The sequence below is a fragment of the Streptomyces daliensis genome (assembly GCF_054782395.1).
The window spans coordinates 1-53,137 of the sequence record NZ_BAAGSO010000010.1; the positions used below are offsets into that span (position 1 = coordinate 1).

General features: G+C 71.6%; 54 protein-coding genes. 34 read left to right on the top strand and 20 right to left on the bottom strand.

Features of this window, described 5'->3' with window-relative positions:
- Positions 1 to 302 precede the first annotated feature (302 nt).
- Positions 303 to 716 carry a VOC family protein gene (locus ACYVOO_RS02965; RefSeq protein WP_461014121.1) on the bottom strand — a complete coding sequence of 138 codons (414 nt, stop codon included), beginning with the start codon at positions 714 to 716 and terminating at the stop codon, positions 303 to 305.
- Positions 717 to 1,104: 388 nt separating this feature from the next.
- Between ACYVOO_RS02965 and ACYVOO_RS02970 the strand changes: the two genes are divergently transcribed.
- The 3 genes from ACYVOO_RS02970 (at position 1,105) to ACYVOO_RS02980 (ending at position 4,266) form a co-directional block, all read left to right on the top strand.
- Positions 1,105 to 2,703 (top strand): ABC-F family ATP-binding cassette domain-containing protein, encoded by a 1,599-nt coding sequence (locus ACYVOO_RS02970; RefSeq protein WP_461014080.1) that lies wholly within the window; start codon positions 1,105 to 1,107, stop codon positions 2,701 to 2,703.
- A 462-nt stretch (positions 2,704 to 3,165) separates the two neighbouring features.
- Entirely contained in the window at positions 3,166 to 3,387 is a 222-nt protein-coding gene (locus ACYVOO_RS02975) for a helix-turn-helix domain-containing protein (RefSeq protein WP_016907245.1), read from the top strand.
- Between the two features lie 99 nt (positions 3,388 to 3,486).
- Positions 3,487 to 4,266: an enoyl-CoA hydratase/isomerase family protein gene (locus tag ACYVOO_RS02980; protein ID WP_453349053.1), complete on the top strand. Its 780-nt coding sequence runs from the start codon at positions 3,487 to 3,489 to the stop codon at positions 4,264 to 4,266.
- Positions 4,267 to 4,326: 60 nt separating this feature from the next.
- Here ACYVOO_RS02980 and ACYVOO_RS02985 read toward each other — a convergent pair whose 3' ends face one another.
- Positions 4,327 to 5,166 (bottom strand): hypothetical protein, encoded by an 840-nt coding sequence (locus ACYVOO_RS02985; protein WP_461014081.1) that lies wholly within the window; start codon positions 5,164 to 5,166, stop codon positions 4,327 to 4,329.
- A gap of 189 nt (positions 5,167 to 5,355) precedes the next feature.
- Between ACYVOO_RS02985 and ACYVOO_RS02990 the strand changes: the two genes are divergently transcribed.
- The 5 genes from ACYVOO_RS02990 to amaP all read left to right on the top strand — a co-directional run bounded on the left by ACYVOO_RS02990 (position 5,356) and on the right by amaP (position 8,074).
- Entirely contained in the window at positions 5,356 to 5,886 is a 531-nt protein-coding gene (locus ACYVOO_RS02990) for an Asp23/Gls24 family envelope stress response protein (RefSeq protein WP_461014082.1), read from the top strand.
- A gap of 90 nt (positions 5,887 to 5,976) precedes the next feature.
- The gene (locus ACYVOO_RS02995) at positions 5,977 to 6,165 is read left to right on the top strand and encodes a hypothetical protein (RefSeq protein WP_461014083.1); all 189 of its coding nucleotides are present in this window, start codon (positions 5,977 to 5,979) and stop codon (positions 6,163 to 6,165) included.
- 133 nt (positions 6,166 to 6,298) lie between these two features.
- Positions 6,299 to 6,700: an Asp23/Gls24 family envelope stress response protein gene (locus ACYVOO_RS03000; RefSeq protein WP_461014084.1), complete on the top strand. Its 402-nt coding sequence runs from the start codon at positions 6,299 to 6,301 to the stop codon at positions 6,698 to 6,700.
- Positions 6,697 to 7,419 carry a DUF6286 domain-containing protein gene (locus tag ACYVOO_RS03005; RefSeq protein WP_461014085.1) on the top strand — a complete coding sequence of 241 codons (723 nt, stop codon included), beginning with the start codon at positions 6,697 to 6,699 and terminating at the stop codon, positions 7,417 to 7,419. The genes ACYVOO_RS03000 and ACYVOO_RS03005 overlap by 4 nt, the downstream gene beginning before the upstream one ends.
- A gap of 58 nt (positions 7,420 to 7,477) precedes the next feature.
- Positions 7,478 to 8,074, top strand: a complete 597-nt coding sequence (amaP, locus tag ACYVOO_RS03010; RefSeq protein ID WP_461014086.1) for an alkaline shock response membrane anchor protein AmaP — start codon at positions 7,478 to 7,480, stop codon at positions 8,072 to 8,074.
- A gap of 161 nt (positions 8,075 to 8,235) precedes the next feature.
- Here amaP and ACYVOO_RS03015 read toward each other — a convergent pair whose 3' ends face one another.
- The 4 genes from ACYVOO_RS03015 to ACYVOO_RS03030 form a co-directional block, all read right to left on the bottom strand.
- Positions 8,236 to 8,997, bottom strand: coding sequence for an SDR family oxidoreductase (locus ACYVOO_RS03015; RefSeq protein ID WP_461014087.1), 762 nt, complete (start codon positions 8,995 to 8,997; stop codon positions 8,236 to 8,238).
- Positions 8,998 to 9,046: 49 nt separating this feature from the next.
- The gene (locus ACYVOO_RS03020) at positions 9,047 to 9,967 is read right to left on the bottom strand and encodes an SURF1 family cytochrome oxidase biogenesis protein (RefSeq protein ID WP_461014088.1); all 921 of its coding nucleotides are present in this window, start codon (positions 9,965 to 9,967) and stop codon (positions 9,047 to 9,049) included.
- A gap of 24 nt (positions 9,968 to 9,991) precedes the next feature.
- Entirely contained in the window at positions 9,992 to 11,056 is a 1,065-nt protein-coding gene (locus tag ACYVOO_RS03025) for a DEDDh family exonuclease (protein ID WP_461014089.1), read from the bottom strand.
- Positions 11,057 to 11,126: 70 nt separating this feature from the next.
- Positions 11,127 to 11,855, bottom strand: a complete 729-nt coding sequence (locus tag ACYVOO_RS03030; RefSeq protein WP_461014090.1) for a TetR/AcrR family transcriptional regulator — start codon at positions 11,853 to 11,855, stop codon at positions 11,127 to 11,129.
- Between the two features lie 176 nt (positions 11,856 to 12,031).
- Between ACYVOO_RS03030 and ACYVOO_RS03035 the strand changes: the two genes are divergently transcribed.
- From ACYVOO_RS03035 to ACYVOO_RS03055, 5 genes are all read left to right on the top strand, one after another.
- The gene (locus tag ACYVOO_RS03035; protein WP_461014091.1) at positions 12,032 to 12,898 is read left to right on the top strand and encodes an acetoacetate decarboxylase family protein; all 867 of its coding nucleotides are present in this window, start codon (positions 12,032 to 12,034) and stop codon (positions 12,896 to 12,898) included.
- The gene (locus ACYVOO_RS03040) at positions 12,898 to 13,782 is read left to right on the top strand and encodes an SDR family NAD(P)-dependent oxidoreductase (RefSeq protein WP_461014092.1); all 885 of its coding nucleotides are present in this window, start codon (positions 12,898 to 12,900) and stop codon (positions 13,780 to 13,782) included. Before ACYVOO_RS03035 ends, ACYVOO_RS03040 begins: the two co-directional genes overlap by 1 nt.
- 54 nt (positions 13,783 to 13,836) lie before the next feature.
- Positions 13,837 to 15,240 carry an amidohydrolase family protein gene (locus ACYVOO_RS03045; protein ID WP_461014093.1) on the top strand — a complete coding sequence of 468 codons (1,404 nt, stop codon included), beginning with the start codon at positions 13,837 to 13,839 and terminating at the stop codon, positions 15,238 to 15,240.
- Entirely contained in the window at positions 15,237 to 16,562 is a 1,326-nt protein-coding gene (locus ACYVOO_RS03050; protein ID WP_461014094.1) for an amidohydrolase family protein, read from the top strand. The genes ACYVOO_RS03045 and ACYVOO_RS03050 overlap by 4 nt, the downstream gene beginning before the upstream one ends.
- 77 nt (positions 16,563 to 16,639) lie before the next feature.
- Entirely contained in the window at positions 16,640 to 17,611 is a 972-nt protein-coding gene (locus ACYVOO_RS03055; protein ID WP_461014095.1) for a sterol desaturase family protein, read from the top strand.
- Positions 17,612 to 17,646: 35 nt separating this feature from the next.
- Here the strand turns inward: ACYVOO_RS03055 and ACYVOO_RS03060 are convergent, their stop codons facing one another.
- The gene (locus ACYVOO_RS03060; RefSeq protein ID WP_461014096.1) at positions 17,647 to 19,182 is read right to left on the bottom strand and encodes a S8 family peptidase; all 1,536 of its coding nucleotides are present in this window, start codon (positions 19,180 to 19,182) and stop codon (positions 17,647 to 17,649) included.
- Between the two features lie 245 nt (positions 19,183 to 19,427).
- Here ACYVOO_RS03060 and ACYVOO_RS03065 point away from each other — a divergent pair, with 245 nt between their 5' ends.
- The 3 genes from ACYVOO_RS03065 (at position 19,428) to moaA (ending at position 22,559) form a co-directional block, all read left to right on the top strand.
- The gene (locus tag ACYVOO_RS03065) at positions 19,428 to 19,775 is read left to right on the top strand and encodes a DUF485 domain-containing protein (protein ID WP_461014097.1); all 348 of its coding nucleotides are present in this window, start codon (positions 19,428 to 19,430) and stop codon (positions 19,773 to 19,775) included.
- Positions 19,772 to 21,424, top strand: coding sequence for a solute symporter family protein (locus tag ACYVOO_RS03070; RefSeq protein WP_461014098.1), 1,653 nt, complete (start codon positions 19,772 to 19,774; stop codon positions 21,422 to 21,424). The genes ACYVOO_RS03065 and ACYVOO_RS03070 overlap by 4 nt, the downstream gene beginning before the upstream one ends.
- 145 nt (positions 21,425 to 21,569) lie before the next feature.
- Positions 21,570 to 22,559 carry a GTP 3',8-cyclase MoaA gene (gene moaA / locus ACYVOO_RS03075; protein ID WP_461014099.1) on the top strand — a complete coding sequence of 330 codons (990 nt, stop codon included), beginning with the start codon at positions 21,570 to 21,572 and terminating at the stop codon, positions 22,557 to 22,559.
- 113 nt (positions 22,560 to 22,672) lie between these two features.
- On the opposite strand, the gene ACYVOO_RS03080 is transcribed toward moaA, so the two are convergent.
- Entirely contained in the window at positions 22,673 to 22,924 is a 252-nt protein-coding gene (locus tag ACYVOO_RS03080) for a hypothetical protein (protein ID WP_461014100.1), read from the bottom strand.
- Between the two features lie 203 nt (positions 22,925 to 23,127).
- Complete coding sequence (locus ACYVOO_RS03085; protein ID WP_453349073.1) at positions 23,128 to 23,484, bottom strand: DUF3099 domain-containing protein; 357 nt, start codon at positions 23,482 to 23,484, stop codon at positions 23,128 to 23,130.
- Positions 23,485 to 23,723: 239 nt separating this feature from the next.
- Between ACYVOO_RS03085 and ACYVOO_RS03090 the strand changes: the two genes are divergently transcribed.
- On the top strand, positions 23,724 to 24,002 hold the full coding sequence (locus ACYVOO_RS03090) for a GlsB/YeaQ/YmgE family stress response membrane protein (RefSeq protein WP_453349074.1): 279 nt from the start codon (positions 23,724 to 23,726) through the stop codon (positions 24,000 to 24,002).
- Positions 24,003 to 24,078: 76 nt separating this feature from the next.
- On the opposite strand, the gene tyrS is transcribed toward ACYVOO_RS03090, so the two are convergent.
- The 3 genes from tyrS to ACYVOO_RS03105 all read right to left on the bottom strand — a co-directional run bounded on the left by tyrS (position 24,079) and on the right by ACYVOO_RS03105 (position 28,713).
- Positions 24,079 to 25,515, bottom strand: coding sequence for a tyrosine--tRNA ligase (tyrS, locus tag ACYVOO_RS03095; RefSeq protein WP_461014101.1), 1,437 nt, complete (start codon positions 25,513 to 25,515; stop codon positions 24,079 to 24,081).
- Between the two features lie 139 nt (positions 25,516 to 25,654).
- The gene (locus ACYVOO_RS03100) at positions 25,655 to 27,070 is read right to left on the bottom strand and encodes a metallopeptidase TldD-related protein (protein WP_461014102.1); all 1,416 of its coding nucleotides are present in this window, start codon (positions 27,068 to 27,070) and stop codon (positions 25,655 to 25,657) included.
- Positions 27,067 to 28,713: a TldD/PmbA family protein gene (locus tag ACYVOO_RS03105; RefSeq protein WP_461014103.1), complete on the bottom strand. Its 1,647-nt coding sequence runs from the start codon at positions 28,711 to 28,713 to the stop codon at positions 27,067 to 27,069. The genes ACYVOO_RS03100 and ACYVOO_RS03105 overlap by 4 nt, the downstream gene beginning before the upstream one ends.
- Positions 28,714 to 28,910: 197 nt before the next feature.
- Between ACYVOO_RS03105 and fabG the strand changes: the two genes are divergently transcribed.
- Together fabG and fabI are read left to right on the top strand one after the other, a co-directional pair.
- Positions 28,911 to 29,615: a 3-oxoacyl-[acyl-carrier-protein] reductase gene (gene fabG / locus ACYVOO_RS03110; RefSeq protein ID WP_453349078.1), complete on the top strand. Its 705-nt coding sequence runs from the start codon at positions 28,911 to 28,913 to the stop codon at positions 29,613 to 29,615.
- A gap of 2 nt (positions 29,616 to 29,617) precedes the next feature.
- Positions 29,618 to 30,379: an enoyl-ACP reductase FabI gene (gene fabI / locus ACYVOO_RS03115; RefSeq protein ID WP_461014104.1), complete on the top strand. Its 762-nt coding sequence runs from the start codon at positions 29,618 to 29,620 to the stop codon at positions 30,377 to 30,379.
- 118 nt (positions 30,380 to 30,497) lie between these two features.
- Here the strand turns inward: fabI and ACYVOO_RS03120 are convergent, their stop codons facing one another.
- Positions 30,498 to 31,181, bottom strand: a complete 684-nt coding sequence (locus ACYVOO_RS03120) for a FadR/GntR family transcriptional regulator (RefSeq protein ID WP_461014105.1) — start codon at positions 31,179 to 31,181, stop codon at positions 30,498 to 30,500.
- A gap of 71 nt (positions 31,182 to 31,252) precedes the next feature.
- On the opposite strand from ACYVOO_RS03120, the gene ACYVOO_RS03125 reads away from it, so the two are divergent.
- From ACYVOO_RS03125 to ACYVOO_RS03140, 4 genes are all read left to right on the top strand, one after another.
- Positions 31,253 to 32,692 (top strand): CynX/NimT family MFS transporter, encoded by a 1,440-nt coding sequence (locus ACYVOO_RS03125; RefSeq protein ID WP_461014106.1) that lies wholly within the window; start codon positions 31,253 to 31,255, stop codon positions 32,690 to 32,692.
- A gap of 17 nt (positions 32,693 to 32,709) precedes the next feature.
- The gene (locus ACYVOO_RS03130; protein ID WP_453349082.1) at positions 32,710 to 32,826 is read left to right on the top strand and encodes an SGM_5486 family transporter-associated protein; all 117 of its coding nucleotides are present in this window, start codon (positions 32,710 to 32,712) and stop codon (positions 32,824 to 32,826) included.
- A gap of 193 nt (positions 32,827 to 33,019) precedes the next feature.
- Positions 33,020 to 33,295: a hypothetical protein gene (locus tag ACYVOO_RS03135; protein WP_461014107.1), complete on the top strand. Its 276-nt coding sequence runs from the start codon at positions 33,020 to 33,022 to the stop codon at positions 33,293 to 33,295.
- Between the two features lie 92 nt (positions 33,296 to 33,387).
- Positions 33,388 to 33,909, top strand: coding sequence for a SixA phosphatase family protein (locus ACYVOO_RS03140; protein WP_453349084.1), 522 nt, complete (start codon positions 33,388 to 33,390; stop codon positions 33,907 to 33,909).
- Positions 33,910 to 34,183: 274 nt separating this feature from the next.
- On the opposite strand, the gene serB is transcribed toward ACYVOO_RS03140, so the two are convergent.
- The gene (gene serB / locus ACYVOO_RS03145) at positions 34,184 to 35,416 is read right to left on the bottom strand and encodes a phosphoserine phosphatase SerB (RefSeq protein ID WP_461014108.1); all 1,233 of its coding nucleotides are present in this window, start codon (positions 35,414 to 35,416) and stop codon (positions 34,184 to 34,186) included.
- Between the two features lie 313 nt (positions 35,417 to 35,729).
- Positions 35,730 to 37,568, bottom strand: a complete 1,839-nt coding sequence (locus tag ACYVOO_RS03150; RefSeq protein WP_461014109.1) for a streptophobe family protein — start codon at positions 37,566 to 37,568, stop codon at positions 35,730 to 35,732.
- 296 nt (positions 37,569 to 37,864) lie between these two features.
- Between ACYVOO_RS03150 and ACYVOO_RS03155 the strand changes: the two genes are divergently transcribed.
- Positions 37,865 to 40,540: an ABC transporter ATP-binding protein/permease gene (locus ACYVOO_RS03155; protein ID WP_461014110.1), complete on the top strand. Its 2,676-nt coding sequence runs from the start codon at positions 37,865 to 37,867 to the stop codon at positions 40,538 to 40,540.
- Positions 40,541 to 40,698: 158 nt separating this feature from the next.
- On the opposite strand, the gene ACYVOO_RS03160 is transcribed toward ACYVOO_RS03155, so the two are convergent.
- A complete protein-coding gene (locus ACYVOO_RS03160) occupies positions 40,699 to 41,460 on the bottom strand; it encodes an aggregation-promoting factor C-terminal-like domain-containing protein (RefSeq protein ID WP_461014111.1) in 762 nt (253 codons plus the stop codon).
- Between the two features lie 389 nt (positions 41,461 to 41,849).
- Between ACYVOO_RS03160 and ACYVOO_RS03165 the strand changes: the two genes are divergently transcribed.
- From ACYVOO_RS03165 to ACYVOO_RS03180, 4 genes are all read left to right on the top strand, one after another.
- Positions 41,850 to 43,052, top strand: coding sequence for a GAF domain-containing sensor histidine kinase (locus tag ACYVOO_RS03165; protein WP_461014112.1), 1,203 nt, complete (start codon positions 41,850 to 41,852; stop codon positions 43,050 to 43,052).
- Positions 43,045 to 43,686, top strand: coding sequence for a response regulator (locus tag ACYVOO_RS03170; RefSeq protein ID WP_461014113.1), 642 nt, complete (start codon positions 43,045 to 43,047; stop codon positions 43,684 to 43,686). Before ACYVOO_RS03165 ends, ACYVOO_RS03170 begins: the two co-directional genes overlap by 8 nt.
- Before the next feature lie 237 nt (positions 43,687 to 43,923).
- Positions 43,924 to 44,172 carry a chaplin gene (locus tag ACYVOO_RS03175; protein ID WP_453349091.1) on the top strand — a complete coding sequence of 83 codons (249 nt, stop codon included), beginning with the start codon at positions 43,924 to 43,926 and terminating at the stop codon, positions 44,170 to 44,172.
- A gap of 189 nt (positions 44,173 to 44,361) precedes the next feature.
- Positions 44,362 to 44,607: a chaplin gene (locus ACYVOO_RS03180; protein ID WP_461014114.1), complete on the top strand. Its 246-nt coding sequence runs from the start codon at positions 44,362 to 44,364 to the stop codon at positions 44,605 to 44,607.
- Positions 44,608 to 44,772: 165 nt separating this feature from the next.
- On the opposite strand, the gene ACYVOO_RS03185 is transcribed toward ACYVOO_RS03180, so the two are convergent.
- Complete coding sequence (locus tag ACYVOO_RS03185) at positions 44,773 to 45,582, bottom strand: hypothetical protein (protein ID WP_461014115.1); 810 nt, start codon at positions 45,580 to 45,582, stop codon at positions 44,773 to 44,775.
- A gap of 106 nt (positions 45,583 to 45,688) precedes the next feature.
- On the opposite strand from ACYVOO_RS03185, the gene ACYVOO_RS03190 reads away from it, so the two are divergent.
- The 4 genes from ACYVOO_RS03190 to ACYVOO_RS03205 all read left to right on the top strand — a co-directional run bounded on the left by ACYVOO_RS03190 (position 45,689) and on the right by ACYVOO_RS03205 (position 48,888).
- Complete coding sequence (locus ACYVOO_RS03190) at positions 45,689 to 46,480, top strand: ABC transporter ATP-binding protein (protein ID WP_453351347.1); 792 nt, start codon at positions 45,689 to 45,691, stop codon at positions 46,478 to 46,480.
- A 21-nt stretch (positions 46,481 to 46,501) separates the two neighbouring features.
- Positions 46,502 to 46,927, top strand: a complete 426-nt coding sequence (locus ACYVOO_RS03195; RefSeq protein WP_453351348.1) for an NfeD family protein — start codon at positions 46,502 to 46,504, stop codon at positions 46,925 to 46,927.
- Positions 46,928 to 47,013: 86 nt separating this feature from the next.
- Entirely contained in the window at positions 47,014 to 47,973 is a 960-nt protein-coding gene (locus tag ACYVOO_RS03200; RefSeq protein ID WP_461014116.1) for an SPFH domain-containing protein, read from the top strand.
- A gap of 147 nt (positions 47,974 to 48,120) precedes the next feature.
- Positions 48,121 to 48,888 carry a sulfite exporter TauE/SafE family protein gene (locus ACYVOO_RS03205; RefSeq protein WP_461014117.1) on the top strand — a complete coding sequence of 256 codons (768 nt, stop codon included), beginning with the start codon at positions 48,121 to 48,123 and terminating at the stop codon, positions 48,886 to 48,888.
- 164 nt (positions 48,889 to 49,052) lie between these two features.
- Here the strand turns inward: ACYVOO_RS03205 and ACYVOO_RS03210 are convergent, their stop codons facing one another.
- The gene (locus ACYVOO_RS03210) at positions 49,053 to 49,601 is read right to left on the bottom strand and encodes an HNH endonuclease (RefSeq protein WP_461014118.1); all 549 of its coding nucleotides are present in this window, start codon (positions 49,599 to 49,601) and stop codon (positions 49,053 to 49,055) included.
- Between the two features lie 414 nt (positions 49,602 to 50,015).
- Positions 50,016 to 50,555, bottom strand: a complete 540-nt coding sequence (locus ACYVOO_RS03215; RefSeq protein ID WP_453351335.1) for a YbhB/YbcL family Raf kinase inhibitor-like protein — start codon at positions 50,553 to 50,555, stop codon at positions 50,016 to 50,018.
- A 128-nt stretch (positions 50,556 to 50,683) separates the two neighbouring features.
- Here ACYVOO_RS03215 and ACYVOO_RS03220 point away from each other — a divergent pair, with 128 nt between their 5' ends.
- Positions 50,684 to 51,115 carry a barstar family protein gene (locus ACYVOO_RS03220; RefSeq protein WP_453351336.1) on the top strand — a complete coding sequence of 144 codons (432 nt, stop codon included), beginning with the start codon at positions 50,684 to 50,686 and terminating at the stop codon, positions 51,113 to 51,115.
- A 132-nt stretch (positions 51,116 to 51,247) separates the two neighbouring features.
- On the opposite strand, the gene ACYVOO_RS03225 is transcribed toward ACYVOO_RS03220, so the two are convergent.
- A complete protein-coding gene (locus ACYVOO_RS03225; protein ID WP_461014119.1) occupies positions 51,248 to 52,030 on the bottom strand; it encodes a sporulation protein in 783 nt (260 codons plus the stop codon).
- Positions 52,031 to 52,169: 139 nt separating this feature from the next.
- Here ACYVOO_RS03225 and ACYVOO_RS03230 point away from each other — a divergent pair, with 139 nt between their 5' ends.
- Complete coding sequence (locus ACYVOO_RS03230) at positions 52,170 to 52,838, top strand: DNA-3-methyladenine glycosylase (RefSeq protein WP_461014120.1); 669 nt, start codon at positions 52,170 to 52,172, stop codon at positions 52,836 to 52,838.
- Positions 52,839 to 53,137 lie beyond the last annotated feature (299 nt).

A 53,137-nucleotide genomic window follows, 5' to 3' on the forward strand; every position in this document is an offset into this window, starting at 1 on the left:
ACATCTGGACCAAGACCGCCGACGAGATCCTCGAACGCCTCAGCTCATATCTGAACAGAATTCCCGACTCAGAAGACTAGGGCATGTTGCGGAAGTCCCGCCTGGCCCGCGGGGCCTGGCACGCACGCTCGCTGCGTTGTCGGGATCACCCGAGTACGCCCGGTACGAGGGCGACCCTCCGCCTTGCGATCGCACGCACCAGACCCCGCGGGCCCCGCCCTCCGGGCGGACGGCGCTACTTCCGCAACACGCCCTAGCCGCGCACCGGCCACCGGCGGTACGGGGTCAGGCGCTGCGCGGGATCAGGCGTCGGCCTGGCCCGGTATGTAGGTGCCGAAGCTCCACACGTTGCCCTCGCGGTCACGCGCCATGTAGTCCCGCGCACCGTAGTCCTGGTCCGCGGGCTCCGTCAGGATCTCCGCGCCCGCCTGCCGCGCCCGCGCGCAGTGCGCGTCCACGTCCTCGACGGCCACATAGACACCCACGGGGCCCGCGCCCTTCATCGCCTGGACGAAGGCGCCCTCCCCGCCCTTGCTGCCCAGCATCACCGTGCCGCCGCCGTGCGTGAGTTCGGCGTGGAGCACGGCGCCGTCCTCCGCCTCGTACACCCCGGCGACGGTGAAGCCGAAGGCGTCCTTCAGCTGCGCGATGGCGGCCTGCGCGTCCTCGTACAGCAGCGTGGGGCAGATCGTCGGTCCGCCTGCCATGCCGATCACCTTCTTCCGCTCGTCAGAACCTGCTAGCAGTCTCGCAGCGGCCACTGACAATCCCGCCCGTACCGCCGCTGAGCGGCGCGGGAGCCCCGGCCCGGCGTTCCGGGGGCCCGGTCCCGGTATCTCGATTATGGGCGGAATAACACGCGACGGCTCATTCGTTCCCTCGACGGCCGGGACCAGGGCAGAGCCGTGCCGGGCTGTGCCGGGCTCCGCCCTGGGAGGTGCGCGGGAAGGCGCGGGGGACCGCCTGCGGGAAATCCGGTTGCGGCCCGCCGTTAGACTGGTGGCATGTCTTGCCTCCTCGTGCATTAGCGGTCGTACGTCCACCGTCGCCCGACACCCAGTCCTCGGTCGTCCGTACGTCCGTCATCCCTGCCTTGGAGCCTTCGTGATCACCGCCACCGGTCTTGAGCTGCGCGCCGGAGCCCGCGTCCTCATCGAGTCCGCCACCTTCCGCATCGCGCGGGGCGACCGCATCGGCCTCATCGGCCGCAACGGCGCGGGCAAGACCACCCTCACCAAGTGCCTCGCGGGCGAGGCCGTGCCCACCGCCGGCACCATCACGAGCAGCGGCGAGGTCGGCTATCTCCCGCAGGACCCGCGCACGGGCGATCTCGACGTCCTGGCACGCGACCGCGTCCTGTCAGCGCGCGGGCTCGATTCCGTCATCCGCAAGATGCGCGAGAACGAGAACCGCATCGCGTCCGGCCAGGGGGCCACCCGCGAGAAGGCGCTGAAGCGGTACGAGCGCCTGGAGACCGAGTTCCTGACCAAGGGCGGCTACGCGGCGGAGGCCGAGGCCGCCACCATCGCGGCCAGCCTCGGACTGCCCGACCGCGTGCTCGGCCAGCCCCTGCACACCCTTTCCGGCGGTCAGCGGCGCCGGGTCGAGCTGGCCCGCATCCTCTTCTCGGACGCGGACACCCTGCTCCTCGACGAGCCGACGAACCACCTGGACGCGGACTCCATCGTCTGGCTCAGGGACTTCCTCAAGACCTACCGCGGCGGCCTGATCGTGATCTCCCACGACGTGGCGCTCATCGAGACCGTCGTCAACAAGGTCTTCTATCTCGACGCCAACCGCGCGGCCATCGACACCTACAACATGGGCTGGAAGCAGTACCAGACCCAGCGCGCCGACGACGAGAAGCGCCGCAAGCGCGAGCGGGCCAACGCCGAGAAGAAGGCGGCGGCGCTCTCCTCGCAGGCTGCCAAGATGGGCGCCAAGGCGACCAAGGCCGTCGCGGCCAAGAACATGGCCCGGCGCGCGGAGAAGCTGCTCTCGGGGCTGGAGGCGCAGCGCCAGGACGACAAGGTCGCCAAGCTGCGCTTCCCGGAGCCCGCGCCCTGCGGCAAGACGCCGCTCATGGCCGAGGACCTGTCGAAGTCGTACGGCTCGCTGGAGATCTTCACGGGCGTCGATCTCGCCATCGACAAGGGCTCGCGGGTCGTCATCCTGGGCCTCAACGGCGCGGGCAAGACCACCCTGCTGCGGCTGCTCGGCGGCATCGAGGAGCCGGACACGGGCAAGGTCGTCCCTGGTCACGGCCTCAAGCTCGGGTACTACGCGCAGGAGCACGAGACGCTGGACCCGGACCGCACGGTGCTGGAGAACATGCGCTCGTCCGCGCCCGACATGGACCTCGTCGCGATCCGCAAGACGCTGGGCTCCTTCCTCTTCTCCGGTGACGACGTGGACAAGCCGGCCGGGGTGCTCTCGGGCGGCGAGAAGACGCGGCTGGCGCTGGCCACCCTCGTCGTCTCCTCGGCCAACGTGCTGCTCCTCGACGAGCCCACGAACAACCTCGACCCCGCCAGCCGCGAGGAGATCCTCGGCGCGCTGCACACCTACACCGGCGCGGTCGTGCTCGTCACGCACGACGAGGGCGCCGTGGAGGCGCTGGAGCCGGAGCGGATCATCCTCCTGCCCGACGGTGTCGAGGACCTGTGGGGCGACGAGTACGCGGATCTGGTCGCCCTCGCGTAGGCGTCCCCCGCCCGCTCTCACCCACTTCTGACCGCCTCCACCCGCTTCCCGCAAGGGCCCGGCCGCCGTCGCGCGCCGGGCCCTTTCCCGTGCCGCGCCCGTTCGCGGACGCCCGTGTCAGAGCTTGATCAATCTCTTCTGGATCATTCGGCCGACGCGTGATCCTTCATCTGAGTGAGGGTGGCTCGTACCTCGGCGTGCCTCCGCGCCGGGCGTGCGCGACTGCGGGATGCGCCGTCCGCGACGCGGGCGTGAGCCGGGTACGCCGCGCTGACCTGCCCCTTCGCGGAAGCACCGTCGCGCGAGGCCACTCACAGCTCAGCGGAATCAGTCGTTCCGGCCGAATCGGGTCACCCGTCCACGGGCGAGGCAGTTCGACGGACCTTGCCGAATGGGTGGCCAGAAGTGGGAGGAGGGGTGATCATGAGAGTCACAGAGCGCACTTCCCATGAGGAGGCACGGGTGGCCGAGACTCTGAAGAAGGGCAGCCGGGTGACCGGCGCCGCGCGCGAGAAGCTCGCGGCAGACCTCAAGAAGAAGTACGACTCCGGTGCGAGCATCCGGGCGCTGGCCGAAGAGACGGGTCGTTCGTACGGGTTCGTCCACCGGATGCTCAGCGAATCCGGCGTGACCCTCCGTGGTCGCGGCGGAGCGACCCGCGGAAAGAAGTCCGCCTCGTCCTGACGGGTGCTGCCCCATGTTCCGGCAGGGCTTCCACGTATCCGATCCCGGTGGTTACTCTTCAGTTAACTTAACTACGGAGTAACCACCGGAGGATGCGCGATGACCCTGCTCGACAAGGACGGCGTACGGCTGACCGTGGAAGGCGCCGTGGCCACGGTCACGCTCGCCAACCCGGACAAGCGCAACGCGCAGTCGCCCGCCCTGTGGCGGGCACTGACCGAGGCGGGACGCGTCCTGCCCGGTGACGTACGCGTCGTCGTCCTGCGCGGTGAGGGCAAGTCCTTCTCCGCGGGGCTGGACAGGCAGGCGTTCACGCCCGAAGGCTTCGACGGCGAGCCGTCGTTCCTGGACATGGCACGCGGGCCCGAGGCCGAGCTGGACGCGATCATCGCCGAGTACCAGGAGGCGTTCACCTGGTGGCGGCGTTCCGACGTGATCACCATCGCCGCCGTGCAGGGGCACGCCATCGGCGCGGGCTTCCAGCTCGCGCTCGCCTGTGACCTGCGGGTGTGCGCTGAAGATGTCCAGTTCGCCATGAAGGAGACCAGCCTCGGCCTGGTCCCGGATCTGACGGGCACCCACCCCCTGGTCGGCCTCGTCGGATACGCGCGTGCGCTGGAGATCTGCGCCACGGGCCGCTTCGTGCGCGCGGACGAGGCCGAGCGCACGGGCCTGGCCAACCTCGTCGTCCCCGGCGAGCAGCTCGACGGCGCCGTCTCCGACCTGACCGCCGCCCTCCTCGCCGCCCCGCGCGACGCGGTCATCGAGACCAAGGCCCTGCTGACGGGGGCCGTCTCCCGTACGTACGAGGAGCAGCGGGCCGCCGAGCGTGCCGCTCAGGGCCGTCGCCTCCGCGACCTCGCGGGGCTCTCTGACTGACGCGCGCGTCGCGTACGCGGTGGGCCGTACGTGGTGGCGGGCCCCCGCCCGCCACCACGCTCAGTCCTCGTGCTCCGGGAAGCCGTCGACGGCGGTGACCAGGATCGCGACGGTCACCTCCGGCACCGTGGCCACCGCCGCGCGGGCCGCGCGGGCGACGTCCAGCGCCCGGTGGCCCGCCGCGACGGCCAGTTCCACCTGGACGTGGCGCCCCTCCCGCCCGGTGATCTGGACGGCGTGAGCGGGGCCGTCCCCCGAGCCGTCACCCGAACGGGGGAAGGGGCGGCCCAGGACCGGGGCGAGCCGTGCGACTCCGGGTACGGCGGCGACGGCGTCGGCCACCGCCCGTACCGTCCCCTCTGTTCCCCCGCCCGGCGCCGCTTCCGTTCTCGCTTCCGTTTCCCCTTCCGCATCCGTCGCGGGGCCGGTCCCGGTCCCGGCGTTCCCGTCCGCCGTACGCCGTGCGTTTCCGTCCCACGGGTCCAGGAGGTCCGTCACCCGGATGTCCACCGCGGCCAGGCGCAGCCCCAACTGCCCCTCCGCGACGGCGAACAGCGCCGCGCGCAGCCGCTCCGTCACCACCGGAAGCGGCTCGCCGACGGGAACGGCGCACTCCGTCTCGACGCGGAGGGGGCCGGGCGGCAGCGCTGACGGCGGCGCGGGGACGGCCGGGGGAGCGGTGTCGCCGGGGTCCGCCAGGGAGATCCGGAGCGCATCGATCCGTACCCCTGACAGCGTGTGCGTGTGCGCGTGCGCGTACGCGGGCGTCGTGACGGAGCGGAGCGCGGCCCGTGCCGCCCGTTCCGTCAGCCATGCGCCGTCGGCCGCCCCGCCGAGTGGCAGCAGCCGCCCGATGCCGAGTTGATGCCGTACGGCCTGCGCCAGCCGGTCAGTGCCCACGGCGCTCACCCCTTCCGTCTCTTCTTCGGCTTCCGGCTCCGGCTTCCAGTTCCCGCGTGGGCGCCGGGGAAGCGCGGATCACCCGTTCGGTATCCGTGCACGAGGCGCGATCGCGTGGACACGCTTAGTGTGAATCGCGGAGCGGCAGGCCGCTCTGTTTCCCGGATTCCTCGGAAGGGTGTGAAGGCGATGTCCGACACCGCGTCCCGCGAGCGTGCGAGCGCCGGCGCGTCGCAGGAGCCGGGACCAGGGCCCGGACCGGGTTCGGGGCCCGGTCCGGGGGCCCGCCGTTCCCACGGGGACGGCGCCGGACGGACGGAGCGGGGCCGTACGGTCATCGCGGACGGCGTCGTCGAGAAGATCGCCGGGCTCGCGGCCCGTGATGTCACCGGAGTGCACGCGATGGGCGGCGGTCTGGCCCGCACGTTCGGTGCGGTCAGGGACCGGGTACCCGGCGGCAGATCGGTGACGCGCGGGGTGAAGGCCGAGGTCGGTGAGGTCCAGACGGCGCTCGACCTGGAGATCGTCGTCGAGTACGGGGTATCCGTCCAGGAACTGGCCCGCACCGTCCGCGGCAACGTGATCAGCGCGGTCGAGCGGATGACGGGGCTGGAGGTCGTGGAGGTCAACATCGCGGTCAGCGACGTCAAGCTCCCCGACGGCGATGACGATGAGGACGAAGGCGACAGCGACGAGCCGGAGAAGCCGCGACTGCGGTAGTTCTCACGGTGCCCGTGCGGTGGCGGACCGCAGGGGCACCGCGAGGGCACGGCCCGGGCGCCGCACGGGCACTGAGCGAAGGAGCGCACGATGAGCATGGCCGTGGTCGGCATGATTGCCGGTATGGCGCTGGGCTTCGCCGGATTCTTCGGCGGATTCGGGGCCTTTCTGCTGGTGGCGGCGCTGGGCGCCATCGGCTTCGTGGCGGGCAGGTTCCTCGACGGGGACCTGGAGCCAGGCGAGTTCTTCCGCAGGCGCGACGACGGCCGACGCAGGTGAGCCGGTGTCCGGAGCGCGAGCGGTGACGGGACCGGCGGACGGTTCGGACCCGGGTGACGGCAAGAGACCGGGCCCGGTGAAGAGATCGGAGTCGGAGTCGGGGCCGGGGTCGGGAGCGGCGTCCGGCGCGAGCATGAGGGCGGACGTGGTGGCCGAGGGCCAGGGCGTGGACGGCGGCGGCGACTCCGTCGCGGAACGGGGCGAGACGACGATCGCAGACCGCGTGGTCGCGAAGGTCGCCGGGCGCGCCGCGCACGAGGCCCTGCGCACGGGGCCCGACGCGCGCAAGCTGCCGCGCGGGAAGCGCTCGGCGCCGCGCGCGACGGTGGACGTCCGCGAGTCGAGCGCACGCGTGAAGGTGTCGGTCGAGCTGGGCTACCCCTCCGACATCGGTGCCCAGTGCAGCGCCGTGCGTCGACAAGTCGCTTCGCGGGTACGGGAACTGGTCGGGATGGAGGTGCCGGACGTGGCCGTGGAGGTCGAGCGGCTCCACTCCCCGCATCTCGACGGCGAGACCCTCGGGAGGGTCCGGTGAGTGACGAGAGCACACAGCGGATGCCGACACTGGAGAAGGGCCCCGGACACGCCGCGCACGCGCGCGACGGCGGACGCGGCGGATACGGCGGAGAGGGCGGGGACGGCGGCGATCTGGAGCAGTCGGCTTCGGCCGCCGCGTACGAACCCGGCGAGGGAACCAAGGGCATCGGCGGCAGGGCTGCCCGCTTCTGGTCGGCGCGCCGCGTCCCCGCGGCGATCGTCGCGCTGCTGCTGCTCGCGGGGACGGGGGTGCTGCTGTACGACGTCGCCTCCGTACGGGCCGGGCGGCCCGGCATGGCCTGGCGCCGCACCCTCGCGGACGAGCTGGCGAGCAGGCGGCTGGACGACACCGCGCTGACCGTGGGCGCGGCGGTGGCCGCGGTGCTGGGGCTGTGGCTGCTGCTGCTCGCGCTCACGCCCGGACGGCGCAAGCTGCTGCCGATGCGCCGGGACGTTCCCCACGTACGCGCCGGCCTGGAGCGCAAGGCGGCGGCACTGGTACTGCGGGACCGCGCGATGGAGGTGTCGGGCGTCCAGTCCGTGCAGGTCAAGGTGAAGCGGCGCAAGGTGAAGGCGCGGGCGCAGTCGCACTTCAGGGACCTGGACGAGGTGCGCACCGACCTCGACGACGCGCTCGACGACGGCATCCGCCAGCTCGGCCTCGCCCGCAGGCTGGGCCTGTCCGTGCGCGTACGACGGCCGGGGAAGAAGCGGTGAGCGGCGCGGGCGTTCCCGTGCCGAAGCGGAAGCCGAAGCCGAGGGTGAGGTGAGCGGGATGCTGCGTGCTGTGAACCGCGTGCTGCTGGGCCTGGTCGGAGTGCTGCTGCTGGCACTGGGGCTCGCCCTGCTGCTGGGCGGCCTCGACCTGGCGAGCCGCTGGGGCCTGGACCTGCCCTCGGCCTGGCCGTGGCAGGACCCGGACGATGTGGCGCTCTCCGACGGCGACCGTACGAAGTGGCGCGCCGAGGGCTGGTGGTGGCCGGTCGTGCTCGCCGTGCTCGCCGTCCTGGCCGTCCTGCTGCTGTGGTGGCTGCTGGCGCAGTTGCGGCGGCGCAGGCTCGGCGAGGTCCTGGTCGACAGCGGCGACGGCGCGGGCGCGCTGCTGCGCGGGCGCGCGCTGGAGGATGTGCTGGCGGCCGAGGCCGAGTCGCTGAAGGGCGTCGGCCGGGCACGGGTCGCCCTGACGGGGCGGCGCTCGCAGCCGGGCGCGCGGGTGGGGCTGCTGCTGGAGCCGCACGCGGAGCCGGGCGCGGCGGTACGGCAACTGGGCGCGGAGGCGCTGGAGCACGCGCGGGCCTCGGCCGGGCTGGAGCGGCTGCCCGCCGAGGTGCGGCTGCGGTGTGCGCGGCACCGGGCCGAACGGGTCAGTTGACGGGTGCGCGCCGTGGGCGAGAACCCTCGCGGGCGGCGTCGCGCCGTGGCCCGCCGCACCTCGCGTCGTGCCCCGTCCGGGACGCGACGCGGGGTGCGACGGCCACACCGTCGTCCGGTCGTCGGAAGTGCGGAGGCCCAGAGGCTCAGAGGCCCAGAAGCTCAGAAGCCGTGCGAGGAGCCGCCGTCCACGGGGAGCATGAAGCCCGTGAGGTAGGAGGCGGCGGGCGACAGCGCGAACGCGGCCGTACGGCCGAACTCCTCCGGCTCGCCGTACCGCCGCAGCGGGATGCCGCTCTCGTTGTGGCGGCGGGTGGCCTCGCCGTCGCCGGAGAGCGAGTCCAGGTACTGGAGCCGCTCGGTGCCGATGCGCCCTGGCAGCAGCCCGAAGACGCGGATGCCGCGCGGGCCCAGCTCGGTCGCGAGGGTCTTCGCGTAGCCCGCGAGGCCGGGGCGCAGGCCGTTGGAGAGGGTGAGCCCGGGGATCGGCTCATGGACCGACCCCGACAGGATGAAGCCGATGACGCCGCCCTCGCCCAGCTCGCCCGAGGCGGTGCGGGCGATGCGCACCGCGCCCAGGAAGACCGTCTCGAAGGCGGACTGCCACTGTTCGTCGGTGAGCGCGTCGGAGGGGATGCCCGCGGGCGGGCCGCCGACGCTGATGAGGACGCCGTCGAAGCGGCCGAAGCGGGAGCGGGCCGCCTCGATGAGGCGGGCCGCGGCGTCCGGGTCGGCGTTGTCCGCCGCGACGCCCGCCGCGGAGTCCTCGCCGAGACGGGCAGCGGCGGCGGAGGCGGCTTCCTCCGTACGCCCTGAGACGATCACTTTGGCGCCGTCGGTGACAAGGCGCTCCGCGGTGGCGAAGCCGAGGCCGCGGGTGGCGCCTGTGATGACGTAGACACGGTCTTTCAGGCCAAGATCCATGGCCACAGTCTGCCTCTCGCCCCGCGCGCCCGCGCGGGTACCCCTCAGCTCAGCGCCCGCCCCGCGCCAGGGGTGCGTCGTGCGTGCCGGAGGCGTTGTCGTCGTCCGAGGCGGCGGCAGCCGGAGCCTCCGCCTCCGCATCCGCCGGAGCCTCGTCGGGCGGACCGCTACCGCCGTCGGAACCGGAATCCTCGGGCGAGGTCTTCGCCGCGAGGCGGTCGCGGCGCTCGCGGCGGACGAGGACGACCCAGCCGACCGGTACCGCTGCGGCGAACAGCCACCACTGGACCGCGTACGCCATGTGCGGCCCGATGCCGCTGTGGTCGGGCTCGGGGATCTGTTCCGGCTGCTTGCCCTTCGGGAGGGCCGACGCCGGGGACGTCTTCGTGAGCTGGAGGTACCCGCCCAGCACGGGCTTGCCGAGGGACTTCGCCTGCTGCTTGCTGTTGATCAGCATGACCTGGCGCGGCGGCAGCCCCTTGGTGTCCTTGATGCCGCTGGCCTCGCTGGTCTCGTCGGCCATGATCCGGCCTGTGACGGTCACCTCGCCCTTCGGCGCGTCGGGCACCTTGGGGAAGCTCGTGAGATCGCGGTCGGCCTCGATCCAGCCACGGTTGACCAGGACGGCCCTGCCGTCCTTCTGGACCAGCGGGGTGACGATGAAATAGCCGATGGTCTGCTCGTCGGCCGCCGTGCGGTGGCGGACGACGACCTCGTGCCGTGTGTCGTACGTGCCGGTCGCCGTGACCGTACGGAACTGGTCGTCCTCGGCGGGACCGCGTCCCACCCCGGTGAGCTTCGAGAACGGCACCGCGGGGGACGCGAGGCTGGACGAGATCAGCTCGTTGTGGGCGACCTTGTCCTCGTGGCGGTGCAACTGCCAGAAGCCCAGCTTGATCATCGCGGGGATGAGAACGAGGCCGAGGAGGGTGAGGATCACCCACTGCCGGGACAACAGGAAGCGGTACACGCCTTTGACGGTACCCGCCCCCCGTCAGCTCCCCGGCGCGGGGGCCACGTCCTGGAGGAGCTGGCTGAAAGCGGCCTCGTCGATGACGGGGGTGCCGAACGAGCGGGCCTTGCTGACCTTGGACGTGGGGGAGTCCGGATCGTTGGTGACCAGCAGGCTCGTGAGCCGGGAGACGCTGGTGGCGATGTGGAGCCCGGCCTCGATCGCGCGGTCCTCCAGCAGCTCCCTGTCCACGGAGGTGTCACCCGAGATGGCCACCCGCATGCCCTGGACGAGGGGGCCGCCCGGTTCATAGCGCCCGGGGTTCGGATAGGGGCAGGCGGGGCGCTTGCGCGAGGCGCGCCAGGTGCTGGAGTACGGGCGGGCGCCGCGATAGCCGTAGCCGCCGCCCGTTCCGTTGCCGCCGCCGTTTCCTTGGCTGCCCTTCACCACCGAGTCCGTCCACTCGGAGAGCGGCTGGCAGGCGAGCAGCGGGAGCCTGACCTGCTGGCGCGCCGCCAGGTGGAGGCTCGGCCGGAACGCCTCGGCCAGCACGCGGGCGTCGTCCAGCGCGTGGTGCGCGCGCTGCTGGACCACGCCGTAGTGCGCGGCGAGCGTCTCCAGCTTGTGGTTGGGGAGGGGGAGCGACAGCTCCTTGGAGAGCGCGATGGTGCACAGCCGCTGGCGCACGGGCGCGGTGCGCTCGGCCCGTGCGTACTCCCTGGCGATCATGGACCAGTCGAAGATGGCGTTGTGCGCGACGAGGACGCGGCCCTCCAGGCGGGCGGCGAAATCATCGGCGATGTCCGGGAAGAGAGGCGCGTCCGCGAGCATGCTCGCGGTGAGACCGTGGATCCAGGTGGGCCCGGGGTCGCGCTGGGGGTTCACCGGCGAATACCAGTGGTCCTCGACGTTGCCCTGGGCGTCCAGACGATAGACGGCGGCGGAGACGATCCGATCGTCTCGCGCGAGGCCCGTGGTCTCGACGTCCACCACCGCATAGCCGTCCGGATAGGCGGACGGCCATTGGGCGTCGGGCGCGGTTGACTGCGCGGGCAGTTGTGGTGTCCCGGCTGTCTCTTCCGGGAGTGCCGTCTGGTCTTCGAGCATGGTCCCAGAGAATACGGGGCCGGACTGACAGCGCTCGAAGCGCGGCGGGAGGAGCGGGTTCTTCCGCCGTTCACGGACCGTCGGAAGGGCCGTCGGAGGTGCCGCCCGAAGAACGGTCCGGCGAACCTGCGGAACCGTCGGTGCCGGGCGGCAGCAGGCCGTTGACGAGCGCACGCAGCGACGTGGTGAAGACCCGCTCCGCGTCCGGTGCCCGCGCCAGCGCCCGTGCGAGGGCCCGGTCGTCCTCGGCGGTCCGCGTGTCCCACAAGTCCGGTTCGCCCGGACGCTGTACGGGGGCGCGTTCGCGGTTGCGCTCCACCAGCACATGCCCGATGACCGTGAACTGCACGGCCCGCACCGCCTCGGCGGCGCGGGCCCCGCGCAGGCCCGCCGCGTGGACCTCGTGGAGCAGCGCCTGCTGGGCGCTCAGGAACATCCGCTCCGTCAGGCCGCGTTCGTGGACCATCGCGACGAGGTGCGGGCGCGCGAGGAGTTCGCGCCGGAGCGTGCGGGCGAGGGAGAGGACGCGGGCGCGCGGGGTGGCGCCGCGCGCCCGGATCTCGTCCAGCTCCCGCACGGTGCGCTCGACGAGCGCGTCCAGGAGGGACTCGCGGTTGCCCACGTGCCAGTAGATCGAGGTGACGGCGGTGCCCAGCTCGGCGGCGAGCTTGCGCATGGTCAGCCCCTGGGGACCGTGCTGCCGCACCAGCGAGGCGGCGGCGTCGAGCACGGCCTCGCGGGTGAGCGTGGCGCGGGGCTGCCCCGGAGCGGGGCGGCGAGGGGAGGGGGGCGTCGGCATGGTGCCCTCATTCTCAGCCGGACCGTGCGCGTGTCTTTACCCTTCGAGCGAGCCGTTGTAACTGTGTTACAGGCAGGGCGCCGGAAAGAGCGCGGAGGACCGGGAACGACGACCGCGGCTCCTCCGGCGGACCGGGGCTCCACCGCTCCACCGACACCGACGAAGGGTGGTACGCGATGACGCGCGTACGGTACGGCCCGCGCGGCGAGGACGAGATCAGGCGGGCGCGGGAGGCGCGCGCGAAGCTCCCCGACATCTGGTCGACGGGTGTGGTGGCGCTGTGGGAGACGGATCCGGATGTGGTCGCCGCCGTGCTGCCGCCGCCGCTCAAGCCGACGGGCGAACCACTCGTACGGGTCACCATCAGCCAGGTCGCCCTCCCCGGATACCCGCTCGGCGCGGGCTCCTTCTCCGTCGCCGCGCACCACGGCGGGGTGGACGGCTGGTACCCGCTCGTCATGCCGATGACCCACGAGCGGGCGCTGATCGGCGGGCGCGAGGTCTTCGGGGAGCCGAAGAAACTCGGCGAGGTCACCGTGGAGCGGGACCGGGACACGGGTGCGCTGCGCGCCGGAATGGCCCGGCACGGCGTCACCTTCGTCGAGGTCACGGGCACGGTCGGCGCCTCGCTGCCGCTGCCGGAACCGGCGCGGAAGGTGGACTTCTACTTCAAGTTCCTGCCCGGCGTGGACGGCGCGGGCTTCGACGGCGAGCCCGTCCTCGTGCACTGCCTGCGCGAGGAACGGGTGCGCGCGCTGGAGGCGGTCGAGGGCGGCGAGGTGACGCTGCGCGAGTCGGCGTACGACCCGGTGGCCGACCTGCCCGTGCGGCGGCTGCTGAGCGTCACCCTCGGCGAGAAGACCTCCGACCAGAGCGGCCGGGTCGTCGAGCGGGTGAGCGCGCGTGCGCTGCTCCCGTACGTGCACCAGCGCTACGACGACGCGGCCCAGGTGCACGACGGCCCACCGGAAGCGGAAGCGGAAACGGAAGCGGCCCCGGACGCGGGTGCGGCCCCGGCCGACATCGCGGAAGGGAAGCGCTGATGGAGCTGCGCGAGGGGCAGACGGCCGTCGTCACGGGCGCCGCGAGCGGAGTCGGGCTCGCGATGGCGCGGCGCTTCGCGGCCGAGGGGCTGCGGGTGGTCCTCGCCGACGTGGAGGAGGGCGCCCTGGAGAAGGCCGCGGCCGGGCTGCGGGCCGAAGGCGCCACCGTGCTGGCCCACACCGTCGACGTGAGCGAACAGGCCGAGGTCGACGCGCTGGCCGAGGCAGCGCGCTCCGCCTTCGGCCCCGTGCACGTGCTCTGCAACAACGCGGGCGTCGGCTCGGGCGCCGAGGGCCGCATGTGGGAGCACGACCTCAACGACTGGCGCTGGGCGTTTGCGGTCAACGTGTGGGGCGTCTTCCACGGGGTGCGCAGCTTTGTACCGCACATGCTGGAGTCGGGGGAGCCGGGGCACATCGTCAACACGTCCTCGGGCGACGGCGGCATCGCGCCCCTGCCGACGGCCTCCGTCTACGCGGTGACCAAGGCGGCCGTGGTCACCATGACGGAGTCCCTGTACGCGCATCTGCGGGCCGAGGACGCGGCCGTCGGCTGCTCGGTGCTCTTCCCCGGACCCCACATGCTGCGCACGGGCCTGTGGGAGTCGCACCGCAACCGCCCCGCGCGCTACGCCAAGTCACGCGCCCGCAGGACGCCGTACCGCTCCCTGGACCAGTGGGAGTCGGCCATGCGCGAGGCCGGGCACGAGGTGACCTTCACCCCGGTGGAGGAGGTGGCGGACTTCGTCGTACGGGGCATCGCCGAGGACCGCTTCTGGATGCTCCCCGAGAGCGAGCACAGCGACCGGCAGATCAGGGCCAGGTCGCAGTCGATGCTGGACCGCGCCGACCCGTCGTACCTGGAGAGCTTCATTCTGGACTGACGGGCCTGTCCGGGACTGCCTGCCGAAGACCGACCGAGGGATTGTGAGTGTGCGATGACCGCACGGCAGAACCCGTCCGGGTCAGGCGACCCGTACCCGGACCTGGACCGGAACCGGGACCGGAACCCGTATCTGATCGTCTCCTCCGACTGCCACGCCGGGCTGCCGACCGAGGAGTACAGGCCGTATCTGGAAGCCAGGTTCCACCGGGAGTTCGACGACTTCCTGGGGCAGCGTGACGCCCGTATCGAGGAGTCGACACGGCTGGGCATCCGTAACGAGGGCTTCGCCCGCAAGTGGTTCGAGGAGAACGAGGAGGGGCTGCGCGGCGGCTGGGACGCGGCGCAGCGCGTCAAGGAACTCGACGGTGACGGAGTGGCCGCCGAGGTGGTCTTCCCGGACGCCGACGCCGTGGACAGCCGCACGGCCGCGCCCTTCGGCGTGGGCCTGGGCCTCTCAGGCGACCAGGACCCCGCACTGGGCATGGCGGGCGCGAAGGCGCACAACCGCTGGCTCGCGGACTTCTGCGCCCAGCACCCCGAACGGCACTGCGGCGTCGCCCTGCTGCCCGTCACCGGCGCGGTGGAGGAGGTCGTCGCGGAGATCCACAGGGCGAAGGAGTCGGGGCTCGGGGCGCTGATGATCCCGTCGATGTGGGTGGACAGGGCGCCCTACCACGATCGCCGTTACGACCCCGTATGGGCGGCGGCGGCCGAGACCCGGATGCCCGTGGTCACCCACTCGGGGGCGGCACCGCGCCACGAGTACGGGGACCACCTGGGCATCTACGTCAGCGAGGTGACCTGGTGGCCCGCGCGCCCCCTGTGGTTCCTCCTGTGGTCCGGTGCGTTCGAGCGGCATCCGGGGCTGCGCTTCGGGGTGGCCGAGTCGGGGTGCTGGTGGCTGCCGAACCTGCTGTGGTTCATGGACCGGCTCTATCTGGGCGCACACGGAGGCAAGAAGCTGTCGCCCTTCGCGGAGCTGAAGCGTCCGCCGCACGAGTACCTGGACCGGCAGGTCTTCGTCTGCGCCACCAACACCAAGCGGCGCGAGCTGGCGCAGCGCTACGAGATCGGCGTCGACAACATCCTCTGGGGCAGCGATTTCCCGCACCCCGAGGGCACCTGGCCCGCCACCCGCACCTGGCTGCGCGACACCTTTCACGACATTCCCGTGGCCGAGACCCGGCGGATGCTGGGCGGTGCGGCGGCCGAGGTCTTCGGGTTCGACACGGCGGCGCTGGCACCGCTGGCAGCGCGCATCGGGCCCACTCCGGCCGAGCTGGGACAGCCCGAGGACCCCGAGGGCCGGGCAGCCGTCGAGGAGTCCTGGCGCGGCGCGCGCGAGGTCGGCCGCCACTGGCTGACGGGGCACGACTTCCCGTACGTCGGAACGGGTCCTGGACCGGCCGCCCACGTGCCGACCGCGCCCCACAGGGCGGAGGAGGCGGGCTCGTGAGCGCGACGGAACAGCAAACGGAACAGCGAGGGGACACGGACTGCTACACCGTCATCTCCGCCGACTGCCACGCGGGCGCCGACCTCCTGGACTACCGCCCGTACCTGGAGAAGGCGTACCACGACGACTTCGACGTCTGGGCCGAGCACTACGTCAACCCGTACGAGGACCTGCTCGCCGACACCGCCGACCGCAACTGGAACTCGGCGCGGCGCCTGGCCGAGCAGGAGCGGGACGGCATCGTCGCGGAGGTCGTCTTCCCGAACACGATCCCGCCCTTCTTCCCCAGCGCCTCCCTGATGGCGCCCGCGCCCACCCAAGAGGAGTTCGCGCGGCGCTGGGCGGGGCTGCGCGCCCACAACCGCTGGCTCGCCGACTTCTGCGCCGAGGCCCCCGGGCGCAGGGCGGGCGTCGCGCAGATCCTCCTGCACGACGTGGACGAGGCGGTGCGCGAGGTCAGGTGGGCGAAGGAGGCGGGGCTGACGGGCGGCGTCCTGCTGCCGGGGACGCCGCCGGGCTCGGGCCTGCCCGAGCTGTACTCGCGGGTGTACGACCCGCTGTGGGCGGTGTGCGACGAGCTGGACGTGCCCGTCAACCACCACGGCGGTTCCGCTTCGCCGCCGCTGGGCGAGGAGCCCGCAGCCCGCGCCGTGTTCATGGTGGAGACCACCTGGTTCTCGCACCGGGCGCTGTGGCACCTCGTCTTCGGCGGCGCCTTCCACCGCCATCCCGGGCTGCGGCTGGTGCTGACAGAGCAGGGCTCGGGCTGGATACCGGGCGTCCTGGAGATGCTCGACTACTACCACGCGCGCCTGGTCGCCGCCGCGTCCCGGAGCGCGCATCCCACCCCTGGGGACGACGCGGCCTCCGGCACCGCCGAATCGTCCACGGCCGAAGCGTCCACCGCCGAGTCGAAGTTCGGCGCCGGGCTGGCCGCCTCGATGGGCAGGGGCCCGAGCGAGGTGTGGCGCGAGAACTGCTACGTGGGCGCCAGCTTCATGCGCCCGCACGAGGTGCCGCTGCGGGAGCGGATCGGCATCGACAAGATCATGTGGGGCAGCGACTACCCCCACGACGAGGGCACCCCGCCCTACTCCCGCGAGGGCCTGCGCATCGCCTACGCGGGCCTGCCGCGCGAGGAGGTCGCCGCCATGGCGGGCGGCAACGCGGCCCGCGTCTACGGCTTCGACCTCGACCGCCTCGACCGGATCGCGGCACGGGTGGGCCCGACGGTCGCCGAGATCGCCGAGCCGCTGGAGCGGGTCCCGGAGGACGCGACGAGCCCGGCGTTCGTACCGGGCGGCCGGGTCCGGGTCTGGTAGGCGCGTCGAACGGACGTCGAATACTTGTGGGTAACAACCCCTAGCCCGCGCGGCACGGAGCGCTCTACCTTGCTGACATGCCGTCCAACCTGCCCGACGTCGTGCTCTGGTCGATCCCCGCCTTCGTGCTGCTCACGGTCCTGGAGATGGTCAGTTACCGCCTCCACCCGGACGAGGACTCCGCCGGTTACGAGACCAAGGACGCCGCGACGAGCCTCGCCATGGGGCTCGGCAGCCTGGTCTTCGACGCGCTGTGGAAGATACCGGTCGTCGCGATCTACGCGGCCGTCTACGAACTGACCCCGCTGCGCGTCCCCGTCCTCTGGTGGACGCTGCCGCTGATGCTGCTCGCCCAGGACTTCTTCTACTACTGGTCGCACCGCGGTCACCACGTGATCCGCATCCTGTGGGCCTGCCATGTGGTGCACCACTCCAGCAGGAAGTTCAACCTGACGACCGCGCTGCGCCAGCCCTGGACGTCCTGGACCGTGTGGCCCTTCTACGTCCCGGTGATCGCCCTGGGCGTCCACCCCGCCGCGCTCGCGTTCTGCTCGTCGGCGAACCTCGTCTACCAGTTCTGGATCCACACCGAGCGCATAGGGAAGCTGCCGCGGCCGTTCGAGTTCGTCTTCAACACCCCGTCGCACCACCGCGTGCACCACGCCTCGCAGGGCAGCTACCTGGACCGCAACTTCGGCGGCATCCTCATCGTCTGGGACCGGCTCTTCGGCTCCTTCGTGCCCGAGACGCAGCCGTGCGTGTTCGGGCTCACCAAGAACATCGCGACCCACAACCCGCTGCGGGTGGCCACCCACGAGTACGCCGCGATCGGCAGGGACCTGCGCGCGGCGCGCGACTGGCGGGAGCGCGCCGGCCGCGTCTTCCGCGGCCCCGGCTGGCAGCCCGTCGCGACGGCGCAGGGAGCTCCGTCGGCGGAGGGGACCCCGGCAGCGGAAGGGGCCGGACCGCTCGCGCGGCCCGGCCCCGGAACCGGCCCGGGGGCCACGGCGTCACCGCCGCAGCCCCCGGCCCAGCAGGTCACTTCGTGACGTTCACCCCGTGACCGGAGGTCACTCCGTGCGGGTCACTTCTTGACGGCCGCGAGGGCGTCCACGAGGCCGTGCCCGTAGAAGCTGTTGTTCCCGGGGACACCGGTGCACGTGGCGGCGTAGGTGCCCTTGCCGTCGGGGTCGTACTTGGTGGGGCACTTGACGGTCTGCGCCTGTGCCTTCAGACGCCAGCCCAGCTCCTGGGGCGACACCTTCGGGTGCTTGCTCTTGATGAGCGCGGCGACGCCCGCGACCTGCGGACCGGCCATCGAGGTGCCCTGGAGGTACGCGTACTCACCGTCCGGCATGGTGGACAGGACGCCACCGCTCTTGGCCGGGGGCTCGGGCGTCTGGTAGCGGGTGTCGCCACCGGGGCCCGCGACGTCGATCTGACCGGCGCCGTAGTTGGAGTAGTACGACTTCAGGTTCTCCGGGCCCGTCGCCGAGACCGAGGTGACACCCGGCAGCATGGTGGGCATGTCCGGGCACGTCGCCGGGTTGATGGTGCGCTCGACCGGCGTGGAGTCGTTCGGGCTGGTGTCGTCCGTCAGCTCCGCTGCGGCGAGGTCCTGCGAGGAGTTGCCGGCGGAGGAGACCGTGGCGGTGCCCTTGCCCGTCGCGTACTTCAGGGCCCGGCTCACCGAGTCGACGAGGGCGCCCTGGTCCTTGTCGTTGCGGCAGTTGTAGAGCCACGGGTCGATGTAGTAGCTGTTGTTGGTGATCTCGACGCCGTGGTCGGCGGCGAAGACCATCGCGCAGACGACGGCCTCGGTGTAGAAGAGGGACGTCTCCTTCTCGCTCACCTTGATGGACGAGACCTGCACACCGGGCGCCGCACCCGCGATGCCCACGTCGTTGCGCGGCGCCGCGATGATGCCCGCGACGTGCGTGCCGTGGTAGTCGTTGGCCGCGTCGAAGGGGCGCCAGGCGCCCTCGCTCGTGTCGGCCTTGCCGCCGACGCAGCTCGCGGACTGCTCGGCCGAGAAGTTGGCCTGGAGGTCGGGGTGCGTGTCGTCGACGCCGGTGTCGATGACGCCGACGGTGACCTTCTTGCTGCCCTCACTGATCTTGTGGGCCTGGTCCGCCTTGATCGCCCGCTTGTCCCACTGGAGGGACTCCAGCGGCTCCTCGCCCTGCGCCTTCGCCTGGGCTGTGGCCGCCGACGTGGACTTGGGCGTCTGCACGTACTGCGGCTTGCCGACGTCCGTGGTGGCCGCGGCCTGGATCGGCGCCGTGCGGGTCGCGCCCGCCGAGTCGACACCCTTCACCGCGCGTAGCGTGTCGCCGAACTCCGGGTTCGTGGAGTGCGCGACGATGACGCCGATCTTCTTGTACGCGGTGACGACGGTGCCGTCGGCCTTGGTTATCTCCTTCTTCACCCGCTCGATGGTCGAGGCGTCCGTCGCGGTGTTCACGACGTAGCTCAGCTTCTCCCCGTCCTGCGCGGCGGTCGCGGTGGCGGCGTTCTGCGTGCTCGCCACTGCGACGCCCGCCATCCCGACCGAAGCGGTGAGGACCAGTCCGAGCGGCATCGCGAGCGCGCGCCAACGTCTGGAAGGTTTTGAATCCATGGGGTCTCCATGTCGTCTGAAGTTGACCATAGACGTGGGAAGTTAGCGCCGATTGGTGCAGCTCAGCAATGGATTCCGAAAGATAGTCCGAGCGAGTCGACAATGTGTCTTACGGGTTTCAACCTCTGACCCCTGTTGTGACACGTGCCGAAGATCTACGATGCGCGCACTGTACGGCCAGTAAGCACCCCCACACGCCCCACACCGTCCTCTCCCCCCACCCACTCATTCCGACTGGAGTCACCGTGGACACCGCATCAGAGCACGAGGGTTCAGGCCCCCCGCGCGGCCTGAATTACACGGAGGTGCAACAGAGTGCCGAGTTCGGTGAACTACGGCACACGTACCGGTCGTTCGCCTTCCCGCTCACCGTCGCCTTCATCGTCTGGTACCTGCTGTACGTCCTGCTGTCGAACTACGCGGACGCCTTCATGGCGACGAAGGTCGTCGGCAACGTCAACGTGGCCTTCGTCTTCGGCCTCGCACAGTTCGTGACCACCTTCCTCATCGCCTGGTGGTACTCCAGGCACGCCGCGGCGAAGCTCGACCCGAAGGCCGACGCGATCAAGGCCCGTCTGGAGGGCGACGCATGAGCATCAGTCAGCACCTGGCGGCGGCTCCGGCGCGGTTCCCCCTCGCGGCCGAGGGCGCCAGCGAGCACCGGACCCTGATCATCACGCTCTTCTCGTGCTTCGTGGTGGCCACCCTGGCCGTCACCGTGTGGGCGGGGCGCCGCACCAAGGACGCCACCGACTTCTACGCGGGCGGCCGGCAGTTCACGGGCTTCCAGAACGGCCTGGCGATCTCCGGTGACTACATGTCGGCCGCGTCCTTCCTGGGCATCGCGGGCGCCATCGCCCTCTCCGGGTACGACGGCTTCCTCTACTCCATCGGCTTCCTGGTCGCCTGGCTCGTCGCGCTGCTGCTGGTGGCCGAGCCGCTGCGGAACTCCGGGCGCTACACGATGGGCGACGTCCTGGCCTACCGGATGCGGCAGCGGCCCGTCCGCACGGCCGCAGGCGTCTCCACCATCATCGTCTCGATCTTCTACCTGCTGGCCCAGATGGTCGGCGCCGGCGCGCTCGTCGCGCTGCTGCTGGGCATCACGGGCGAGACGGGCAAGAACCTGATCGTGGTCTTCGTCGGAATCATCATGATTCTGTACGTCACCATCGGCGGAATGAAGGGGACCACCTGGGTCCAGATGATCAAGGCGTGCCTGCTGATCGGCGGAACGCTCATCATCACCGTGCTGGTGTTCCACAAGTTCAACTACAACATCTCCTCGCTCCTCGGCGCCGCGGCCGAGAACAGCGGCAAGGGCGCCGCCTTCCTGGAGCCGGGACTGAAGTACGGGGTCACCACCACCTCGAAGATCGACTTCATCTCGCTGGGCATCGCGCTCGTCCTCGGCACCGCCGGACTCCCGCACATCCTGATCCGCTTCTACACCGTCCCGACGGCCAGGGCCGCGCGGAAGTCCGTGAACTGGGCGATCGGCATCATCGGCGTCTTCTACCTGATGACGATCGCGCTCGGCTTCGGCGCCGCCGCGCTGCTCTCGCAGAAGGAGATCGTCGAGTCGAACGCGGCGGGCAACACGGCCGCGCCCCTGCTCGCGCAGGAGATCGGCGGCGGCGCCGACTCGACCGGAGGCGCGATCCTGCTCGCGATGATCTCGGCGGTCGCCTTCGCGACGATCCTCGCCGTGGTCGCCGGGCTCACCCTGGCCTCCTCCTCGTCCTTCGCGCACGACCTGTACGCGAACGTCATCCGCAGGGGCGAGGCCACCGAGAAGGAGGAGGTCTCGGCAGCGCGTATCTCCGCCGTGATCATCGGCGCCGTCGCCATCGGGCTCGGCATCTTCGCGGGCAAGCTCAACGTCGCGGGACTGGTGGCGCTCGCCTTCGCGGTGGCCGCCTCCGCGAACCTGCCGACGATCCTCTACAGCCTCTTCTGGAAGCGCTTCACGACACAGGGCGCGCTGTGGTCGATCTACGGAGGGCTCGTCTCCTCGGTGCTGCTCGTCCTCTTCTCGCCCGTGGTCACCGGCAAGCCGACGTCGATGTTCCCCGACGCCGACTTCGCCTGGTTCCCGCTGGAGAACCCAGGCCTGATCTCGATCCCGCTCGGCTTCCTGCTCGGCTGGCTCGGCTCGGTCCTCTCCAAGGACGAGGGCGCGGGCGGCGAGAAGTACGCGGAGCTGGAGGTGCGCTCCATGACGGGTACGGGCGCGCACTGACCCGTTGCGCCAGCGCCTGCTACGGCGGCCCGACCACGGCACCGTCACGCAGCGTACGCGCGAGGAAACTTCAACGATCTGTTGAATGTCATACACGTCGCGTACGCTTCGAGACAGATCAGGCAACCGTGGGAGGGCCGCCAGCATGCTGCTCGACACATACGGCCGAGTCGCCACCGACTTGCGCGTATCACTGACCGATCGCTGCAATCTGCGCTGCACCTACTGCATGCCAGAAGAAGGCCTCCAGTGGCTCGCCAAACCCGACCTCCTCACGGACGACGAGATCGTGCGCCTCGTGCGCATCGCCGTGACGGAACTGGGCATCGAGGAGGTCAGGTTCACCGGCGGCGAGCCGCTGCTGCGCCCCGGCCTCGTCGGCATCGTCGAACGCTGCGCCGCGCTGGAGCCCCGGCCCCAGATGTCGCTCACGACGAACGGCATCGGCCTGGAGCGCACCGCCACCGCCCTGCGCGAGGCGGGCCTGGACCGCGTCAACGTCTCCCTCGACACCCTGCGGCCCGATGTCTTCCAGCGCATGACGCGCCGCAAGCGCCACGGCGACGTGCTGCGCGGTCTCGAAGCGGCACGCTCGACGGGCCTCACCCCCGTCAAGGTCAACGCCGTCCTGATGCCGGGGCTCAACGCCGACGAGGCGCCCGATCTGCTGGCCTGGGCCGTCGAGGAGGGCTATGAGCTGCGCTTCATCGAGCAGATGCCCTTGGACGCGCAGCACGGCTGGCACCGCGAGGGCATGGTCACCGCCGGGGACATCCTGGAGTCCCTGCGCACCCGCTTCACGCTGACGGCCGAGGGCGAGGAGGAGCGCGGCTCGGCCCCCGCCGAGCGCTGGGTCGTCGACGGCGGACCGCACACCGTCGGCGTCATCGCCTCCGTCACCCGTCCCTTCTGCCACGCCTGCGACCGCACCCGCCTCACGGCCGACGGCCAGGTGCGCACCTGCCTCTTCGCGAGCGAGGAGTCCGATCTGCGCGGCGCGCTGCGCGCGGGCGCGGCGGACGAGGAGATCGCCCGGCTGTGGAAGCTGGCCATGTGGGGCAAGAAGGCGGGAGCCGGGATCGACGACCCGTCCTTCGTGCAGCCGTCGCGGCCGATGTCGGCCATCGGGGGCTGAGGCGGGTGCGGGCGCCTTCGGCGGATGCGGGGCGCGGGGTACGGGCGGCGCGGCTGTCCGGGGCCCGAGCGGGGCCCGCCGTCCGTCGGCCGGTCCGGCCCGCGTCGGCCCCGTCAGTCCGGTGTGCCGGTCCCGGGGGCCGTGTGACGGTGCCACTCCTCCAGCGTGACGACCTCCTTGAGGAAGTCCCGCATGCCGAGGAAGTCCGACAGATGCTCGCGGTGCTCGTCGCAGGCCAGCCAGGTCTTGCGGCGCTCGGGAGTGTGCAGCTTGGGGTTGTTCCAGGCCAGCACCCACACGGCGGGGGCGCGGCAGCCCTTGGCTGAGCAGATGGGGGTCTCGGGGTCTTCGGCTGAGGGGATCATGCCCCCATCCAACACCCGGCCCGCACAAGGAAACGACGCCGGGCAGCCACGGGGGGAGCCGCCCGGCGTCGGTCTATCGCTCCGACGGGGGATGCGGAGCGTTTCTGAAGTATGGCATGCGAGACCCTGCGCGGTGCAGCGGAACCGCATGATTGATCTGAGCTTTTCATGAGCTTCATACGGTGGCCCGGCCCAAATGCCTTTCAGGCTGGGCCCTCTGACGGGCCGTCGGACTTGTTCACGCCCGCTTCAGGGACGCGTTCCGCCGAGCCGAGCATGGGGCGCGTGGGGGAGGGGATGTACGAGGCCGGGAGCGAAGGAGCGTTCTCGCGGCCCGCGTTGGCGATCACTACCGCCACGTACGGAAGCAGCGCTCCCAGCACGAGCGTCACCACGGCCAACGGGCGTTGCACGTTCCACAGGAGGACGGTCAGCAGAACCGACGCCGTGCGCACGAGCATCGAGATCACATAGCGCCGCTGCCTGCCGCGAACGTCGTCTTCCAGTCCCTGCCGGGCCCCGGTGATCCGGAAGACCTCGGGCCGGCGCTGCTTCCGCATCACGTTTCCACCACCTGCTCACTGTGCCGGGTCTGGTCCGCCGCGCGGGGTTCCGGGCCTTCACTACGGTACGCCCGGGCTCAGCCGGGTTCGAGACCGGGGCGCTGATCCCCGGGACCAGTGGCGGCGCGACGTCACCCGTATGGAGCTGTACGCCATGCGGCGTAGTCGGGCCGGGAGGAGAGTGTTCCCCGTATACGTACAAGGGTGCGCAAACCGCGCCGAACTGCGGAGGCGACATGAGCTGGTTGTGGGCGATTGTCCTTGGTTTGGTGCTGGGTGTCCTCGCCCGCGCCATCCTTCCGGGCAAGCAGGACATCCCGCTGTGGCTGACGGCGATCTTCGGCATCCTGGGCAGCATCCTGGGAAACGCCGTGGCCACCTGGGTGGGCGTCAACGACACCAAGGGCATCGACTGGATGCGGCACGTGCTCCAGCTCGCGGGCGCCGTGGTCGTCGTCGCGCTGGGCACGCCGCTGTGGGCGATGATCCGGGGCAAGAGCAGAGAGCGGACCTGAGCTGACATGACCTGACCCCCTCCGCCCCGGGGAGGGGCGGAGGGGGTCAGGGGTTCAGGGGACCCGCCGGTCGGTCCTACAGCCCCTTGATCTCGGCGATCTTGCGGCCCGCCTTGAGGTAGACGGTGCCCGCCACCCCGGCCCCGTCCTTCGTGACCAGCCCGGCCTCGGTGAGCTTCTCCAGCGCCACCTCGGTCAGCGGACGCAGCGCGTCCGCCTCCGGCAGCACGACGGCGTGCTGCTCCGCGCCCTCGGGCTCCATGATCAGCCGCAGCCCGTTCTGCTTCGCGACCCGGCGTGCCGCCGAGGCGCTCGGCTGGAACTGGAGCACCTTCGCGAGGATCGACGCGATCCCCTCGGCCCCGTGCTCGGTGGCGTCCACGACGGGCAGCGACTCCACGTCCGTGAACGACTTCTTCGAGAACTGCGCGACGAAGCCAGCGCGTGCCGCCATCGCCGCCTCCACCCCGTACAGCGCCGCGACGACCTCGCCCGCCAGCACCTTCTTGAGGTCCATCGGGTGCAGTGTCCTGGCCTCGATACGGGCCGTGGCGGCGGCGATCTCGCCGTCCGTCCACTCCGTCCAGGCGCGCAGGTAGGGCTCCATCAGCCGGTCGGGGATCGACATGATCTTGCCGAAGACGTCATCCGCGGTCGCGGACAGACCGATGTAGTTGCCCTTCGACTTCGACATCTTCGCGCCGGACCCGTCCGTGCCCTCGATCAGCGGCACCGTGGCGACCAGCTGCGGCTTCTGGCCGCGGACCTCCATCAGCTTGCGGCCCATCTGGAGGTTCAGCAGTTGGTCGACGCCGCCCAGCTCGATGTCGCAGTCCAGCGCCACCGAGTCCAGGCCCTGCGCGATCGGGTACAGCAGCTCGGACATGGTGATGCCCGCGCCCGACGCCAGCCGGTTGCGGAAGTCCTCGCGCTGGAGCAGCGAGGAGGCGGGGACCTGCGTCAGCAGCGACAGCAGCTCGGGGAACGTGTAGGGCGCCAGCCACTCGCTGTTCTGCCGGAAGCTGACCTTCTCGAAGTCGAAGAAGGGCCGCACCTGCTCGCGGTAGCCCTGGAGGTTCTTCGCGATGTCCTCGTCGGTGAGCGGCGGGCGCTCGGCCGTACGGCCCGAAGGGTCGCCGATCTTCGCCGTGAAGTCGCCGATGAGGAGGGTCACGTCGTGCCCCATCCGCTGGAAGCGGCTGAGCACGATCATGGGCACGGTGTGGCCCAGGTGGACATCGGCCGCGGTCGGGTCGATGCCCAGCTTGATGTGCAGGCCCCTGCCCTCCGCGCGGCGCTGCTCGATGCGCTCGGTGAGCTTCTCCTCCGAGGGCAGCACGTCCACCGCGCGGGACGCGATGAGGGCCGCCTGCTCGGACGCCGGGAGATCGCTCAGGTCCAGATAGCGCCGCGAGCCCGTCTCCGCGAGCAGCCGCTCGACGGTCTGGTCGGAGGAGAGGTCCTGCGCCAGCAGTTCGCTGGCACGCTGCACGGAGTCGCCGAGGCGTGTCACGTATCTGTCCTGATGATCGTCGGTGGTCGGAAGGCCGCGGCCCGGCCCGCGCGCCATACGGTGCGGGCGCGCGGGCGGGGAACGGCCGGTAACGAGTCTAAGGCGGTCACGCGTCCTGCCGGGCACGCGTCCCCGCCGGTCACACGCCCCGGCTGACGGAACTCATGTTGAAGTCCGGGACGCGCAGCGGAGGCATCGCGGCGCGGGTGAAGTAGTCCGACCACTCGCGCGGCAGCGTCCGCTCCGTGCGGCCCGCCTCGGTGGCGCGGGAGAGGACGCCGAGCGGGGACTCGTTGAAGCGGAAGTTGTTGACCTCCCCCGTCACCTCCCCGTTCTCCACCAGATACACGCCGTCCCTGGTCAGCCCCGTCAGCAGCAGCGTCGCCGGATCCACCTCGCGGATGTACCAGAGGCACGTCAGCAGCAGCCCGCGGGCCGTGTCCGCGACCATCTCGTCCAGCGAGCGCCCGTTCCCGCCCTCCAGGATCAGGTTGTCGACGGGCGGCGCCACCGGCAGCCCCGTCAGCGCCGCGCTGTGCCGGGTGGTCAGCAGCCGGGACAGCGCGCCCTCGCTGATCCACTCCGTGGGGCCCAGCGGAAGCCCGTTGTCGAAGACGGACGCGTCGTCGCCGGAGGAGTGGGCCAGCACGAACGGCGCCGCCTCCAGGCCCGGTGCGTGCGGGTCGCCGCGCAGCGTCAGCGGCAGCTCCGAGAGCCGCTCGCCCAGCCGCGTGCCCCCGGCGGGCCCGCTGAACGCCGTCCGGCCCTCCGCCGCGTCCCGCGCCGTGGACGACCACTGCTGGTAGATCAGCAGATCGGCGACGGCCGTGGGCGGCAGCAGCGTCTCGTACCGCCCCGCCGGCAGCTCGACCTTCCGCTCCGCCCACTTCAGCCGCCGCTCCAGCTCCGCGTCCACCGCGGCCAGATCGATGTCGCGGAAGTCCCTCGTGGCCCGCCCCACCCACGCGGAGCCGCCGGTTCCGGGCGACTTGCCGTTCACCTCCAGGGTGCCGGTGGGCTGGTCGTGGCGCAGCCGCAGCCCGGCCGAGGAGCCCAGATAGGTGGAGACCACGCCGTGCTGCGCGAAGCCGTACAGCTCCCGGCCCCCGGCGGCCGCCCGCGCGAAGGACTCCCCGAGCGCGGGCGCGAAGCCGTCGAAGACCCGCGAGGAGGTCTCGTCCGGCGCCTCCGTGAAACCGGGGGAGGCGGGCACCCCCTCGACGAGCGGCTGGGCGTCCTCGGCCGCCTCCGAGGCGCGGGCCGCCTCCTCGGCGGCCCGCACCAGCGGCTCCAGCTCGTCCGCCGTCACGGCCGCGCGCGAGACCACGCCGGAGGCGGTGCCCCGGGCGCCGTCCACGGTGGCGATGACGGTCAGAGTGCGGCCCCGGGTGACACCGTTCGTCGTGAGCGCGTTGCGGGCCCAGCGCAGGTTGGCGCTGGACTCCTCGTCGGCGATGACCACACAGCCGTCGGCGCGGGACAGTTCAAGGGCCCGCTCGACGACCTCGTGCGGCCTGCTCGTACCGCCCGTACCGCCCGTACGGATGCCGGTCATCGGCCCGCCTCCCGCGTGGTGTTGAGGATGTTGACGCCGCGGAACAGCGCCGAGGGACAGCCGTGCGAGACGGCCGCGATCTGCCCCGGCTGCGCCTTGCCGCAGTTGAAGGCGCCGCCCAGCACATAGGTACCGGGGCCGCCGACGGCCTCCATGGACCCCCAGAAGTCGGTGGTGGTCGCCTGGTAGGCGACGTCCCGCAACTGGCCGGCGAGCTTGCCGTTCTCGATGCGGAAGAAGCGCTGCCCGGTGAACTGGAAGTTGTAACGCTGCATGTCGATGGACCACGAGCGGTCGCCGACGACGTAGATCCCCCGCTCCACACCGCCGATCAGCTCCTCCGTCGAGGGGCCGTCAGGGGCCGGGGCCAGGGACACGTTCGCCATCCGCTGGAGGGGCACGTGCCCCGGCGAGTCCGCGAAGGCGCACCCGTTCGAGCGTTCCCGCCCGGTGAGGCGGGCGATGCGGCGGTCGAGCTGATAGCCGACCAGGGTGCCGTTTCTGACCAGATCCCAGGACTGGGCCTCGACGCCCTCGTCGTCGTAGCCGATGGTGGCGAGCCCGTGCTCCGCGGTGCGGTCACCCGTCACGTTCATGATCCCGGAGCCGTAGGCCAGCGTGCCCAGCTTGTCCGGGGTGGCGAAGGAGGTGCCCGCGTACGCCGCCTCGTAGCCCAGCGCGCGGTCCAGCTCCGTCGCGTGGCCGATCGACTCGTGGATGGTCAGCCACAGGTTGGAGGGGTCGACCACCAGGTCGTAGGCGCCGGGCTCGACGCTCGGCGCGCGCAGCTTCCCCGCCAGCAGCTCCGGCATCCGCTCCAGCTCCGCTTCCCAGTCCCAGCCGGTGCCGCGCAGATACTCCCAGCCCCTGCCGACGGGCGGCGCCAGCGTCCGCATTGAGTCGAACGTGCCGTCCCCGGTGACCGCGACGGCCGTGAGCTGCGGGTGCAGCCGCACCCGCTGCTGGGTGGTGACGGTGCCCGCGAGGTCGGCGTAGAACTTGTTCTCCTGGACGGTGAGGAGCGTGGCGTCCACGTGGCTGACGCCCTCCGCCGCCAGCAGCCGCCCGCTCCACTCGGCCAGCAGGCCGGTCTTCTCGACGTCGGGTACCTCGAACGGGTTGACCTCGTACGAGGAGACCCACGTCCGCTCCCCGTGCACCGGCTCGGGGGCCAGCTCCACGGCGTCCCGCGCGCCCGCCGCCTCGGCCACCTTCGCGGAGAGCTTCGCCATCTCGACGGCCTGCGCGGCCACTCTGGCCGCCGCGTCCATCGTCGGCTCGACGCCAGAGGCGAAGCCCCACGCGCCGCCGTGGACGACGCGTACCGCGTAACCCGTGTCCGTGGTGTCCGAGGCGCCGGCCGGTCTGGCGTCGCGCAGCCGCCAGGCCGCGCGGCGGACGCGCTCGAAGCGGAAGTCGGCGTGCTCGGCACCCAGCGCGCGGGCCCGCGCGAGCGCGGCGTCGGCGAGGGGGCGGAGGGGGAGCGCGAGGAAACTCTCGTCGAGGGGCGGTGCGGCGCGGGGCTGCCCGGCGCGGGCGGAATTGGGGGGTCCGGGGGTGGGGCCGTCGCGACCGGTCGGGCCCGCGTGGCCGGTGGGTTCATCGGAGCCTGTGGGGCCGGTGGGCTGGATGGGCTGGGGCAAGGCGTCCTCCCGTCGTCGGCAACCGATCATGCCCTGTCAGAGCCGTTTCCGCCGCCGCTTTCTGTAGGGACTCCACAGGAGGCTGTCCGGGCCCCTGTCGCTGCCCGAGTCCACGACGGGGTAGACCAACCGATAGTTTTCGTACGGACAGACTTCGGCCGCGTCACCGCGGAACCAGCAGAAAGGGTGGTCACACCTTGAGCCGCTCGGTACTCGTCACAGGAGGCAATCGCGGCATTGGCCTCGCCATCGCCAGCGCCTTCGCCGACGCAGGCGACAAGGTCGCCATCACCTATCGCTCCGGTGAGCCGCCGTCGGGCTTCCTCGCGGTCAAGTGCGACATCACCGACCCGGAGCAGGTGGAGCAGGCCTACAAGGAGATCGAGGAGAAGCAGGGCGCGGTCGAGGTGCTCGTCGCCAACGCCGGTGTCACGCGTGACCAGCTCCTGCTGCGGATGTCCGAGGAGGACTTCACCTCGGTGGTGGAGACCAACCTGACGGGCACGTTCCGGGTCGTCAAGCGCGCGACGCGCGGCATGCTGCGGGCCCGCAAGGGCCGCGTGGTGCTGATCTCCTCCGTGGTCGGGCTCCTGGGCTCCGCAGGGCAGTCGAACTACGCCGCCTCCAAGGCCGGACTGGTCGGCTTCGCCCGCTCCCTGGCCCGCGAGCTGGGCTCCCGCAGCATCACCTGCAACGTCGTCGCGCCCGGCTTCGTCGACACCGACATGACGCAGGCGCTCACCGACGAGCAGCGCGAGAACATCATGGGACAGGTTCCGATGGGCCGTTACGCGCAGCCCGGCGAGATCGCCTCAGCGGTGCGCTTCCTGGCGTCCGACGAGGCCGCGTACATCACTGGAGCCGTCATTCCCGTAGACGGCGGATTGGGCATGGGTCACTGAACATGAGCGGAATCCTCGCTGGCAAGCGCATCCTCGTCACCGGCGTACTGACCGAGGGATCGATCGCCTTCCACGCCGCCAAGGTCGCCCAGGAGGAGGGCGCCGAGGTCATCCTCACCGGCTTCGGGCGCCTCTCGCTGGTGCAGCGCATCGCGAAGCGGCTGCCCAAGGAGGCCCCGGTCATCGAGCTGGACGTGACCGACCAGGAGCACCTGGACGGGCTTGCCGACAAGGTGCGCGAGCACGTCGACGGCCTCGACGGCATCGTCCACTCCATCGCCTTCGGCCCGCAGGGCGCCTTCAACTTCCTGGAGGCGAGCTGGGAGGACGTCGGCACCGCCGTGCACGTCTCGGCGTACTCGCTGAAGTCCCTCACGATGGCCTGCCTGCCGCTGATGCCGCAGGGCGGCTCCGTCGTCGGCCTCACCTTCGACGCGCAGATCGCGTGGCCGAAGTACGACTGGATGGGCGTCGCCAAGGCGGCCCTGGAGTCCACCAGCCGCTACCTCGCCCGCGACCTGGGCGAGAGGAACGTGCGCTGCAACCTGATCTCGGCCGGTCCCATCAAGTCCATGGCCGCGAAGTCCATCCCGGGCTTCGAGGAGCTGGCGGACGTGTGGAACCACCGCGCGCCCATCGGCTGGGAGCTGACCGACCCGGAGCCCGCTGGCCGCGGCGTGGTCGCCCTGCTGTCCGACTTCTTCCCGCGCACGACGGGCGAGATCGTCCACGTGGACGGCGGCGTCCACATGATGGGGGCGTAGGGCGCAGGGCGCAGGAGGCGGCTGACGTCTGACAACTAACGGGTAACAGGTAACGGATATTGAAATCTGTTACCTGTTACCTGTTACTTGTCATCTGTGATCTGTCATCCGTTACCTGTCATCTGTCATCCGACACCCCGCGCCCCCACTCCCGCGTGTACGAGGCGGCCTCGCGGCCCGCCGCCTCGGGGTCCCCGTCGCGGATGGCCTCGACCAGCCGCTCGTGGTCCATGTGGTTCTCGGGGTGCAGTTCCTCGCCGACGTCGAAGCGCAGGAAGTCCCGCATCACGTCGCCGAGGTCGGCGTAGACCGCCGTGAGCACCTCGTTGTGGGAGGCCGCGACGATGCCCAGGTGGAGGTTGGCGTCCGCCTCCACGAAGCGGTCCACCTCGCGCGATTCCCACGCCGCCTCGCGCCGCTCCAGCAGCGCGTCGAGCTGGTTCAGGTCCGCTTCCGTGCGCCGTCGCGCGGCCAGTTCGGCGCCCGAGGTCTCCAGGGCCGCGCGCAGTTCGGCGACGTGGCGCGGGTCCGCGTCGGCGAACCGGCGCTGCATGACCCCGGCCAGTTCACTGGTCGCGACCACATAGGTGCCGGAGCCCTGCCGGATGTCGAGCAGGCCGTTGTGCGCCAGCGCGCGAACGGCCTCCCGCACGGTGTTGCGGGCCACGCCCAGCTCCTCGACCAGTTCGGGCTCGGTGGGGATGCGGGAGCCCACGGGCCATTCCCCCGAGGTGATCTGCGTACGCAGGGCGGCGATCACTTGGGCGGCCAGCGCCGAGCGCTGCGGTGTGGACAGGGTCATGACTCTCCAGGGCGGAACGAGGCGGTACGGCTGTTGGCATGAATTCGTCCCATGATTCTATGATGGCCTCTATGCCAGTGAAAGACGACGATCTCAGGCCCCCTTCCGATTCCTCTCGGGCGTCGGCATCCGGCGCGTCGGGTGCATCCGGTGCGTCCGGCGTGCCTGATGCGTCCGACGCGTCCCGCGCGTCCGGTGGTGCCGCGAAGACCGGTCAGCCGTCGGCCTGGGTGCTGCGCCTGGTCGTCGTCGGACTCGTGCTCGCCGCGCTCAACCTCCGGCCCGCGATATCCGGCCTCGGCCCCCTCATGGAGGAGGTGCGCGACGGCCTTGGCATGAACGGCACCGTGGCCGGGCTGCTCACCTCCGTGCCTTCGTTCTGCTTCGCGGTCTTCGGCGGGCTGGCCCCGAGGCTGGCCCGTCGCTGGGGCCCGGCCGCCGTGGTCCTCGTGGGGATGGTCGCGATCACGGCGGGGCTCGCCCTGCGCCCCTTCGTGGGCGGCACTGCCGGTTTCCTCGCCGCGAGCGTGCTGGCCCTCGCGGGCATCGCGGTGAGCAACGTGCTGATGCCGGTCGTCGTCAAGCACTGGTTCCCTGGCCGGGTCGGCCCGATGACCGGCCTCTACTCCATGGCCCTCGCCCTGGGCACCGCCAGCGCCGCCGCCGTCACCGTGCCCATGACCGAGGCGCTGGGCGGCAGTTGGCAGCTCGGCCTGGCAGCCTGGGCGCTGCTCGGCGTGGTCGCGATGGCGCCGTGGGCGGCCGTCCTCCGGGACCGCGGCTCCCGCGCCCCCGAGCCGGACGCGGCACGGGAGGCCGTCCCGGAGCGTACGGAGGCGGCCGAGCGCGCGGAGGAGGCCGAGGGTGCGGAGCGGTCCGCCGCCTCGGGGCCGGACGCGCGGGCGGACGCGGGGGCGGATGCCGAGCCCGCCGTGCGCATCACGTCCTCGCCCACCGCCTGGGCGCTGGGCATCTTCTTCGGGCTCCAGGCGTCGGCCGCCTACATCACCATGGGCTGGCTGCCGCAGATCTTCCGCGACGCCGGTGTCTCCGCCTCGTCGGCCGGACTGATGCTCGCCGTGACCATGGGCATGGGCGTCCCCCTGTCCTTCGTGCTGCCGCGCATGGCCGCCCGTATGCGGCACCAGGGACCGCTGGTGCTCGCGCTGGGGGTCTGCGGTCTGGCCGGGTACGCCGGACTGTGGTTCGCCCCGGCCGACGGCGCCTGGCTGTGGGCGCTGATGCTGGGCGTCTCCAACTGCGCCTTCCCGCTCGCGCTCACGATGATCGGCATGCGGTCGCGTTCCAGCGCGGGCGTCGTCAAGCTGTCCGCCTTCGCGCAGAGCACGGGCTACCTCATCTCGATCCCCGGGCCCCTGCTCGTCGGCGCCCTGCACGACACCAGCGGCGGCTGGCACGTCCCGCTGCTGCTGATGACGGTGCTGATGTTCGGGCAGATCGCCATGGGCGTGCTCGCGGGGCGGGACCGGGTGATCGAGGACGGGCGCTGAGTGCGACACTGACGGGTATGCCAGTCCTTGAACCCAATCCGCAGAACGGGCAGAAGAAGCTGCTCCTGGTCTTCGCCACGATCATCGGCATCCTGGTCGTCATCGGTGTGATCGCCAGCATCGTCGCCCCGTAGCGTCCCGTAGCACCGCACAGCGCCCCGTCCCGCACCTTCAGGGCGTCCATGGTGGGGCTGGCCCCACCATCCCCTAGGGGGTTCGGGTCAGGGGTAAGTGGGTGGGTCACCGGATGGGAGCCACGCCGCCGCTTCCGTAGCGTCTGAGTCGCACCGTTCGACGACCCCGACCCGACCCACGGAGGCGAGCCCCATGACGGCCCGTGTGTATCCGGCACCCTCCGCGACGACCCCTTCCGCGGCGAGCCCCACGGCGAGCCCCACGGCGAGCCCCACGGCGAGCCCCGCGGCGAGCGGTGCGCAGACGCGGCTTCCCTGGTGGGCGGTCGCGCTGCCCGTCGTCGCCTTCGTGACGCTGCTGGCGCTGCTCCTGGGCGGGGGAGAGGCGGGCGCGGCCGAGCAGGCGGGGCCCCTGTTGCAGCCGTTCAGCGCGATTTTCCAGGGGCTGATACGGGTGCTGTTCGGCTGAGGTGACGGCCCCTTTACAGCACGTCACCCGTGCCGGTCGAGCAATCCCAACACCCTGCGCCCGGTGGCGCGTTTCGTGCGAAGCTGGAAAACATGAGCGTCGATGTGCCCCGCAGTATCGTCCTTCTCCGGCACGCCAAGGCCGACTGGCCTGATGTGGACGACCACGAACGCCCCCTCGCAGACCGAGGCCGCAAGGATGCCCCGGCCGTCGGCGAGTGGCTGGCCGCCCACGGCGTCAATCCCGGACTGACCCTCTGCTCGACCGCGACCCGGACCCGTGAGACGTGGAAGCTGGCCGTGCACCAGCTGCCGCAGCGTCCCAAGACGGTTTACGAGGACCGGCTCTACGAAGCCTCACCCGGCGAGATCATCGCTGTGATCAACGAAGTGTCCGAGGACGTCCGGGACCTGCTCGTCGTCGGACACAACCCCGGTATCCAGGGCGTCGCCGAGGCGCTCACGGGCAGTGCCGAGGGCGACGCGGCGGAGCGGATGTCCCGCAACGGCTTCCCGACCTCCGCCCTCGCGGTGCTCCGCTTCGGCGGCTCCTGGAAGTCCGTCGAGCCCGGCGTCGGCACCCTGAGCGACTACTGGGCACCGCATGAGGAGTAGCCGCTCCAGACGCGCCGGAGGAGAGCCGCTCACTCCGGCGCCGGGCCCCTCCGGGCGGCCCCGCACAGTGTCCGCAGTGCCCCCGGTGTCCGCAGCACCCCGCGCGTCAACGGGCCCCGCGCCCGCGACGGTTGCGCGAGGGCCCGCGCACTGACCCGTACAGGGGGCGTCGGCCGGTGCCCGCATGAGCGGGACCCGGTCACGCCCCCGAACCCGGACCTGGACCGGATACCGCCCGGCCCCGCTCCGGATCCGGAACCCGAACCGGCCGGGCTCAGTCCTCGTCCTCCTCGCCGTCCGCCGCCTCGACCTCTTCCCTGGTGATCCCGAGCAGATAGAGCACGGTGTCCAGGAAGGGCACGTTGACGGCGGTGTGCGCGGCCTCGCGCACGACCGGCTTCGCGTTGAAGGCGACGCCGAGCCCCGCCGCGTTGAGCATGTCCAGGTCGTTGGCGCCGTCCCCGATGGCGACGGTCTGCGCGAGCGGCACCCCGGCCTGCTCGGCGAAGCGCCGCAGCAGCCGCGCCTTGCCCTCGCGGTCGACGATCTCGCCCGTGACCCGGCCCGTGAGCTTGCCGTCCACGACCTCCAGGGTGTTGGCCTGGGCGAAGTCGAGGCCCAGCTCCTCCTGGAGCGCGTCGGTGACCTGGGTGAAGCCGCCGGAGACGACGCCGACCTGGTAGCCGAGCCGCTTGAGCGTCCGCACGAGAGTGCGCGCGCCCGGCGTGAGCCGTACCTCCGTGCGCACCTTCTCCACCACGGACTCGTCCAGCCCGGCCAGCAGCTCGACGCGCGCGTGCAGCGACTGCTCGAAGTCCAGCTCGCCGCGCATCGCCCGCGCCGTGACCTCGGCGACCTGCTCCTCGCAGCCCGCGTGGGCGGCGAACAGCTCGATCACCTCGTCCTGGATCAGCGTCGAGTCGACGTCCATCACGACCAGCCGCTGCGCCCTGCGCTGGAGCCCGGAGGCGACGACGGCGACGTCCACGCCGTGCCGTGCCCCCTCCATCGCGAGCGCGGTGCGCAGCCCGGGGGTCTCCGTGCCGGATACGTCGAACTCGACGGCGATGACGGGGTACTTGGCGAGCCGGAAGATGCGGTCGATGTTGCCGCCCGTGGAGGTGATCGCGGCAGCTATGGCGGCGGTCGTCTCCGCGGTGAGGGGGTGGCCGAGCACGGTGACATGGGAGCGCCCCGTGCCGCGCGGACGGTTGTCGCCGGTGCCCGAGATGATCTCGGCCTCCAGCTTCATGGACTCGGCCCAGCTGTGCACGGTGGCACGCAGCTCACCCTCGGTGGCGGTGCCGGTACTCGGCGCGGTGACCAGGGCGCACAGTGTGATGCGGCCCCGGGTGACGAGCTGCTCGATGTCGACGACCTCGACCGCGAAGGCGGCGAGTGTGTCGAAGAGCCCGGCGGTGATCCCGGGCCGGTCCTTGCCGAAGATCTTGACAAGGAGGGTGGGCGTATCGGCGTACGAAGGCGGAGTGGCCAGCGATGTGGTCATGGTTCTCTTACGTTAGCCGCTGTGGGACGGGGGTCTCCTCCTGGGGCGCTCTGTGCGGGGGCGAGGGACGTGCCCCGATCCGCCCCGATCCCCCGCTTCTCCGGACGGAACGGACGCCCAGGTCAGCGCCCCCTCCTCGCTCGCTGCTCGTGCTCTCCCCGTGTGCGCCGTCCTCTCTCCCCGCTCCTCCCCGTCCTGCGCGGGCGCCGATTTCCCGCACCTTTCACGCGGGCTTCAACCAGGGGGACGCCTCTCGTTCGGCTCCGGTTCGGGGCCGCCGCACGCTCCGTCCTGGACCCGCCCCTGGCCCGGCTCAGCCCCGGTCGTGGCCCGGGTCCTCGTCCGGCTCCGTGCCGCTTCCGGGCCGCCGCCCGCGCCGGGGCCCCCGGGGCGGCGGGTGCGGCGGCGGAGGGCCGGGAGGGGGCGGCTCGGGGCTGCGGTACGGGCGGTGCGGAGGGCCGCCCGCGATCGTCTGCGCCGAGTGCGGGCTCCCGCCCCGCGCGGGCCCCTCGCCCCCGCGCGGTCCGCCCCCGTGGGAGCCGGGGCCCTGACCGTACGGATCCCCCGCGTCCGGTCCCTCCTTGTACGGGTTCCGCTCGCCCGCGCCCAGCCCGGGCTGCGGCGTAGGCCGGTATGGCCCGCGTTCGTAGGCGAGGGCGGGCCAGGTGCGCGACGTGTCATACGCACCGGAGCCTTCCGGGCCCTCCCTCTCCGAGGCGAACCGGGAGGTCCGCCGTCCCGCCGCGCCCGTGGCGCACGCCATCAGCGCCCCCACGAAACCCGCCGCCGCGCCCCACAGCGCCCCGAGCACCAGCGCCCCCGGCACGCTGCCGCGCAGTTCGACGCCCGCGCCCATGGCGTCGAAGCCCATCACCGAGAGCCCCGCGTTCGCCTCGACCCCGGTGAGCAGCACCAGTACGGGCAGTGCGACGGCCGTCACGGCGCCCAGCGACACCCCGCACCGCACGGCGAACCCGAGCACTCCCCGCCCCCGCTCCCGTTCCCTTCGTGGCGTACGGGCGCCCGTGAGCACACCCGCCGCCAGCAGCGCCAGCCCGACGGCCACGGTCAGCAGCCACACCCGTGAGTCGAGCCCCGCGAGATCGGCCACCGTCATGGACCGGCCGTCACTGTCTCCGGCCGCGAGGAACGCGTCCACCGGATCGGGCAGCAGCTTCGCCAGCTCACCCGTGGCGGCGCCCCGGAAGGTGACCAGGAGCCCGAGAGGGACCGCCAGCCAGGTGCCGTTCGGCGCCCCCAGCAGGGCGGCTCCCGCGATGCGGCCAGGGCCCTCGCCCGCCCCCGGCCCTGTCCCCGTACCCGCCCCCGTCGCCGCCGCGTAACCGGCGGCGGCGAGCCCGGCCGTGACCGTCAGCAGCAGGACCAGCACCAGCGCGGAAGCGGCGGGCCTGACCGTACGGTGCACGCACTCGCACAGCCGCCCCGGCGGCAGCGGCGTGCGGCGCGAGGCGGCCAGCGCGGTCAGCAGCACACCGAGGACCCAGCAGGCACCCGCCAGCAGCGTCGGAACCGTCTCCACGGCGAAGCCGACGGACGTCTTCGCGTCCATGAGGCCGCCGAGCCCGTCCATGAGCCCGCCCCCGAGGTCGCCGATGCCGCCGTCGAGCCCTTCGAGTCCGCCGAGCCGGTCGCCCATCCCGGCCCGCAGGCGGTCTTCGGCGCCCTGCCGCAGCCGCTCGCCGTCGAGGGTCACCGTGGAGTGCCCCGCCCAGGCGAGCCAGCCCAGCACGGCGAGGAACAGCACGGCCACCGAGGCGACGCGCGCGGCGAGTTCGGGAAGCCGTACGACGTGGCCGACGGCGCGCAGCGAGCGCAGGAAGAAGTACGCGAGGAGCAGCGCCCCGGCCAGCGCGACGCCCAGCGGCATCACATCGAGGGCCGCCTCGGCATCGGCACCCTTCAGTCCGAAGACCTTCACATCACCGTCGGGCACGACCGAGCCGCCCACGGCCAGTGCCACGGCCGCCGCGGTCAGGGGGCCCAGCGAACCGGCGGCGTCGGCGCCCAGCAGATGCAGCCCGAGGGCCGCGGTTCCCGCCATTCCGGCGAAGGACCAGGTCACCGACGCGACGGCCGTCAGCAGGACGTCGAGGGCGCGACGGGCCGGTGCGGGAGCCCGGGGGTCACGCACGGCGCCCCCACGGGTACGGGTACGGATACGGGTAGGGGTACGGTGCGCATCGTCGCCCATGGCGCTCCCCCGATCGATGCCCAGTTGTCCGCATGATTCCCGATGCGTGCGGGTCCGGGGTTTCTTACCACTCTCCGAGCCCCTTTCGACCGAGTCAACCGGCGACGTCGGGACGAGCTTGATACGGGGCGACTTCCTGTTCGAGGCCCGGGCCTGGAATAGTTCCCCACGATGTTCGCCATCCCTAGACTCCCTATCCAGGGGGTTGCTCGGGGGACAACTTTGTGGGGCATGGAGTGCCGGAACTCGTACTGGAATTGAATGGACAGACCTGGACGCTCGATCCGTCCAGGGCGTACAACCTTGGGCGTGATCCGCAGGGCGACGTGGTGATAGAGGACGCCAGAGTCTCCTGGCGGCACGCCACCATCCGCTGGGGCGGGCGCAGTTGGGTCATCGAGGACCCGGGCAGCACCAACGGCACCTACGTGCAGGGCCGGCGCGTCCAGCAACTGGAGCTGGGCCCCGGCATGAGCGTGCACTTGGGCAACGCGACCGACGGGCCGCGGCTGAACCTCTCGGCGGCGGGCGCGGCCGCCGCTCCCGGCGCGGACGTCTACAGCGCGCAGACCGCCGTACCGGACGCGCGGCAGCAGGGGGCGCCGCAGGCGCAGGCGGCCACGCAGGCGCCGCCCCAGCAGCACCCGGGCGTCGGCCCTGGTGGTCCCGGTGGCCCCGGTGGTCAGGGCGGCCCCGGCTGGGGCCAGCAGCCCCCGCCCGCGCAGGGCGACTGGCAACAGCAGCCGCCGCAGCAGTACCAGCAGCAGGTGCCGCAGCAGCAGGGCTACCCGCAGCACCAGCAACAGCCGCAGCACCCGCACCCGCACCCGCAGCAGCAGCCGCACCAGGCGCCGCAGCACGGCGCCGGGGCAGGGGCCGGCGCCGGAAGGCAGGGCGGCGGGGACCGCAGCCCCACCACCTTCCACCAGCTCTCCCTCGGCCGCGTGATGCGCATCGGCCGTGCGCTGGAGAACGAGCTGGTGGTCTCGGACCTCCAGGTCTCCCGCCACCACGCCGAGTTCCACGCGTCGCCCGACGGCCGCTTCGAGATCCGCGACCTGGGCAGCCACAACGGCACCTACGTCAACGGCCAGCCGCTGCCGAAGTCCGGCGCCGCCGTCATCACGCCCCAGGACACCGTGGGCGTCGGCCACTCCAGCTTCCGGCTGGTCGGTGACCGGCTGGAGGAATTCGTCGACACCGGCGAGGTCTCCTTCTCAGCCCGTCATCTGACGGTGAAGGTCGACAACGGCAAGGTGATTCTCAACAACGTCACCTTCGGTGTTCCCGAAAAGTCGCTCATCGGCGTTATCGGCCCTTCCGGTTCCGGAAAGTCCACGCTGCTGCGGGCGCTCACCGGATACCGTCCCGCTGATGTCGGTGAGGTTCTTTACGACAACAGGAACCTCTACAAGCACTTCGCCGAACTCCGTCAGCGCATCGGCCTGGTGCCGCAGGACGACATCCTCCACAAGGAGCTGAAGGTGCGGACCGCGCTGCGCTACGCCGCGCGGCTCCGCTTCCCCGGTGACGTCGCGGAGGCCGAGCGCAACGCGCGGGTCGAGGAGGTCCTCGCCGAGCTGAAGCTCGACATCCACGCCGACAAGAAGGTCACCTCGCTCTCCGGCGGCCAGCGCAAGCGCGTCTCGGTCGCCCTGGAGCTGCTCACCAAGCCGTCGCTGATCTTCCTGGACGAGCCCACCTCGGGTCTCGACCCGGGCATGGACCGCGACGTCATGCAGTTGCTGCGCGGACTGGCCGACGACGGCCGTACGGTCCTCGTCGTCACCCACTCCGTGGCCGAACTGGGGCTGTGCGACAAGCTCCTGGTGATGGCGCCCGGCGGCGGCGTGGCCTACTTCGGCCCGCCGGAGGAAGCGCTCAACTTCTTCGGCTACGACACCTGGGCCGATGTCTTCTCCGCGTTCGAGAACTACCGCGACTACGACTGGATGGGCCGCTGGCAGGGCTCGCAGCACTACCAGCTCTACGCGGCCGACCTCGACGCCGTCGCCCCGCAGCCGCAGCAGGTGCAGGCCCCGCCCAGTCGGGTGCAAAAGCCACAGAGCTGGGGTTCGCAGTTCTGGACGCTGGTGCGCAGATACACGTCGGTCATCGCGTCCGACGGCGGCTTCATCGCGCTGATGATCCTGCTGCCCGCGATCCTCGGCGTGGTCTCCACGGTCATCCCGTCCGACTTCGGGCTGGAGAAGAACCCGGCCGCGCCCAAGGGCTTCAACCAGGACGCGGGCACGATCCTGCTCATCCTCGCGGTGGGCATGTGCTTCTCCGGGGCGGCCAACTCCGTACGTGAGCTGATCAAGGAGCGGGTCATCTACGAGCGGGAGCGGGCGACCGGCCTGTCCCGTTCCGCGTATCTGATGTCCAAGGTCGTCGTCCTCGGTCTCATCACCGCGCTCCAGGGCGTCATCATCACCGTGATCGGCCTGTTCCCGCGCGAGGTGCCGGAGGACGGCCTCGTGATGCCCGCCTCGGCCGAGATCTGCCTGGGCATCATCGCGCTGGGCTTCACCTCGATGATGTTCGGCCTCGTCATCTCCTCGCTGGTGAAGACGGCCGAGAAGACGATGCCGCTGCTCGTGATGTTCGCGATCGTGCAGGTCGTGTTCACGGGCGTGCTGTTCAAGATCTTCGGTTCGCCCGGCATCGAGCAGGTGTCCTGGCTGATGCCGTCCCGCTGGGCGATCGGCGCGACGGGCGCGACCATCGACCTGTCCAACGTCATGGCCCCCTGGGACCGTGAGAACCCGACCGACCTCGACCCGCTGTGGGAGCACTCCACGGGGATCTGGTTCCTCGACATGACGGTGCTGATCCTGATCGGCGTCGCCTGCGGCTTCGCCGTGGCGCGGCTGCTGCGCCGGCATGAGCCGGAGGTCATGCGCAAGTGAGGTGAAGGCGCAAGGGGCCGAGGGGGCAACGCGCCCTCCCGGCTCCCGGCGCCGCAACACGGACAACGCGACGCAACCGTGCGCACATGCGAAGGCGGCGGCACCTGGAAGGGTGCCGCCGCCTTCGGCATGCGTACCGGGCGGGTACGGGGACCGGCTCAGTACCAGTTGTTGGCCTGCCAGAACGACCAGGCGCCGCACGGGCTGCCGTAGCGGTCGTTCATGTAGCCGAGGCCCCACTTGATCTGGGTGGCCGGGTTGGTGCGCCAGTCGGAGCCCGCCGAGGCCATCTTGGAGCCGGGGAGCGCCTGTACGAGGCCGTAGGCGCCGCTGCTGGCGTTCTGCGCCCGAGGGTTCCAGCCGCTCTCGTGCTCCACGATGTTCGAGAAGCACTGGAACTGCGACTCGTCGCCGATGATCTGGCGCGCTATCTCCTGCGGGGAGCCGGAGGGCGTCGCGGTGGTGCTCTTGCGCTCGGCCGAGCGGCTCGCCGCCTGCTTACGGGCGCGCTCCCGCTCGGCGCGCTCCTTGGCGGCCTTCTCCTTCGCCGCCTTCTCCCGCGCCTCGCGGGCCCGCTCCGCGTCGGCGGCCCGCGCGGCCTCGGCGCGCTTCTTCGCCTGGGCCTGCTGCTGGGCCTCGGCCTTCGCCTCGGCCTGGGCGCGGTCGTCGGCGTGCGAGGACTGCGCGTCGATGCTCGCCCGCTGCGCCGTCGGGCTGTCCTGGGCCGTCTGCCATGCGACGGGCTGCGCGGAGAGGTCGGCGCTCGCGGTGCGCACCGTCGCGCTCCCGTTGTCCTGGCCCGGCACGACGGCGACGGCCAGCGCGGTGGCGCCGACGGCCGCGACACCGGTGGCGGCCGACACCTTCTGGAACCGGGTCAGTCTGCCGCCACGGCGGCGATGAGAAGTGGGGACGGTCATGAGTGAGCGGGCCTCTTCCGATTCCGGTGACACACCACGGACCACAGGGGGTCCTGCGGCGGCAGACATTCTTAGCGGGCCGCAAAACCCAGGGCAAAGAGCCCCATTACTACCGCTCTTAGTTGAACCCGGTCCTTACGGTCCGGGCGCGTGTGCGCTCCGCACGTCCGGGTTGCCCAGAGTGTCTACTAAGCCACCTCGTACGTGACCTGCGTCCTATGTCCGGGGTCACACCTCCACCCGTCGGGTATGCCGCACCGTTCTCGCGTCAACACATAGCGTCACGGTTTCCCGTGCCCGCCCCGACCCGGGACCTAGGTCCACGGTCCGGGGCCCCGCCCGGCGCACGTCCGATCTCCGGGCGCCCTCTCGCCGGTACCGTGAGCCCCATGCCGCACACTCCCGGGGGATGTGCCCCGGACCCCAGGCCGCCGGGCACGGGACTCGCCGCCGTCAGCGCCGCACTGCTCGCCATGAACCGGCACCTCGAGGTGCGCGACGTCCTCCAGACGATCGTCGCCTCTGCCCGCGAGCTGCTCGACGCCGAGTACGCGGCCCTCGGCGTCCCCGACGACCACGGCGGCTTCGCCCAGTTCGTGGTGGACGGCGTCAGCGACCACCAGTGGAAGGCCATCGGCCCGCTGCCCCGCCAGCACGGCATCCTCGCCGCGATGCTCCACGAGGCCACCCCACAGCGCCTCGCCGACGTCCGCGAGGACCCCCGCTTCGGCGGCTGGCCCAGGGCGCACCCCGAGATGACCGACTTCCTGGGCATGCCCATCGCGGACGGCGAAGAGGTATTGGGCGCCCTCTTCTTCGCCAACAAGCGCTGCGCCGGGCGCGAGACCGGGCGCGGGGCGGCACCAGGGAACAGGCTCTGCGCCTTCACCGAGCAGGACGAGGAACTGCTGCGCCTGCTTGCCCAGCACGCGGCGATCGCGCTGACCAACGCCCGCCTCTACGAGCGCAGCCGTGAGCTGACCATCGCGGGCGAGCGCGCCCGCATCGGCCACGAACTGCACGACGCCGTCGCCCAGAAGCTCTTCTCGCTCCGCCTCACGGCCCAGGCGGCCACGGCGCTCGTCGACCGCGACCCGGGACGCGCCAAGGAAGAGCTGCACGAGATCGCACGCCTGTCGGCCGAGGCCGCGGACGAACTGCGCGCCGCCGTCGTCGAACTGCGGCCTGCGGCGCTCGACGAGGACGGCCTCGTCGCCACCCTGCGCACCCAGGCCCAGGTCCTCGACCGCGCGCACTCGGCCGAGGTCAGCTTCTCCTGCGAGGGCGTACGCGCCCTCCCGGCGGCCCAGGAGGAGGCGGTGCTGCGCGTGGCCCAGGAGGCGCTGCACAACGCGCTGCGCCACGCGGACGCCGTACGCGTCGACGTCGCCCTCGTCCGCAGGGGCACGGGAGCGGTGCTGCGGGTGAGCGACGACGGCCAGGGCTTCGACCCGCACGCGGTGCGCAGGGCGGGACGCCACCTCGGGCTCGTCTCCATGCGGGACAGGGCGGGCGGCGTCGGAGGAAGGCTGAGCGTGGAGTCCGAGCCCGGCAAGGGCACTGTGATCGAGCTGGAGGTGCCCGGTGGCTGAGGTGATCCGCGTCCTGCTCGTCGACGACCACCAGGTCGTACGGCGGGGACTGCGCACGTTCCTGGAGGTCCAGGACGACATCGAGGTGGTGGGGGAGGCGGCCGACGGGGACGAGGGCGTCGCCAGGGCCGAGGAACTGCGCCCCGACGTCGTCCTCATGGACGTCAAGATGCCGGGCACGGACGGCATCGAGGCCCTGCGCAAGCTCCGCGAGAGCGCGAACCCCGCACGCGTCCTGATCGTCACCAGCTTCACCGAGCAGCGCACGGTCGTCCCGGCGCTGCGCGCGGGCGCCGCCGGATACGTCTACAAGGACGTCGACCCCGACGCGCTCGCCGGGGCCATCCGCTCCGTCCACGCGGGCCATGTGCTGCTCCAGCCCGAGGTCGCGGGGGCGCTGCTCTCGGACGACGCGGCGGGCGGCGGAGCGGGACGGGGCTCCTCGCTCACCGAGCGGGAGCGCGAGGTCCTCGGCCTCATCGCAGACGGCCGCTCCAACCGCGAGATCGCGCGGGCGCTGGTGCTCTCGGAGAAGACGGTGAAGACGCACGTCTCGAACATCCTGATGAAGCTGGACCTGGCGGACCGCACCCAGGCGGCGCTCTGGGCCGTCCGGCACGGGCTGACGGGCTGACGGGCTGACGGGCTGACGGGGTGACGGGCTGACGGGCCGACGGGCCGACGGGCGGGCTTGACGGGGCGGCGACGCGGGCGCGCGGCGGGACGTCGCGGCGGAACGTTCCCGTCCGGGATGAGATTCATACCGTCGTGTAGATGTCGCTCCAATGGCGTATCCCCTGAGCGCCGGTCCCGTTCTCCAGGGCATGCCGCGGCGACGTGCCGCGGCCACTCGCCAGGAGGGGCAAACAAAGTGAAGAAGCTGAAGCAGGCAGCGGCAGTCACCATGGTCGCCGGGGGCATCCTCGCCGCCGGTGCGGGCGCCGCAGCCGCGCACGGCGGCGGTGCGGTCGCGCACGGCGGCGCCGCCAACTCGCCCGGCGTCGGCTCCGGCAATCTGGTCCAGGTCCCGGTTCACATCCCGGTGAACGCCACGGGCAACACCGCCACCGTCATCGGCGGCCTGAACCCGGCCTTCGGCAACAACTCCGTCAACCACTGACGCCACCCGCCGCGCACCGCGCAGACCCCGCCCCGGGTGCCCACCCAGGGGCGGGCGCCGTCTCCGGTGCGTCGGCCGCGGCCGTTCCCGGGCCCCCACCCCGGACGTCCGCGCTCCACCCGTACGCCCGCTTTCCGCCGCGCGCCTCCGCGACCGGAGCCGCGCGCCACACAGAAGGAACGACATCCCATGAAGACCGCCAAGAAGGTCGTGCTTGTCCTCGCCGCCGCCGGTATGGCCGCCGGTGCCTCGGCCGGTTCCGCGCTCGCCACCGACAACGCCTCCGCGCGCGGAGGGGCCGCCAACTCGCCCGGCGTCGGCTCCGGCAACCTGGTCCAGATCCCCGTCGACGTCCCGGTGAACGCCACCGGCAACTCCGCGAACGTGGTCGGCCTCGTCAACCCGGTGTTCGGCAACTCCTCGCACAACTTCTGAGCCCCGTGCCGGACACGTAGCGCACACGGAGACCCGTAGCGCGCACGAGCACCGGCACCACGAACACCGGGACCACCGGAACGATCGGAACACAGCCCCGCGGGCGACGGCCCGCGGGGCTGCGGCGCGTCCCGGCAACCGCGACCCGCCCCACCCCGCCCCGCGTCAGCCCCGCCCGCGCTCCAGTTCCTCCGCGTACGCGTTGTACGCCGCCACCTGCGCCCTGCGGGCCGTGCGCTCCACCGGGCGCAGCGCCTCGGTCCGCGCGGCGATCTCCGAGGCGCTCACGGCGCCGCCGTGCTCGCGCCCGTCGCCGCCCTCCCCGTACGCGATGGACACCAGCGCCCGCACCCGCTGCCCCAGTTCCAGCACCCGCACGGCGCGCGGCGGATAGCCGGGGGCCAGCAGTCGGCGCCCCGCCTCCATGCGCGCCCGGTACGCGTCCAGCGCCGCGTTCGCGACCGGGCCCGAGCCCGCCACGTCGAGCCGGGTCAGTACCTCCGTCGCGTCGCGCATGGCCTCGGCCAGCTCCCGCTCGGCCTCGCCGAGCGAGGGCACATCGGCCGGCGGCGCCTCGCGCACGGGCAGGCAGTGCCAGGTCACCTCCACATGCACATCGCCCTCGGGTCCGGCCTCGTACACCTCCGGTACCAGGCCGAGCGCCACACCCGAGGCGACCACGGCCTCCCCGGACTCCAGCGCCCGCGCGTTGAACTCCGGCGGCCCGCTCAGGCCCAGCGGATGGCCCGGCGCGGGGAGCGCCACCCGCAGGCCCGTGGCGCCGAGCGAGCGCAGCCGCCCCAGCGCCAGGGTCAGCCCGACGGAAGCCCCTTCGGCTTCCCCCGGCAGCCCGGCCACCCGGTGGACCACGTCGTCGGCGACGATCCTTTCCGCGGCCTCGTCGGGCGAGACAAGACCGGCAAACAGTGCGTTTCCCCAGGCGGCCATCCGCCCCGAACGAGGTTCATCGAGCATGAGCCCAGCCTAGGGAACGGTCTTCGGAAGAGGTGGCGTAGGTTTTGTCTGGGGACTGTGCCCACAGGCACAGAAAATCGCGACTGCTATGGGAGACAACGCGCTCATGAGCGAAGTACTGGAGCTGGTGGACGTATCAGTGGTCCGCGAGGGTCGTGCTCTGGTGGACGACGTCTCCTGGTCGGTGAAGGAAGGCGAACGGTGGGTGATCCTCGGGCCCAACGGCGCGGGCAAGACCACCCTGCTCAACCTCGCCTCCAGCTACCTGTTCCCGACCAAGGGCAGCGCCACCATCCTCGGCGAGCGGCTCGGCGGGGTCGACGTCTTCGACCTGCGCCCGCGCATCGGCATGGCGGGCATGGCGATGGCCGACAAGCTGCCCCGCGCCCAGACCGTCCTGGAGACCGTGCTGACCGCCGCGTACGGCATGACCGCGCACTGGCAGGAGCGGTACGAGGCGGTGGACGAGGACCGCGCCCGCGCCTTCCTCGACAGGCTCGGCATGACCGAGTTCCTGGACCGCAGGTTCGGCACCCTCTCCGAGGGCGAGCGCAAGCGCACCCTGATCGCGCGCGCCATGATGACCGACCCCGAACTGCTGCTCCTCGACGAGCCGGCGGCCGGGCTCGACCTCGGCGGCCGTGAGGACCTCGTGCGCCGCCTGGGACGGCTCGCGCGCGACCCCCTGGCGCCCTCGATGCTGATGGTCACGCACCACGTCGAGGAGATCCCGCCGGGTTTCACCCACGTCCTGATGATCCGTCAGGGCCAGGTGCTGGCCGCGGGTCCGGTGGAGACCGAGCTGACGTCCCGCAACCTCTCGCTCTGCTTCGGGCTGCCCCTCGTCGTCGAGCAGCACGGCGACCGGTGGACGGCGCAGGGTCTGCCGCTGAGCTGATCGCGGGCCTACCATGGCCGTGTGGATGCATGGGTGTGGTGGCTCGTAGCCGCGGTGGCGCTGGGAATTCCGCTCGTCCTGACCGCGATGCCGGAGTTCGGCATGCTCGCGGTCGGCGCGGTCGCCGGTGCTGTCACGGCCGGGCTCGGTGGGGGCCCTGTGGCCCAGGTCGTCGTCTTCGCGATTGTCTCGACCGCGCTGATCCTGGTGGTACGCCCCATAGCGCAGCGCTCGCGCAGACAGGGGCCCGCGCTGTCCAGCGGCGTGGACGCGCTCAGAGGGCGCCAGGCCGTCGTCCTGGAACGGGTGGACGGCCAGGGCGGACGGATCAAGCTGGCAGGCGAGGTCTGGTCGGCCCGTTCGCTGGATACGGGTGAGGCGTACGAACCAGGTCGTCAGGTCGACGTGGTGGAGATCGACGGAGCCACGGCCGTCGTGATGGGATAGCGCCAACAGCCGTCTGTGCGCAGCGTGTTGGCACAGCGGCTCCGCAACGCAGCGAACCGTCAACGAACAGCAGGGGGCGACGAGCGATGGACGCCATCATCATTGTCCTGATCATCCTGGTGGTGCTGGTCTTCATCGCACTCATCAAGACGATCCAGGTCATCCCGCAGGCCAGCGCGGCCATTGTCGAGCGCTTCGGCCGCTACACACGCACGCTCAACGCGGGCCTGAACATCGTGGTGCCGTTCATCGACACCGTCCGCAACCGCGTGGACCTCCGCGAGCAGGTCGTCCCCTTCCCGCCGCAGCCGGTGATCACCCAGGACAACCTGGTGGTCAACATCGACACCGTCATCTATTACCAGGTGACCGACGCGCGCGCGGCGACGTACGAGGTCGCCAGCTACATCCAGGCCATCGAGCAGCTCACCGTCACCACGCTCCGCAACATCATCGGCGGCATGGACCTGGAGCGGACGCTGACCTCCCGCGAGGAGATCAACGCGGCCCTCCGCGGCGTCCTCGACGAGGCCACAGGCAAGTGGGGCATCCGCGTCAACCGCGTCGAGCTGAAGGCCATCGAGCCGCCGACCTCCATCCAGGACTCGATGGAGAAGCAGATGCGCGCCGACCGCGACAAGCGCGCGGCGATCCTCCAGGCCGAGGGTGTCCGGCAGTCCCAGATCCTCACGGCCGAGGGTGAGAAGCAGTCCTCCATCCTCCGCGCCGAGGGTGAGGCCCGCTCCGCAGCGCTGCGCGCGGAGGGCGAGGCCCAGGCGATCCGCACCGTCTTCGAGTCCATCCACGCGGGCGACCCGGACCAGAAGCTGCTCTCCTACCAGTACCTCCAGATGCTGCCGAAGATCGCCGAGGGCGACGCCAACAAGCTGTGGATCGTGCCCAGCGAGATCGGCGACGCGCTCAAGGGCCTCGGCGGCGCCCTCGACGGGTTCCGTCCCGGAGGCGGAGGCGGCGGGAACCCGGGCAACAGCGGCGGTGGCGGCAGCATGGTCAAGCCGCCGCGCGAGCAGCCCCCGATCGACTGAGCCGCACCTGTCGCTGCCTCTCGCGTGCCTGTCGCGTGTGACGGCGCCATCCGCGCGACGGGCCCGTCGCGCGCCCCGCACACACGCACCACCAGCCCCTCGGGCATGATCAGTGGCCAGGACCACTGATCATCCGAGGGGCTTCGTGTGACCATCTGGGAGGCACTGGCCGTCTGGGCCGCAGGCATCGGCGCGGGCGCCATCAACACCATCGTCGGCTCCGGCACCCTCATCACCTTCCCGGTCCTCCTCGCCACGGGCCTGCCGCCCGTCACCGCGAACGTCTCCAACTCGCTCGGCGTGGTCCCCGGCTCCATCAGCGGCGCCATCGGCTACCGCAGAGAACTGCGCGGCCAGCGCCGCCGCGTACTGCGGCTCAGCGCCGCCGCCTTCGTCGGAGCACTGGCGGGGGCAGCGCTGCTGGTCACCCTGCCGTCCAGCGCCTTCGACATGATCGTCCCCGCCCTCGTCGGGCTGGCCCTCGTCCTCGTCATCGTCCAGCCTCGGCTGGCCCGCGCCCTGAAGCGGCGCCGGGAGCGCAACGGCGGCACGGCCCACCCCGACGGAGGGCCCGCGCTCCAGACCGGGCTGCTCTTGTCCAGCGTCTACGGCGGCTACTTCGGGGCGGCACAGGGCGTGATCTACCTCGCGCTGATGGGACTGCTGCTCCCCGACGACCTCCAGCGCGTCAACGCCGTCAAGAACGTCCTCGGCGCCGTCGTGAACGGCACCGCCGCGCTCCTCTTCCTCTTCGTCGCGGACTTCGACTGGACGGCCGTGCTGCTGATCGCCGTCGGCTCCGCGATCGGCGGCCAGCTCGGCGCCCGCATAGGGCGACGGCTGCCGCCGACCGCGCTGCGGGCCGTCATCGTGATCGTCGGGGCGGCGGCCATCGTGCAGCTTCTGCTGCGCTGACGACGGCGCCCCGGCGCGAGCTGTCTCCCTCGCGCCGGGGCGCCGCCCGTACCGCTCGTACCGCTCGTACCGCGCGTGCCGCCCGTACCGCTCGTACCGCGCGTGCCGCCCGTACCGCTCGTACCGCGCGTGCCGCCCGTACCGCCCGTACCGCCCGTGCCGCGTCAGGCCGGGAGCGCCTCCGGCGCCGCGGGCCCCGAGGAGGCGCCCGCGCCCCGCACCGTCAGCCACTCGGGCAGCGTCTCGCCGTCCTTGAGGCCCAGCGCCAGCAGCAGCGAGTCCGCGGGCGTCGGCTCGAACGGCTTCGTCAGCAGCCCCATCCCCGCCTGCGCGGGCGTACGGTCCGCCTTGCGGTGGTTGTCCGTCGCACACGCGGCGACCGTGTTCAGCCAGGTGTCCCCGCCGCCCCGCGAACGCGGCACGATGTGATCGACCGTGGTCGCCCTGCGCCCGCAGTACGCGCACCGGTGCCGGTCACGTACGAGGACACCGCGCCGCGACCACGGCGCCCGTTGTCGGAACGGCACCCTGACGTATCTGCACAGCCGGATCACCTGCGGCACCGGAAGCTCGATGCTCGCCGCGCGCACCCGGAGGCCGGGGTGCGACTGCTCGACGACGGCCTTGTCCTGCATGACCAGCACCACCGCACGCCGCAGCGACACCGTCGACAGCGGCTCAAAGCTCGCGTTGAGGACCAGCGTCTCCCGCATCGCCTCCACCTCCCGGTCTCCGGCCCGCCCCCGTGGCGGGGTGGCTCCACTGTGCCGATGCCCGATCAGGTGAACAACGCAATTTCCCTACGCCGTACGAGGGGTGACCGGCGCCCGGAGAAAGGGTGACGAAGCACGGAACAACAGGTGGGAGAGGCCCAGGAGACAGGAAGGAGCGGAGGAGCCCGTGAGGGAAAGGGGAAGGGGAAGGGGGGGCGCAAGGGGCAGCCGACGCGGTCGCCCGACCCCCGGCCGGACTCCGACGGGCGGCTGGCGCAGACACGAGCGCCCCGCCGCCCCCGCGCTCACGGTGCCGACTGCCCGGCACCACTGTGCGACGCGGAGACGACGGGGCGCAAAGCATTTTCCCGGTGCCGCGCACCGCGCGCCGGGCCCCGTCGAGGCCGAGGAGTCTCAGTCCTCGGCGACCTCCTCGTGCTCACCGATGAGCTGCGCACGCCCGACGGTCTTGAAGCGCAGGTTGAAGCCGACGACGGCGGGCGAGGCGTCCGCGTCCGGCCCCAGCTTCTCGCTGTCGACGGCGTACACCGTGAACACGTACCGGTGCGGCCCGTCCCCGGGCGGCGGCGCGGCACCGCCGAAGTCACGGGTGCCGAAGTCGTTGCGCACGTGGACGGCGCCCTCGGGCAGTCCCTTCATGTCGCCCGTGCCGGCGCCCACCGGCAGCTCGGTCACGGTCACCGGGATGTCGAAGACGGACCAGTGCCAGAAGCCGCTGCCCGTCGGCGCGTCCGGGTCGAAGCAGGTGACGGCGAAGCTCTTGGTCTCCGGGGGGAACCCCTCCCAGCGCAGGTGGGGAGAGGTGTTCCCTCGCGCGTAGAGCTGGTCCGGCCTCAGCCGTCCGCCCTCGGAGACGTCGTCGCTCACCACCTGGAACGACGGCACCGGCGGGTGGAAGTCGTGGGGGAGCGGCCGACGCTTCTGCTCGGTCACGGGAGAACCTCCTCATCGCGAGAATCGCTGTACCGGCCAGCCTAACGAGCCGAGGCCCCCCTCTTTGCCACCATGGTGACCACTCGACAGCCCTTCACAATGCTGACCTTCAATGCGGTGGTGCGACGATGACCAGCTCCGTGGAACTGCCAGAACTGCCCGACGGCGAGCTGCCGGGCCTCTTCGAAGGCACCGTGCCTCCCGGCGTGTACCGCTGCGCGTCCGTGGGCCCGGACGTCCTGATGCAAGCGGAAGCAGCGGGCTGGGTGGGGACGGTGGTGGACCTGACGGGCGCGGCGAGCAAGGCGGACTTCATGGACCGCTGCGCGACCGGCCTGGAACTCCCCGACTGGTTCGGCCGCAACTGGGACGCGCTCGCCGACTGCCTCACCGACCTCTCCTGGTGGGGCGAGACGGACGGCTATCTGGTCATGACGGCCGGATGGCGCGACTTCGAACAGGCCGCCCCCCAGGAAGCCGACACCGCGGCGGAGATCTTCACGGCCGCCGCTGCCTACTGGGCGGTCCGCGACGCCCACCTCTCGGTGCTCCTGGGCTGACGGCACCGGGGGCGCGGACCACGGGCGCCGGGGCCGGTGCCGGGAACGCCGTCCGGCCGCCGCCCCGAGGACGGCGGCCGGATGACGGCTCACGGGAGTCGCGCCCGGCTCAGCTCGGCCGGCCCACGACGGCTACAGCCAGTTGCGCTTGCCGCCGACCTCCGTCAGCCACTGGTTGATGTAGGCCGTCCAGTCCGTCTGCTGGAACTGGGACTGGCTCACCTGGAACGAGCGGAACGAGTCGGTGCCCCCGGAGAAGATGCCCGGCTTCTTGTCCATCTCCATGACGACGTCCATCTCGTTGCCGTCGGCCACGAAGGACAGCTCCACCTGGGTGAGCCCTCGGTACTGCTGCGGCGCGAAGAACTCGATCTCCTGGTAGAAGGGCAGCTGCTGCCGGGTGCCCCGGATGCGGCCCTTCTCCATGTCGGCGGACTTGAAGCGGAAGCCGAGCTGGCCGAACGCGTCCAGGATCGCCTGCTGGGCGGGCAGCGGGTGCACGTTCACCGGGTCGAGGTCGGTGGAGTCGACGGCCCGCGCGATGGCCAGCTCCGTCGTCACGCCGATGTTCATGCCGGTGAGCTGCTGGCCAAGGAACATGGTGACGGGCGTCTCCCAGGGGACCTCCAACTGGAACGGCACCGTGTGGGAGCTGTCGGCGGCCAGGTCGAAGGCGCCGCCGAGCGACTGCCTGCCGAACTCGATGTTCTGCTTCATCTCGCCGTCGTTGGTCTCCACCTCGACCTTGGCCTGAAGACCGACCGAGAGCCCCTGGATCTGCTGGTCGACCGAGCCCGCCTCGATCCGCACCTCACCTTGGACGATGCCGCCCGGGACCACGTTCGGCTCGTGCAGCACGGTGTCCACCGACGCACTCCCCACGCCCATGCTCGCGAACAGCTTCTTGAACCCCATCTGATTCCTCCCAGGCTCGGCCTGTGTCGTCTGTACTCGTGACGGCCTTCGTTACGAGTTACGCCGCGCGCTGCCGTGCGGTTCCGTCCGCCCCGGATGCCGGATGGTCGCCCCCGTGGCTCGGTTATCCTCGAACAGCATGATCGCTGGCCGAGACCGTACGCCAAGGGGTGGGCAGGCCCACAGGCCGCTACCCCGTTCCTTCTTCGACCGCCCCGTGCTGGAGGTCGCTCCCGACCTCCTGGGCCGCACGCTGATACGCAACACGGCCGACGGCCCGATGGAGCTGCGGCTCACCGAGGTCGAGGCGTACGCGGGGGAGGCCGATCCCGGTTCGCACGCCTACCGGGGCCGCACACAGCGCAACGCTTCGATGTTCGGCCCGCCCGGCCACGCGTACGTCTACTTCATCTACGGCATGTGGTTCAGCCTCAACCTCGTCTGCGGTCCCGAGGGGCACGCGAGCGGTGTGCTGCTGCGTGCCGGTGAGGTGCTGAGCGGCGAGGAGCAGGCGAGGAAGCGCCGGCCGAAGGCCCGTAAGGACACAGAACTGGCCAAGGGGCCCGCCCGGCTCGCCACGGCACTGGACATCGACCGCACCCTGAACGGCGTCGACCTGTGTGGCCGGGACGAGGCGGCCCCGCTCCGCGTCCTCACTGGTGAGCCCGTGGATCTCGGCGACGTCCGCAGCGGCCCGCGCACGGGCGTCGGTGGCGAGGGCGCCCACCAGCCCTGGCGCTTCTGGGCGGACGGGGACCCGACGGTGAGCCCATATCGGCCACACCAACGGAGGCATCGGCGTACGTGACTTGACGCTGCGGGGGTCGGCCCCTAATGTAGATCGAGCCGCTGAAACGGGGCAGACCTTCACGTCGACTCTGAGAGTCGCCTGGGAGCCCCTCACAAACGGTCAAACCACTACCTGAGATTCCCCAACCGGGGTTGTTTTTCGGTGCGCCGAAATTCGACTCGAAGGCTCGATTAGGAGCCCGGACGGAAATCCTCTAAAGTAGTGGACACGTCGAAAGGCGCCCCGCCGACAGGGGAAAGTCGGAATCGGATTTCGGCCGGGAACGGCCGGGAAACGGGTCTGATAGAGTCGGAGAC

Excerpts from the sequence above, each read along its gene's own strand:
- ACYVOO_RS02990 (WP_461014082.1), top strand. The coding sequence starts at position 5,356 with ATGTCCGACACCGCGTCCCGCGAGCGTGCGAGCGCCGGCGCGTCGCAG.
- ACYVOO_RS03040 (WP_461014092.1), top strand. The coding sequence starts at position 12,898 with ATGGAGCTGCGCGAGGGGCAGACGGCCGTCGTCACGGGCGCCGCGAGC.
- ACYVOO_RS03165 (WP_461014112.1), top strand. The coding sequence starts at position 41,850 with ATGCCGCACACTCCCGGGGGATGTGCCCCGGACCCCAGGCCGCCGGGC.
- ACYVOO_RS03125 (WP_461014106.1), top strand. The coding sequence starts at position 31,253 with ATGCCAGTGAAAGACGACGATCTCAGGCCCCCTTCCGATTCCTCTCGG.
- ACYVOO_RS02980 (WP_453349053.1), top strand. The coding sequence starts at position 3,487 with ATGACCCTGCTCGACAAGGACGGCGTACGGCTGACCGTGGAAGGCGCC.
- ACYVOO_RS03230 (WP_461014120.1), top strand. The coding sequence starts at position 52,170 with ATGATCGCTGGCCGAGACCGTACGCCAAGGGGTGGGCAGGCCCACAGG.
- ACYVOO_RS03045 (WP_461014093.1), top strand. The coding sequence starts at position 13,837 with ATGACCGCACGGCAGAACCCGTCCGGGTCAGGCGACCCGTACCCGGAC.
- ACYVOO_RS03225 (WP_461014119.1), bottom strand. The coding sequence starts at position 52,030 with ATGGGGTTCAAGAAGCTGTTCGCGAGCATGGGCGTGGGGAGTGCGTCG.
- ACYVOO_RS03200 (WP_461014116.1), top strand. The coding sequence starts at position 47,014 with ATGGACGCCATCATCATTGTCCTGATCATCCTGGTGGTGCTGGTCTTC.
- amaP (WP_461014086.1), top strand. The coding sequence starts at position 7,478 with ATGCTGCGTGCTGTGAACCGCGTGCTGCTGGGCCTGGTCGGAGTGCTG.
- ACYVOO_RS03035 (WP_461014091.1), top strand. The coding sequence starts at position 12,032 with ATGACGCGCGTACGGTACGGCCCGCGCGGCGAGGACGAGATCAGGCGG.
- ACYVOO_RS03135 (WP_461014107.1), top strand. The coding sequence starts at position 33,020 with ATGACGGCCCGTGTGTATCCGGCACCCTCCGCGACGACCCCTTCCGCG.
- fabI (WP_461014104.1), top strand. The coding sequence starts at position 29,618 with ATGAGCGGAATCCTCGCTGGCAAGCGCATCCTCGTCACCGGCGTACTG.
- ACYVOO_RS03220 (WP_453351336.1), top strand. The coding sequence starts at position 50,684 with ATGACCAGCTCCGTGGAACTGCCAGAACTGCCCGACGGCGAGCTGCCG.
- ACYVOO_RS03000 (WP_461014084.1), top strand. The coding sequence starts at position 6,299 with ATGAGGGCGGACGTGGTGGCCGAGGGCCAGGGCGTGGACGGCGGCGGC.
- ACYVOO_RS03180 (WP_461014114.1), top strand. The coding sequence starts at position 44,362 with ATGAAGACCGCCAAGAAGGTCGTGCTTGTCCTCGCCGCCGCCGGTATG.
- ACYVOO_RS03085 (WP_453349073.1), bottom strand. The coding sequence starts at position 23,484 with ATGCGGAAGCAGCGCCGGCCCGAGGTCTTCCGGATCACCGGGGCCCGG.
- ACYVOO_RS03080 (WP_461014100.1), bottom strand. The coding sequence starts at position 22,924 with ATGATCCCCTCAGCCGAAGACCCCGAGACCCCCATCTGCTCAGCCAAG.
- ACYVOO_RS03060 (WP_461014096.1), bottom strand. The coding sequence starts at position 19,182 with ATGGATTCAAAACCTTCCAGACGTTGGCGCGCGCTCGCGATGCCGCTC.
- ACYVOO_RS03190 (WP_453351347.1), top strand. The coding sequence starts at position 45,689 with ATGAGCGAAGTACTGGAGCTGGTGGACGTATCAGTGGTCCGCGAGGGT.
- moaA (WP_461014099.1), top strand. The coding sequence starts at position 21,570 with ATGCTGCTCGACACATACGGCCGAGTCGCCACCGACTTGCGCGTATCA.
- ACYVOO_RS03055 (WP_461014095.1), top strand. The coding sequence starts at position 16,640 with ATGCCGTCCAACCTGCCCGACGTCGTGCTCTGGTCGATCCCCGCCTTC.
- ACYVOO_RS03015 (WP_461014087.1), bottom strand. The coding sequence starts at position 8,997 with ATGGATCTTGGCCTGAAAGACCGTGTCTACGTCATCACAGGCGCCACC.
- ACYVOO_RS03030 (WP_461014090.1), bottom strand. The coding sequence starts at position 11,855 with ATGCCGACGCCCCCCTCCCCTCGCCGCCCCGCTCCGGGGCAGCCCCGC.
- ACYVOO_RS03100 (WP_461014102.1), bottom strand. The coding sequence starts at position 27,070 with ATGACCGGCATCCGTACGGGCGGTACGGGCGGTACGAGCAGGCCGCAC.
- ACYVOO_RS03070 (WP_461014098.1), top strand. The coding sequence starts at position 19,772 with ATGAGCATCAGTCAGCACCTGGCGGCGGCTCCGGCGCGGTTCCCCCTC.
- ACYVOO_RS03210 (WP_461014118.1), bottom strand. The coding sequence starts at position 49,601 with ATGCGGGAGACGCTGGTCCTCAACGCGAGCTTTGAGCCGCTGTCGACG.
- ACYVOO_RS03120 (WP_461014105.1), bottom strand. The coding sequence starts at position 31,181 with ATGACCCTGTCCACACCGCAGCGCTCGGCGCTGGCCGCCCAAGTGATC.
- ACYVOO_RS02995 (WP_461014083.1), top strand. The coding sequence starts at position 5,977 with ATGAGCATGGCCGTGGTCGGCATGATTGCCGGTATGGCGCTGGGCTTC.
- ACYVOO_RS03130 (WP_453349082.1), top strand. The coding sequence starts at position 32,710 with ATGCCAGTCCTTGAACCCAATCCGCAGAACGGGCAGAAGAAGCTGCTC.
- ACYVOO_RS03185 (WP_461014115.1), bottom strand. The coding sequence starts at position 45,582 with ATGCTCGATGAACCTCGTTCGGGGCGGATGGCCGCCTGGGGAAACGCA.
- ACYVOO_RS03140 (WP_453349084.1), top strand. The coding sequence starts at position 33,388 with ATGAGCGTCGATGTGCCCCGCAGTATCGTCCTTCTCCGGCACGCCAAG.
- ACYVOO_RS03160 (WP_461014111.1), bottom strand. The coding sequence starts at position 41,460 with ATGACCGTCCCCACTTCTCATCGCCGCCGTGGCGGCAGACTGACCCGG.
- ACYVOO_RS03025 (WP_461014089.1), bottom strand. The coding sequence starts at position 11,056 with ATGCTCGAAGACCAGACGGCACTCCCGGAAGAGACAGCCGGGACACCA.
- serB (WP_461014108.1), bottom strand. The coding sequence starts at position 35,416 with ATGACCACATCGCTGGCCACTCCGCCTTCGTACGCCGATACGCCCACC.
- ACYVOO_RS03090 (WP_453349074.1), top strand. The coding sequence starts at position 23,724 with ATGAGCTGGTTGTGGGCGATTGTCCTTGGTTTGGTGCTGGGTGTCCTC.